The 54,773-nt window shown below is 69.1% G+C and carries 47 protein-coding genes (1 of these 47 only partly in view); 20 read left to right on the forward strand and 27 right to left on the reverse strand.

Going from position 1 to position 54,773, the window contains the following annotated elements:
- The 3 genes in view from DEU35_RS16125 to DEU35_RS16135 are tightly spaced (each overlapping or abutting the next) and all read left to right on the forward strand, a layout consistent with a single transcriptional unit that may run on beyond the window.
- On the forward strand, positions 1-82 hold the 3' end of the coding sequence (locus DEU35_RS16125) for an iron ABC transporter permease (protein WP_103209795.1). It extends 965 nt beyond the left edge of the window; 82 of the gene's 1,047 nt are visible here — the last part of the coding sequence; its start codon lies off the left edge, out of view; it ends in the stop codon at positions 80-82.
- On the forward strand, positions 79-1,137 hold the full coding sequence (locus DEU35_RS16130) for an iron chelate uptake ABC transporter family permease subunit (RefSeq protein ID WP_181904676.1): 1,059 nt from the start codon (positions 79-81) through the stop codon (positions 1,135-1,137). The genes DEU35_RS16125 and DEU35_RS16130 overlap by 4 nt, the downstream gene beginning before the upstream one ends.
- Complete coding sequence (locus DEU35_RS16135) at positions 1,134-1,961, forward strand: ABC transporter ATP-binding protein (protein WP_103209798.1); 828 nt, start codon at positions 1,134-1,136, stop codon at positions 1,959-1,961. The genes DEU35_RS16130 and DEU35_RS16135 overlap by 4 nt, the downstream gene beginning before the upstream one ends.
- 67 nt (positions 1,962-2,028) lie before the next feature.
- Here the strand turns inward: DEU35_RS16135 and DEU35_RS16140 are convergent, their stop codons facing one another.
- From DEU35_RS16140 to sufB, 7 genes are all read right to left on the reverse strand, one after another.
- Positions 2,029-2,958: a siderophore-interacting protein gene (locus DEU35_RS16140; RefSeq protein ID WP_246078320.1), complete on the reverse strand. Its 930-nt coding sequence runs from the start codon at positions 2,956-2,958 to the stop codon at positions 2,029-2,031.
- Positions 2,959-3,055: 97 nt separating this feature from the next.
- Positions 3,056-4,219 (reverse strand): MalY/PatB family protein, encoded by a 1,164-nt coding sequence (locus tag DEU35_RS16145; protein ID WP_103209803.1) that lies wholly within the window; start codon positions 4,217-4,219, stop codon positions 3,056-3,058.
- A gap of 118 nt (positions 4,220-4,337) precedes the next feature.
- Positions 4,338-4,667, reverse strand: coding sequence for a metal-sulfur cluster assembly factor (locus DEU35_RS16150; RefSeq protein WP_056232125.1), 330 nt, complete (start codon positions 4,665-4,667; stop codon positions 4,338-4,340).
- A 9-nt stretch (positions 4,668-4,676) separates the two neighbouring features.
- Positions 4,677-5,447 (reverse strand): Fe-S cluster assembly ATPase SufC, encoded by a 771-nt coding sequence (gene sufC, locus DEU35_RS16155; RefSeq protein WP_056232130.1) that lies wholly within the window; start codon positions 5,445-5,447, stop codon positions 4,677-4,679.
- 41 nt (positions 5,448-5,488) lie between these two features.
- Positions 5,489-5,818, reverse strand: a complete 330-nt coding sequence (locus DEU35_RS16160) for a non-heme iron oxygenase ferredoxin subunit (protein ID WP_116240119.1) — start codon at positions 5,816-5,818, stop codon at positions 5,489-5,491.
- The gene (sufD, locus tag DEU35_RS16165) at positions 5,815-7,008 is read right to left on the reverse strand and encodes a Fe-S cluster assembly protein SufD (protein ID WP_116240120.1); all 1,194 of its coding nucleotides are present in this window, start codon (positions 7,006-7,008) and stop codon (positions 5,815-5,817) included. The genes DEU35_RS16160 and sufD overlap by 4 nt, the downstream gene beginning before the upstream one ends.
- On the reverse strand, positions 7,009-8,427 hold the full coding sequence (sufB, locus tag DEU35_RS16170; protein WP_094734162.1) for a Fe-S cluster assembly protein SufB: 1,419 nt from the start codon (positions 8,425-8,427) through the stop codon (positions 7,009-7,011).
- 249 nt (positions 8,428-8,676) lie between these two features.
- On the opposite strand from sufB, the gene DEU35_RS16175 reads away from it, so the two are divergent.
- The 3 genes from DEU35_RS16175 to DEU35_RS16185 all read left to right on the forward strand — a co-directional run bounded on the left by DEU35_RS16175 (position 8,677) and on the right by DEU35_RS16185 (position 11,061).
- A complete protein-coding gene (locus tag DEU35_RS16175; RefSeq protein ID WP_116240121.1) occupies positions 8,677-9,663 on the forward strand; it encodes a heme A synthase in 987 nt (328 codons plus the stop codon).
- Positions 9,664-9,926: 263 nt separating this feature from the next.
- Positions 9,927-10,418: a dinucleotide-utilizing enzyme gene (locus tag DEU35_RS16180; protein ID WP_116240122.1), complete on the forward strand. Its 492-nt coding sequence runs from the start codon at positions 9,927-9,929 to the stop codon at positions 10,416-10,418.
- A gap of 91 nt (positions 10,419-10,509) precedes the next feature.
- On the forward strand, positions 10,510-11,061 hold the full coding sequence (locus DEU35_RS16185; RefSeq protein WP_147301896.1) for an N-acetyltransferase: 552 nt from the start codon (positions 10,510-10,512) through the stop codon (positions 11,059-11,061).
- A 99-nt stretch (positions 11,062-11,160) separates the two neighbouring features.
- Here DEU35_RS16185 and DEU35_RS16190 read toward each other — a convergent pair whose 3' ends face one another.
- Complete coding sequence (locus tag DEU35_RS16190) at positions 11,161-12,087, reverse strand: heme o synthase (protein ID WP_103209820.1); 927 nt, start codon at positions 12,085-12,087, stop codon at positions 11,161-11,163.
- Between the two features lie 230 nt (positions 12,088-12,317).
- Here DEU35_RS16190 and tkt point away from each other — a divergent pair, with 230 nt between their 5' ends.
- The 7 genes from tkt to DEU35_RS16225 all read left to right on the forward strand — a co-directional run bounded on the left by tkt (position 12,318) and on the right by DEU35_RS16225 (position 23,233).
- Positions 12,318-14,417 (forward strand): transketolase, encoded by a 2,100-nt coding sequence (gene tkt / locus DEU35_RS16195; protein WP_116240124.1) that lies wholly within the window; start codon positions 12,318-12,320, stop codon positions 14,415-14,417.
- 19 nt (positions 14,418-14,436) lie between these two features.
- Positions 14,437-15,558, forward strand: coding sequence for a transaldolase (gene tal, locus DEU35_RS16200; RefSeq protein ID WP_103209826.1), 1,122 nt, complete (start codon positions 14,437-14,439; stop codon positions 15,556-15,558).
- Positions 15,555-17,180 carry a glucose-6-phosphate isomerase gene (locus DEU35_RS16205; protein ID WP_116240125.1) on the forward strand — a complete coding sequence of 542 codons (1,626 nt, stop codon included), beginning with the start codon at positions 15,555-15,557 and terminating at the stop codon, positions 17,178-17,180. Before tal ends, DEU35_RS16205 begins: the two co-directional genes overlap by 4 nt.
- Before the next feature lie 2 nt (positions 17,181-17,182).
- Positions 17,183-18,733 (forward strand): glucose-6-phosphate dehydrogenase, encoded by a 1,551-nt coding sequence (zwf, locus tag DEU35_RS16210; protein WP_103209831.1) that lies wholly within the window; start codon positions 17,183-17,185, stop codon positions 18,731-18,733.
- The gene (locus tag DEU35_RS16215; protein WP_103209833.1) at positions 18,730-19,677 is read left to right on the forward strand and encodes a glucose-6-phosphate dehydrogenase assembly protein OpcA; all 948 of its coding nucleotides are present in this window, start codon (positions 18,730-18,732) and stop codon (positions 19,675-19,677) included. The genes zwf and DEU35_RS16215 overlap by 4 nt, the downstream gene beginning before the upstream one ends.
- The gene (pgl, locus tag DEU35_RS16220) at positions 19,674-20,465 is read left to right on the forward strand and encodes a 6-phosphogluconolactonase (protein WP_103209836.1); all 792 of its coding nucleotides are present in this window, start codon (positions 19,674-19,676) and stop codon (positions 20,463-20,465) included. Before DEU35_RS16215 ends, pgl begins: the two co-directional genes overlap by 4 nt.
- Positions 20,466-20,707: 242 nt before the next feature.
- Positions 20,708-23,233 carry a LuxR family transcriptional regulator gene (locus DEU35_RS16225; protein ID WP_116240126.1) on the forward strand — a complete coding sequence of 842 codons (2,526 nt, stop codon included), beginning with the start codon at positions 20,708-20,710 and terminating at the stop codon, positions 23,231-23,233.
- A 24-nt stretch (positions 23,234-23,257) separates the two neighbouring features.
- Here the strand turns inward: DEU35_RS16225 and DEU35_RS16230 are convergent, their stop codons facing one another.
- On the reverse strand, positions 23,258-24,538 hold the full coding sequence (locus tag DEU35_RS16230; protein WP_116240127.1) for a glycosyltransferase: 1,281 nt from the start codon (positions 24,536-24,538) through the stop codon (positions 23,258-23,260).
- 290 nt (positions 24,539-24,828) lie between these two features.
- Here DEU35_RS16230 and DEU35_RS16235 point away from each other — a divergent pair, with 290 nt between their 5' ends.
- The 5 genes from DEU35_RS16235 to DEU35_RS16255 all read left to right on the forward strand — a co-directional run bounded on the left by DEU35_RS16235 (position 24,829) and on the right by DEU35_RS16255 (position 31,316).
- Positions 24,829-26,160: a nucleotide sugar dehydrogenase gene (locus tag DEU35_RS16235; RefSeq protein ID WP_116240128.1), complete on the forward strand. Its 1,332-nt coding sequence runs from the start codon at positions 24,829-24,831 to the stop codon at positions 26,158-26,160.
- Positions 26,157-27,221, forward strand: a complete 1,065-nt coding sequence (locus tag DEU35_RS16240; RefSeq protein ID WP_258027950.1) for an NAD(P)-dependent oxidoreductase — start codon at positions 26,157-26,159, stop codon at positions 27,219-27,221. The genes DEU35_RS16235 and DEU35_RS16240 overlap by 4 nt, the downstream gene beginning before the upstream one ends.
- Entirely contained in the window at positions 27,221-29,035 is a 1,815-nt protein-coding gene (glmS, locus tag DEU35_RS16245) for a glutamine--fructose-6-phosphate transaminase (isomerizing) (protein ID WP_116240129.1), read from the forward strand. Before DEU35_RS16240 ends, glmS begins: the two co-directional genes overlap by 1 nt.
- A gap of 89 nt (positions 29,036-29,124) precedes the next feature.
- On the forward strand, positions 29,125-30,570 hold the full coding sequence (locus DEU35_RS16250; RefSeq protein ID WP_181904677.1) for a polysaccharide deacetylase family protein: 1,446 nt from the start codon (positions 29,125-29,127) through the stop codon (positions 30,568-30,570).
- A 5-nt stretch (positions 30,571-30,575) separates the two neighbouring features.
- Entirely contained in the window at positions 30,576-31,316 is a 741-nt protein-coding gene (locus DEU35_RS16255; RefSeq protein WP_258873585.1) for a hypothetical protein, read from the forward strand.
- Between the two features lie 86 nt (positions 31,317-31,402).
- Here DEU35_RS16255 and DEU35_RS16260 read toward each other — a convergent pair whose 3' ends face one another.
- From DEU35_RS16260 to DEU35_RS16310, 11 genes are all read right to left on the reverse strand, one after another.
- On the reverse strand, positions 31,403-31,756 hold the full coding sequence (locus DEU35_RS16260) for an RNA polymerase-binding protein RbpA (RefSeq protein WP_055955187.1): 354 nt from the start codon (positions 31,754-31,756) through the stop codon (positions 31,403-31,405).
- Position 31,757: 1 nt separating this feature from the next.
- On the reverse strand, positions 31,758-32,006 hold the full coding sequence (secG, locus tag DEU35_RS16265; protein ID WP_056232190.1) for a preprotein translocase subunit SecG: 249 nt from the start codon (positions 32,004-32,006) through the stop codon (positions 31,758-31,760).
- A 112-nt stretch (positions 32,007-32,118) separates the two neighbouring features.
- Entirely contained in the window at positions 32,119-32,907 is a 789-nt protein-coding gene (gene tpiA / locus DEU35_RS16270) for a triose-phosphate isomerase (RefSeq protein WP_116240132.1), read from the reverse strand.
- Positions 32,898-34,112 carry a phosphoglycerate kinase gene (locus DEU35_RS16275; RefSeq protein WP_116240133.1) on the reverse strand — a complete coding sequence of 405 codons (1,215 nt, stop codon included), beginning with the start codon at positions 34,110-34,112 and terminating at the stop codon, positions 32,898-32,900. Before DEU35_RS16275 ends, tpiA begins: the two co-directional genes overlap by 10 nt.
- Before the next feature lie 6 nt (positions 34,113-34,118).
- Positions 34,119-35,129, reverse strand: coding sequence for a type I glyceraldehyde-3-phosphate dehydrogenase (gene gap / locus DEU35_RS16280; protein ID WP_094734144.1), 1,011 nt, complete (start codon positions 35,127-35,129; stop codon positions 34,119-34,121).
- Between the two features lie 103 nt (positions 35,130-35,232).
- Positions 35,233-35,859 carry a superoxide dismutase gene (locus DEU35_RS16285; protein WP_103210019.1) on the reverse strand — a complete coding sequence of 209 codons (627 nt, stop codon included), beginning with the start codon at positions 35,857-35,859 and terminating at the stop codon, positions 35,233-35,235.
- A gap of 290 nt (positions 35,860-36,149) precedes the next feature.
- Positions 36,150-37,127 carry a DNA-binding protein WhiA gene (whiA, locus tag DEU35_RS16290; RefSeq protein ID WP_103209861.1) on the reverse strand — a complete coding sequence of 326 codons (978 nt, stop codon included), beginning with the start codon at positions 37,125-37,127 and terminating at the stop codon, positions 36,150-36,152.
- A 40-nt stretch (positions 37,128-37,167) separates the two neighbouring features.
- Positions 37,168-38,049, reverse strand: coding sequence for an RNase adapter RapZ (gene rapZ / locus DEU35_RS16295; protein ID WP_103209864.1), 882 nt, complete (start codon positions 38,047-38,049; stop codon positions 37,168-37,170).
- A 31-nt stretch (positions 38,050-38,080) separates the two neighbouring features.
- Complete coding sequence (uvrC, locus tag DEU35_RS16300) at positions 38,081-40,024, reverse strand: excinuclease ABC subunit UvrC (protein ID WP_116240134.1); 1,944 nt, start codon at positions 40,022-40,024, stop codon at positions 38,081-38,083.
- 2 nt (positions 40,025-40,026) lie between these two features.
- Positions 40,027-42,996 carry an excinuclease ABC subunit UvrA gene (gene uvrA, locus DEU35_RS16305; RefSeq protein WP_181904678.1) on the reverse strand — a complete coding sequence of 990 codons (2,970 nt, stop codon included), beginning with the start codon at positions 42,994-42,996 and terminating at the stop codon, positions 40,027-40,029.
- Positions 42,997-43,112: 116 nt separating this feature from the next.
- The gene (locus DEU35_RS16310; RefSeq protein ID WP_116240135.1) at positions 43,113-43,541 is read right to left on the reverse strand and encodes a MarR family winged helix-turn-helix transcriptional regulator; all 429 of its coding nucleotides are present in this window, start codon (positions 43,539-43,541) and stop codon (positions 43,113-43,115) included.
- A 36-nt stretch (positions 43,542-43,577) separates the two neighbouring features.
- Between DEU35_RS16310 and DEU35_RS16315 the strand changes: the two genes are divergently transcribed.
- Positions 43,578-43,814 (forward strand): hypothetical protein, encoded by a 237-nt coding sequence (locus DEU35_RS16315; protein ID WP_174799708.1) that lies wholly within the window; start codon positions 43,578-43,580, stop codon positions 43,812-43,814.
- 202 nt (positions 43,815-44,016) lie between these two features.
- Here the strand turns inward: DEU35_RS16315 and uvrB are convergent, their stop codons facing one another.
- Positions 44,017-46,086: an excinuclease ABC subunit UvrB gene (gene uvrB, locus DEU35_RS16320; RefSeq protein WP_103209872.1), complete on the reverse strand. Its 2,070-nt coding sequence runs from the start codon at positions 46,084-46,086 to the stop codon at positions 44,017-44,019.
- Positions 46,087-46,167: 81 nt separating this feature from the next.
- Positions 46,168-46,770, reverse strand: coding sequence for a dephospho-CoA kinase (gene coaE, locus DEU35_RS16325; RefSeq protein ID WP_103209874.1), 603 nt, complete (start codon positions 46,768-46,770; stop codon positions 46,168-46,170).
- A 112-nt stretch (positions 46,771-46,882) separates the two neighbouring features.
- Between coaE and DEU35_RS16330 the strand changes: the two genes are divergently transcribed.
- Positions 46,883-47,257 (forward strand): response regulator transcription factor, encoded by a 375-nt coding sequence (locus tag DEU35_RS16330; RefSeq protein ID WP_103209877.1) that lies wholly within the window; start codon positions 46,883-46,885, stop codon positions 47,255-47,257.
- 9 nt (positions 47,258-47,266) lie between these two features.
- On the opposite strand, the gene DEU35_RS16335 is transcribed toward DEU35_RS16330, so the two are convergent.
- The 5 genes from DEU35_RS16335 to DEU35_RS16360 all read right to left on the reverse strand — a co-directional run bounded on the left by DEU35_RS16335 (position 47,267) and on the right by DEU35_RS16360 (position 54,587).
- Positions 47,267-48,424, reverse strand: coding sequence for a diguanylate cyclase domain-containing protein (locus DEU35_RS16335; protein ID WP_116240136.1), 1,158 nt, complete (start codon positions 48,422-48,424; stop codon positions 47,267-47,269).
- Entirely contained in the window at positions 48,421-50,040 is a 1,620-nt protein-coding gene (locus DEU35_RS16340) for a cell wall metabolism sensor histidine kinase WalK (RefSeq protein WP_116240137.1), read from the reverse strand. Before DEU35_RS16340 ends, DEU35_RS16335 begins: the two co-directional genes overlap by 4 nt.
- A gap of 342 nt (positions 50,041-50,382) precedes the next feature.
- On the reverse strand, positions 50,383-50,934 hold the full coding sequence (locus tag DEU35_RS16350; RefSeq protein ID WP_116240138.1) for a GIY-YIG nuclease family protein: 552 nt from the start codon (positions 50,932-50,934) through the stop codon (positions 50,383-50,385).
- 33 nt (positions 50,935-50,967) lie between these two features.
- Entirely contained in the window at positions 50,968-53,241 is a 2,274-nt protein-coding gene (treS, locus tag DEU35_RS16355; RefSeq protein WP_371861628.1) for a maltose alpha-D-glucosyltransferase, read from the reverse strand.
- A 131-nt stretch (positions 53,242-53,372) separates the two neighbouring features.
- Positions 53,373-54,587 (reverse strand): MFS transporter, encoded by a 1,215-nt coding sequence (locus tag DEU35_RS16360; protein WP_258873586.1) that lies wholly within the window; start codon positions 54,585-54,587, stop codon positions 53,373-53,375.
- Between the last annotated feature and the right edge of the window lie 186 nt (positions 54,588-54,773).

The raw sequence follows: 54,773 nt of genomic DNA on the forward strand, positions 1-54,773 counted from the left end.
CGAGGTCGGCATCGTCACCGCTCTGGTGGGGGCACCGTTCTTCATCGCACTGGTTCGGCGACAGAGGATGAGGGCGCTGTGATCGGCTCGCTCACCGCCCCCGCGCCGGCCGCCCTGGCGTCCGTCGTCGACGGCCGGAAGCGTCGTCGACGCAAGTGGGTGCTGGTCACCGGCATCCTGACCTTTCTCGTCGTCGGCGCGTTCTCGTTGTCCCTCATGCTGGGTCAGACCGCCTACTCCCCCGTCGAGGTGTGGGGTGTCCTCACCGGACAACGCGTCCCGGGGGCGTCGTTCACCGTGGGCGAGTTGCGGCTCCCCCGCGCGGTGACCGGACTGTTCACGGGCCTGTGCTTCGGAATGGGGGGCGTGGTCTTCCAGTCGATGCTGCGCAACGCTCTCGCGAGTCCCGACGTCATCGGCATCAACACCGGTGCGAGCGCCGCCGCCGTCATCGGCATCGTGGTCTTCGGGATGGGCGAGACGACCGTGTCGTTTCTCGCGATGGCCGCGGCCCTCGTCGCCGCCCTCACGATCTATCTGCTCGCCTACCGCAACGGCGGCTCGGGGGCACGCCTGATCCTCGTCGGCATCGGCGTCGCGGCGATGTGCCAGGCCGTCGTGTCGTACGTGATCGCGCGCGCCGCGGAATACGACCTCCCCGCCGCGATGCGCTGGATCACCGGGAACCTGAACGACGCGACGTGGGACCGCGCCCTGCCGGTCGCCGGCGCTGTCGTCGTCCTCGCCCCGGTTCTCCTCGGCCTCTCCGGCCGCCTCGAGATCCTCCGCATGGGCGATGACACCGCCGCCGCCGTCGGTCTCCCCGTCGAGCGGAGTCGGCTGCTGCTCATCGTCGCCGCCGTAGGCCTGCTGGCCTTCGGCACGGCCGCCGCGGGCCCTATCGCCTTCGTGTCGTTCCTGGCCGGCCCCATCGCGGTCCGTCTTCTCGGGCCGGTCGGCTCCCCCATCCTGCCCGCGGGTCTGGTCGGCGCCCTGCTGGTGCTCGTGGCCGACTTCTGCGCCCAGTACGCGTTCGGCACGCGTCTGCCCGTGGGCGTGATCACCGGCGTTCTCGGGGCGCCGTATCTCATCTACCTGCTCGTTCGCAGCAGCCGAACCGGAGGAACCACGCTATGACCGTCGAGCGCTCCCTGATCGCCGAGGGCGTCACTCTCGGCTACGGAGACCGGACCATCGTCGACTCCCTCGACCTGCAGATCCCGCCGGGAAAGGTGACGACCATCGTCGGAGCGAACGCGTGCGGCAAGTCGACGTTGCTCAAGGCCATGGCGCGCCTGCTCACACCCTCGGCGGGCCAGGTGCTGCTCGACGGCAAGTCCATCCACCGCCAACCCACCAAGCAGGTCGCGCGCGTGCTGGGGCTCCTTCCCCAGTCGCCGATCGCTCCGGACGGGATCGCCGTGTCCGATCTCGTCAGCCGAGGCCGTCACCCCCATCAGGGCGCGCTGTCGCGCTGGACGAGCGCAGACGACGCCGCGGTGGCACGCGCCCTCGACGCCACCGACGTCGCGCACCTCGCCGACCGCCCCGTCGACGAGCTCAGCGGCGGCCAGCGCCAACGCGTGTGGATCGCGATGGCCCTGGCTCAAGAGACCGACGTTCTGCTGCTCGACGAGCCGACGACCTTCCTCGACATCAGCCACCAGATCGACGTGCTCGATCTGCTGGCCGACCTCAACCGCGATCGCGGCACCACCGTGGCCATGGTGCTCCACGACCTCAACCTCGCCGCCCGCTACGCCGACCATCTCGTGGCCATGGCGAACGGCGAGGTGATCGCGGCCGGAGACCCCGCCGAGGTCCTCACCGAAGACACCGTGCGCCGCGTCTTCGGCCTCGACAGCCGCGTGGTGCCCGACCCGCTGACCGGGCGGCCCATGGTCATCCCGATCGGCCGGCATCACACGGTGGCCGAGCCGGAGCAGGCGCAGACGGCCTGACGGTCCGAGAACGACGGAAGCCCCGGTCTCGGCCGGGGCTTCTGTCGTGGTTCGCGGTCGCTGCCGCTCAGGCCGTCCGCTCGACCTGTCCCGCGCGCCAGTACCCCATGAAGGCGACGCGTCCGCGGTCGACGCCGCAGCCGGAGACGAGCATGCGGCGCAGCAGCTTCACCGTCGACGACTCCCCCGCGATCCACGCGTAGAACTCCCCCTCCGCGTCAGCGGGGCTGTCCCACAGCAGGTCGACGTCGAGGTCGATGTCTTCGAGCACCTGCGGGCGAGGCGCGGCCGCGCGCGCCAGAACGTCACCGGATGCCGCGACCCAGGCCTCCATCGCTTCGATCAGCGCCTCGCCGTGGGGGCGTTCGCCGCGCGGGAGCCAGTGCACGCGCGCGTCCCCGCTTCGTACGGTCAGAGCGTCGTCGACGTCGGGCACTTCGATGAACGCATCGACGTCAAGGCCGGGCTCGAGGCCCTCCAGCACGGCGCAGATCGCGGGGGCGGCGGTCTCGTCACCGGCGAGCAGGATGCGTCGCGCCGTTCCGGGGTGGAAGTCGATCCCCTGCGCCGAATCGGCGCTGCGCGCGTCGGGGCCGACGACCACCAGGTGGTCCCCCGCCGTCGCCGCTTCCGCCCAGGAGCCGGCCGGACCGGCGTCGTGGTGCACGACGAAGTCGATGTCGAGTTCCAGGGCCTCGGGGTCGATGCGGCGCACGGTGTAGGTGCGGAAGGGCATGCGCTCCTCGTCGGGCAGGTCGCGCCAGCGCGTGTACCAGTCGCCGTTGGCGATGGCCTCGGGATCGTCCTGTCCGATGTCGCAGACGGTGCCGTCGCGGCCGGGCAGCACCAGCTTGACGCGCTGGTCGCGGCGGTCGGTGCCGAAGACGTCGAAGTCGGGTGAGGTGAACGTCACGCGCACGAAGTGCGGCGAGAGACGTCGCGCGGTCTTCACCACGGCGACGTACGGGCGGTAGGCGGGACGCGTGGCAGTGATCACCAGATAAGGATATCCTTACCTTGCCTCCGGATGCCACGGTGACGCCTCGACGGCGAGGTACCGGCCCGATCGCCCCGAGAGGTCCCCCTCCGTTTCGTCACACGCTGTCGACGAGCCGCCCGATCCTCTCGATCGCCTCGCGGAGCACCTCGGGAGCACAGCCCACGTTGATGCGCACGTGTCCGATCCCCTCGACCCCGAACAGCGGGCCGTGGTGCAGGGCGACCTGCGCCTCGCGCCGGATGAACGGAGCGGGGTTGTCGCCCCAGCCGTACGCCGACACGTCCACCCACGCGAGGAACCCAGCTTCGGGAATGCGATAGCGCGCGAGTGGCAGATGCTGGGCGAGCAGGTCGGCGAGCAGTCGACGGTTGTCGTCCAGCGCCACGAGCAACGAGGCGAGCCACCGGTCGCTCTCGGCCGAGAACGCGGCGCGGTTCGCGATGACGCCGAACAGTCCCGCGCGCCACTCGACCTCCCACGGCAGGGCGCGCACGACCGCGGCGGTCTCCTCCGCCCCCGTCACGATCACGGCGCACTTCAACCCGGCGAGATTGTAGGTCTTACTCGCGCTCGTCACGATGTAGCCGACCGCGGCCGCCTCGTCTCCGGCATCCAGGAACGGGGTGAAGACCGCGGGGGCGTGCGTGAGCGGCGCGTGGATCTCGTCGCTGATCACGCTCGCGCCGTAACGGTGCGCGAGACGCGCAAGAGCTGCCAGGGACTCCCGCGAGTGGACGGTCCCGGTGGGGTTGTGCGGGTTGCACAGCAGGACGGCACGCGCCCCGCCCGCCAGGGCCGCCTCGATCGAATCGAGGTCGAGGTGCCAGCGCGCCCCGTCGTCGATCAGCGGGATACGCTCCACGACGGCCCCGGCCTCTTCGACCGTGTCGTAGAACGGCGGGTACACCGGGGGCGTCACGATCACACGGTCGCCGGGAGAAGTGACTCCGCGCAACACTTCGACAACGCCCATCATCACGTCGCCCGTCCAGCGGATGCGCGACGGATCGGGTCGCCACCCCCATCGCCGCTCGGCGAAGTCGGCGAAATCGAGGTCGATGCCGGGGCGCGGAGGCGTGTAGCCCGTGTCACCGATCTCGACCGCCCGGTGCAGAGCCGCCGTGATCGCCGGCGCGAGCGGATAGTCGGTCTCGGCCACGAACATCGGAATGACGTCATCGCCGTAGGAGCGCCACTTCGTGCTGCTGCGCTGACGCAGAAGCTCGATCGGCAGTGCCTGCAACGGGAGAACGCTCATGCGAAAAGCCTAACGAGGACCCCGGATGCCGGTGCCCGGCGCGTCAGAGGAGGACACACGACGTCGCAGAGACCGCGGACGCCCACCCCCGAGGGGGATGGGCGTCCGTGAGAGGGTCTCAGATCGCGAAACCGAGGGCGCGCATCATGTCGCGTCCGTCGTCAGTGATCCGTTCGGGACCCCACGGCGGCATCCACACCCAGTTGATGCGGAAGCGTTCCACGACGTTGTCGAGAGCCTGAGCCGTCTGCTCTTCGAGCACATCGGTCAGCGGACAGCCGGCCGAGGTGAGGGTCATGTGGATGACGAGCGCGTCGTTCTCGTCGTCCCACGCGAGATCGTAGATGAGGCCGAGGTCCACGACGTTGATCCCCAGTTCGGGATCCATGACGTCTTTCAGAGCCTCGGTGACCTCGTCGTACTTCTCGGGAGCGAGGGTTGCGGTCATGTAACGATCCTACGCGTCGATCGGCGTACCGGCCTCGAGGAAGCGGTCGTAACCCTCTTCTTCGAGTCGGTCGGCGAGCTCGGGCCCGCCCTCTTCGACAATGCGACCCTTCACGACGACGTGCACGAAGTCGGGGCGGATGTAGCGGAGGATGCGCGTGTAGTGCGTGATGAGCAGCACGCCGAGATCGGTCTGCTCCTTGGCGCGGTTCACGCCCTCCGACACGATCTTCAGCGCGTCGACGTCGAGGCCCGAGTCGGTCTCGTCGAGCACGGCGATCTTCGGCTTGAGCAGCTCGAGCTGGAGGATCTCGTGGCGCTTCTTCTCGCCGCCCGAGAAGCCTTCGTTGACGTTGCGCGAGGCGAACTTCGGGTCCATGCGGAGGTTCTCCATGGCGCCCTTGACGTCCTTGGTCCACGAGCGGATGGCCGGGGCCTCGCCGTCGATGGCCGTCTTGGCGGTGCGCAGGAAGTTCGTCACGGTGACGCCGGGGATCTCGACCGGGTACTGCATGGCGAGGAAGAGGCCCGCGCGAGCGCGCTCGTCGACGCTCATCTCGAGCACGTCCTCGCCGTCGAGCGTGATGGAGCCGCTCGTGACGGTGTACTTGGGGTGGCCGGCGATCGTGTACGCCAGGGTCGACTTGCCGGAGCCGTTGGGGCCCATGATGGCGTGGGTCTCACCGGTGCGCATGGTGAGCGTCACGCCGTTGAGGATCGGGGTCGTACCGTTCTCCGTCTCGACCGTCACGTGGAGGTCGCGGATCTCGAGGACAGACATGGTGTTCCTTACTCGTAAATTCTGGGGGTCGTGGGCGCGGCTCAGGCCGTCGCCTTGGTGACGGACGGATCGATGAGCACGTCGTCTCCGTCGATCACGACCTCGTACACGGGGACCGGCTCGTACGCCGGGAGGTTCAGGGGGCGACCGGTCTTCAGCGAGAACGCCGAGCCGTGGGCCCAGCATTCCAGGGTCTCTCCCTCGACGAAGCCGTCGGAGAGCGAGATGTCGCCGTGCGTGCACACGTCGCCGATCGCGTGGACCTCGCCGTTGCCGTCGAGCACGACCGCGATCGCGACGCCGTCGATCTCGACGCGGTGCGCCTCGTCTTGGGTGAGGGCGCTGAGGGCGCAGGCGCGCGAGGCGCTCACGCCTCGGCCCCCGCGGCCAGCTCGTGCTCGATGGCCTCGATGAGCTCGGTCTCGAGCTCGGGGATGCCGATGCGCTGGACGATCTCCGTGAGGAACCCGAGCACGACGAGGCGACGGGCCTCGTCTTCGGCGATACCGCGCGCCTGCAGGTAGAACAGCTGCTCGTCGTCGAAACGACCCGTCGCGCTGGCGTGACCGGCACCCTGGATGTCACCGGTCTCGATCTCGAGGTTCGGGATCGAGTCGGCGCGGGCGCCGTCGGTGAGAACGAGGTTGCGATTGGCCTCGTAGGAGTCGGTGCCCGTGGCATCCGGTCCGATGAGGACGTCGCCGATCCAGACGCTGCGCGCGCTCTTGCCCTGCAGCGCGCCCTTGTAGAGCACGTCACCGACCGTGTGCGGACCCTTGTGGTGCAGGTAGACCTGCGATTCGAGGTGCTGACCGGCGTCGGCGAACGACAGGCCGTAGAGACGCCCCTCGGCGCCCGCGCCCGAAAGCTCGACGGAAGGGTTCACACGGACGACACCGCCGCCGAAGCTCACCACGACGTGGGTCAGCTTGGCGTCACGGTCGACACGAGCCTGGTGGGATGCCGCGTGCACGGCGTCGTCGTTCCAGCGCTGCACCGAGACGACCGTGAGGTCTGCGCCGTCGCGGACGATGATCTCGACGTTCTGCGCGTGATTCGCGGTGCCCTCGTGACGCAGCACCACGGTGCCGCGCGAGTTCGGCTGCGCCTCGATCACGACGTGGGCGTGCGCGAGGCCGCCGGTGCCGGTCAAGCGCACCACGATCGGCTCGTCGAGTTCGACATTCGCGGGGATGCGCAGCAGGGGTGCCTCGGCCTCGTGCGTCCAGGCGAGAGCGGCGGTCAGATCCTCGGGTCGGAAGTGCTCGCCGCGCGGGGCGTCTCCCGCGGCCAGACGCAGCTGTTCGACGGCCGCGGGAGCGCTGACTTCGACGGACACGACGCCCGAGGGCCCCGCCTCGTCGACGAACAGCGGCGTGAGCCGGTCGATGGGCGTCAGCTTCCAGTTGACCTCGCGGCCCGAGGGCACACCGAAATCAGCCGGATCGAACGAGGTCGGTCGCTCGGAGCGCGTCTGCACCGGAACGACGGATGCCACGAGTGCGGCGGGGTCGATATGCCCGTCCGCGGCGGCTGCGGGGGTGTGAGTCGCAGTCGTCATTTAGCCTACGGATCCTTCCATGCCCATCTCGATGAGCTTGTTGAGCTCGAGCGCGTATTCCATCGGCAGCTCGCGGGCGATCGGCTCGATGAAGCCGCGCACGATCATCGCCATGGCCTCGTCTTCGGGCATGCCGCGCGACTGCAGGTAGAACAGCTGCTCTTCGCTGACCTTCGAGACCGTGGCCTCGTGGCCGAGCTGCACGTCGTCGACGCGGATGTCGATCGCGGGGTACGTGTCGCTGCGCGAGATCGTGTCGACCAACAGGGCGTCGCAACGCACGGTGTTCGCGGAGTGATGCGCATTGGCATCCACTCGGACCTCGCCGCGGTAGCCCGCGCGACCGCCGCCGCGCGCGATCGACTTCGAAACGATCGACGACTGCGTGTACGGCGCCATGTGGATCATCTTCGCGCCGGCGTCCTGGTGCTGACCGGGACCGGCGAAGGCGACCGAGAGGGTCTCTCCCTTGGCGTGCTCTCCCATGAGGTAGATGGAGGGGTACTTCATCGTGACCTTGGAGCCGATGTTGCCGTCGACCCACTCCATGGTCGCGCCTTCGTGGGCGATCGCGCGCTTGGTGACGAGGTTGTAGACGTTGTTCGACCAGTTCTGGATCGTCGTGTACCGCACGCGGGCGTTCTTCTTCACGATGATCTCGACCACGGCCGAGTGCAGCGAGTCGCTCTTGTAGATGGGCGCGGTGCAGCCCTCGATGTAGTGGACGTAGCTGTCCTCATCGGCGATGATCAGCGTCCGTTCGAACTGCCCCATGTTCTCGGTGTTGATGCGGAAGTACGCCTGCAGCGGGATCTCGACGTGCACGCCCTTCGGGACGTAGACGAAGGAGCCGCCCGACCAGACGGCCGTGTTGAGCGCGGCGAACTTGTTGTCGCCGGCCGGGATGACCGTGCCGAAGTACTCCTCGAAGAACTCGGGGTGCTCGCGAAGAGCCGTGTCGGTGTCCATGAAGATGACACCCTGCTGCTCGAGGTCCTCACGGATCTGGTGGTAGACCACCTCGGACTCGTACTGAGCCGCGACGCCGGCGACGAGGCGCTGGCGCTCCGCCTCGGGGATACCGAGCTTCTCGTACGTGTTGCGGATCTCTTCCGGAAGGTCTTCCCAGGTCTGGGCCTGCTTCTCGGTCGAGCGCACGAAATACTTGATGTTGTCGAAGTCGATCTCCGACAGGTCTGCGCCCCACGTGGGCATGGGCTTGCGGCCGAAGAGCTGGTAGCCCTTCAGACGCGTCTTCAGCATCCACTCGGGCTCGGACTTGAGGGCGGAGATTCCGCGCACCACGTCCTCGTTGATCCCGCGCTGCGCGATCGCGCCGGCGGCATCGGTGTCGTGCCAGCCGAACTCGTATTGCCCCAGGCTTTCGAGCTCGGGTCGGTCGATGAGTACATCGGACATGGTGATCACTCTCCTTCTCGGGCCACAACGGTGTCATCCGCCCCGGCATTCCGGACTCCGGTCGAAGTCTCAGGAAGGTCGCTGGTGGGCCCGCTCGAAGACGCTGGCTGCGCGCCTAGACTGTCGTGGGTGCGGATCGCGTGAGCGCTGCACCCGGACCCTTCGATTCTACAGGCAACACCCGCTCCCGGTACGGCAGGACCGCTCTCCCGACAGCCGGGATCACCTCGACGCCAGGAAGCCGTACGCATGCCCTCCGCCTCGTCCCCCACCGCTTCGACCCGCGTCCCCGCCGCCCTGCGCCGCGTCGTCGCGTGGCTCCCCACCGACGTCGACCGTCGCGTTCGCGTGTTCGCCTGGCTGTCGTTCGTCGCCGAGGTGCTCATCATCGGCACCGGCGGAGCCGTCCGCCTCACCGGCTCGGGGCTCGGCTGCCCGACCTGGCCCAAGTGCACGGCCGATTCGCTCGTGAACACGCAGGAGATGGGCATCCACGGCGTCATCGAGTTCGGCAACCGGACACTGACCGGGCTCGTCGGCATCCTGGCCATCGCGGTCGTCGTGCTCGTCTGGCGTATGCGGCGCGAGCGCCGCGTGCTGTTCGTGCTCTCGCTCGTCGTACTCGTCGGAATCGTCGCCCAGGCCGTCGTCGGCGGCATCACGGTGCTCACCGGCCTCAATCCCTTCATCGTCGGGTTCCATTACGTCGCCTCGGTGTCGCTCGTGGCGGTGTGCGCCGCGTTCCTCGTGCGGATGAACCAGCCCACCGGCCCCCGCCTGCTCGCCGTGCCCCGCTGGTTCGCCGGACTGGTCCACGCGACCACGGGCGTTCTCGCCCTCACGATCGTCTTCGGCGTGCTGACCACCGGCGCGGGTCCCCACTCGGGCGACGCCTCCGCCGGACGCAACGGCTTCGATGCCGAGGTGCTCGAACACGTGCACTCGTGGCCCGGGTACGCACTGTTCGCGCTGACGCTCGTCGTCGTCGCCGCGGCGTGGCGCCTGCGCCTGCCGGTGCGTCGGTGGACCCTCGCGCTCCTCGCCGTCGAGCTGGTGCAAATCGCCGTGGGTCTGTACCAGGCGCGCAACGGCCTGCCCGAGTTCGCCGTCGGCACGCACATGGTGCTCGCAGCCCTCGCCGCCGCGACCATGACCGTCGTCGTGCTGCACCTGAAGCAGCCCGCCACCGCCGAACGTCGAGATGTCGGGCGCGAGACCGCGTCTGTGCGCGGCTGACTCCGGTCCGCGGCCTGCCGCAGTCGGAACGGGCCCTCCTTCGCGAAGGACCGCCTCCGCCTCCCGACGATGCCGAACCGCCGCCCGGGCGATTCCTGCACCCCCCTTATACGCCCATAGGCGATTCATCGGCGACCCCTACACAGCGCACTGGCGCATCCGTCATGGTTGACCGTGGCACTTTCGTGCCTACCGTCCCGTCGTCCCCCGCTTCGGGACCCGCCGCCCGACACCCCCTGTCGGAACGACAAGGAGTACTCCCCATGAAGACTCGTCCCCGCCTGGTGACCAGCATCCCGTTCTGGGTGCTCGTCGTCGCATCCCTGGCCGCCATCGCCGGCGGACTCGCGATCGTCCTGAACGGGATCGACGCGATGGAGCAGGTGCTCAACGACCCGAACGCCACCGTTGTGCAGGTCTACGTCGGCCAGTCGTGGGTCGTCGTCGGTGCCGCCGTCCTCGGCGCAGGTGCGATCGGCATCGTCGCGGTCCTCGCCCTCGCCGCCGCCACCGCGCTCACCCACCGTCCCGATGTCGCGATCGAGACCATCGACTGGAGCAGCGACGATGAGACCGTCGCCGAGGACTCCGCTCCCGTCGCCCCGTTCGCACCGGCCACGACCGCGACGCCCCTCGCGGTGGAGGACGCCGACGTCGAGACGCCGTCGACCGCGACCGCTCCCCCGCAGGCCGCAGCGGCTGCTCGCCACGACGACCCCCGGCTCGACGCCGGAGACGACGCCACGCGTCGCTGATCCCGCGCCTCGAAAGCGCCCGCTCCCTCACCGGGGCGGGCGCTTCGCTGTGTCCGGGGCGTGCGGCGGCGGCTAATCTGGAGGAGTGTTCATGCTGCGTTCCACCCAGGAGGACGATTGGCCCCGGGTGCGGGAGTTCCGCATCGAGAACGCCACCGACAACCCCGTCTCGTGGGCCGCGACCCTCGAAGAGACGCAGCGCATCCCGGACGAGGGCTGGAAGATGCGCGCACGCCGCGGCGAACAACCCGACACGACGAGCATGGCCGCCATCGACGACGAGACGGGTCGATGGCTCGGAATGATGTGCGCGCAGATCGGGGACGCGCACGGACCCGAGCCCGTCCTCACGGGCGTCTACGTGACCCCGGACGCGCGCGGGCGCGAGAACGGCGTCACCGACGCCCTGCTCGCCTCGATCCTGAGTTGGGCCGGCTCGCGTGACCAGACGGTTCTCCGGCTCTGGGTGGCCGAGCACGCCGCGCCGGCACGGAAGTACTACACCCGCAACGGATTCGTTCCGACCGGGCGTACCCAGGACCTCCGTGTCCTCGGACGCGAGCCGCACCCCGACGATGGCGGACTCGTAGAGATGAGCCGCCCCCTGACCGCCGACGCTCTCCCCGGAGCGCCCGAGCACTGACCGTCACGGCACGGGCCCCCTCTGAGACTCCGGGAGCCGGCATCCGGGCGACGAGAAAGCGCCCGCCCTGAAACAGGACGGGCGCATTTCTGAATCCGCTCAGAAGGGGAGTAGCGGGTCGACGGCGATCGCGACGAACAGCAGGGTGAGGTACGTGATCGAGGCGTGGAACACGCGCATCGGCCGCGGCTCTCCGCCGCGCACGGCACGGGAGTACAAGCGGTGCGACTCGTAGATGAACCACCCGCCGAAGACGAGCGCCGAGACCGTGTAGACCAGGCCCATGGGCGCGACGGGGATGAGCAGCAGCGAGCATGCGACGGTGGCCCACGCGTAGAGGATCACCTGCAGTCCCACCTGCGAACCGCTGCGAGTCGCGCCGAGCATGGGCACATCGACCTCGTCGTACTGGGCGGCGTACTTCATCGACAGCGGCCAGTAGTGCGGGGGCGTCCACAGGAACACGAGCGCGAAGAGGATGAACGGCGTCCACGACAACGACCCCGTCACAGCCGACCAGCCGATGAGCACCGGGAAGCAGCCCGCGATGCCGCCCCAGACGATGTTCTGCTCGGTGCGGCGTTTGAGGATCATCGTGTAGATCACGACGTAGAAGAAGATCGCCGCGGCCGACAGGCCCGCCGCCAGCGCGTTGGTGAAGGCCCACAGCCACACCGTCGACACCGCCGCGAGCGTCCACGCGAAGATCAGCGCACCGCGCGGCGACACCTCGCCCGTCACGAGCGGGCGGTTGACCGTGCGCTGCATGTGCGCGTCGATGTCGCGATCGAGGTACATGTTGAACGCCGCCGCCGAACCCGCGCTGAGCGAGCCGCCGATGACCGTGGCGAGGATGAGCCACAGGTTCGGCAGACCCCCCTGCGCCAGGATCATCACCGGCACGGTGGTCACGAGAAGAAGCTCGAGGACGCGGGGCTTGGTCAGAGCGACGTAGGCCCGGAGGGTTCGTCCGACGGAGCGGCGATCGGTCGTCGCAATGACGTGCGACGTCGTCGAGATGTCCATCGTCCCCCGGGGTAGCGCGTATAGAACCTCCACGATTCTATGCCATCTCCACCACACGACCGGCCGTCTGTCGACCCCCCGTCACGCACCGCAACCTGCAGTGGCGTTCTCGCTATGCTGACGGAGAACGCGCGCCCCGCGCCGACACCCCACCCCTCTCCCACTCCTACGGTGGTGAGTGCGGCGTCGGAAGTGAACCCGGGCGCACAGTATCGAGAAAGGCGACCCAGTTGTCGGACTTCGAATGGGATGACATCGATCGGCGCGCGGTGGACACCGCTCGCATTCTCGCGGCGGACGCCGTCGAGAAGGTGGGCAACGGCCACCCCGGAACCGCGATGTCGCTCGCTCCCGCGGCCTACCTGCTCTACCAGCGCGTCATGCGCCATGATCCCGCCGACACCCACTGGCCGGGTCGCGACCGCTTCATCCTGTCGGTCGGACACTCGTCACTCACGCAGTACGTGCAGCTCTACCTCGGCGGCTTCGGCCTCGAGAAGAAGGATCTCGAGGCGCTGCGCACCTGGGGCTCGCTGACCCCGGGCCACCCCGAGTACGGCCACACCGACGGTGTGGAGATCACCACCGGTCCCCTCGGCCAGGGCCTCGCCTCGTCCGTGGGCTTCGCCTACGCGGCACGCTTCGAGCGCGGCCTCTTCGACCCCGAGTCGCCGGCCGGCGAGAGCCCCTTCGACCACTACGTCTACGTGATCGCCGGCGACGGCGACCTCCAGGAGGGCGTGACCAGCGAGGCCTCCTCGCTCGCCGGCCACCAGGAGCTCGGCAACCTCATCGCCATCTACGACTCCAACCAGATCTCGATCGAGGACGACACCAACGTCGCCTTCACCGAAGACGTCCAGAAGCGTTACGAGGCATACGGCTGGCACGTGCAGACGGTCGACTGGAAGAAGACCGGCGAGTACGTCGAAGACGTCGCCGAACTGCACGCGGCCATCGAGCGCGCGAAGGGCGAGACGAGCAAGCCGTCGCTCATCGTCCTGAAGACGATCATCGGTTGGCCCTCGCCCGGCAAGCAGAACTCGGGCAAGATCCACGGTTCCGCCCTCGGCGCCGACGAGCTCAAGGCGACGAAGGAGGTGCTCGGCTTCGACCCCGAGCAGCACTTCGCCGTCGACGACGACGTCATCGCCCACACGCGCAAGCTCGTCGAGCGCGGCGAGGCCGAGAAGGCCGCCTGGCAGCAGAAGTTCGACGCCTGGGCCGAGGCTCACCCCGAGCGCAAGCAGCTGTGGGACCGCCTCCAGGCCCGTGAGCTCCCCGCCGACATCGCCGACGCCCTCCCCGCCTTCGAAGCGGGCAAGGACGTCTCGACCCGCGCCGCCAGCGGCAAGGTCATCAACGCCCTGGCCGCCGAGCTCCCCGAGCTCTGGGGCGGTTCGGCCGATCTGGCCGAGTCGAACCTCACCACGATCAAGGATGCCAAGTCCTTCATCCCCGCGGAGTGGTCGACGCACGAGTGGTCGGGAGACGCCTACGGCCGCGTCCTGCACTTCGGCATCCGCGAGCACGCCATGGGCGCCATCCTCAACGGCATCGTGCTGCACGGGCCCACGCGTCCGTTCGGCGGCACCTTCCTGATCTTCAGCGACTACATGCGCCCGCCCGTGCGTCTGGCCGCCCTGATGAACATCCCGACGATCTTCGTCTGGACGCACGACTCCGTCGCCCTCGGCGAGGACGGTCCCACGCACCAGCCGATCGAGCAGATCGCCACGCTCCGCGCCATCCCCAACTTCGCCCTCGTGCGTCCCGCGGACGCCAACGAGACGAGCGTCGTCTGGCTCGAGATGCTGCGCCGCACCGCCGGTCCCGCCGGTATCGCCCTCACCCGCCAGAACATCCCGGTATTCGCTCGCGGCACGGGAGCGGCATCCGGGGACGAGTTCGCCTCCGCCGAAGGCGCTGTCAAGGGCGCGTACGTGCTGGCCGAGGCGAAGGACGGCGAGCCCGACGTGATCCTCATCGCGACCGGATCCGAGGTGCAGCTGGCCGTCGAGGCGCGCGAGACGCTCGCCGCCGAGGGCGTGAACGCGCGCGTCGTGTCGGCCCCCTCGCTCGAATGGTTCGCCGAGCAGGACGAGGCGTACCGCGAGTCGGTGCTGCCCTCGTCGGTGAAGGCACGCGTGTCGGTCGAGGCCGGCTCCGCCCTCAGCTGGGCGGGCATCGTCGGCGACGCCGGTCGCTCGGTCGCCATCGACCACTTCGGTGCGTCGGCCGACTACAAGACCCTTTTCCAGAAGTTCGGCATCACGACGGAACACGTCGTCGAGGCGGCCCGCGAGTCCATCGCCGCGGCCAAGAAGTAATCAGAGGAGAACCAGGACAATGAGCACTCCCACCGCAGATCTCGCCGCCGCCGGCGTCAGCATCTGGCTCGACGACCTTTCGCGTCAGCGCATCCAGTCCGGCAACCTCGCCGAGCTCATCGAGAAGCGGGACGTCTCGGGCGTCACGACCAACCCGACGATCTTCGCCGGTGCGCTCTCGAAGGGCGAGGCCTACGAGGGCCAGGTCAAGGAGCTCGCCGCCGCGGACGCCACCGTCGACGAGGCGATCTTCTCGATCACCACCGACGACGTCCGCGACGCATGCGACATCTTCCTGCCGGTCTTCGACGCCACCAACGGCGTCGACGGTCGCGTCTCGATCGAGGTCTCCCCCGACCTCGCGCACGACACCGAGGGCACCATCGCTCAGGCGAAGGACCTCTCGGCCCGCGTCGACCGCAAGAACGTCCTCATCAAGATCCCCGCGACCAAGGCCGGCCTCCCCGCCATCACCGAGGTCATCGGCGCCGGTATCTCGGTCAACGTCACGCTCATCTTCAGCCTCGAGCGGTACGAAGAGGTCATCGACGCCTACCTCGCGGGTGTCGAGAAGGCACGCGACGCCGGTCACGACATCTCGACCCTGCAGTCGGTCGCGTCGTTCTTCGTCTCGCGCGTCGACACCGAGATCGACAAGCGTCTCGCCGCGATCGGCACCGACGAAGCCGCCGCGCTCAAGGGCAAGGCGGGCATCGCCAACGCGCGTCTGGCCTACGAGCTCTTCGAGAAGAAGTTCGCCGAGCCGCGCGCGAAGGCCCTTCTCGAGGCCGGGGCCACCGTGCAGCGTCCGCTCTGGGCGTCGACCGGCGTCAAGGACCCCGCGCTCCCCGACACGCTCTACGTCACCGAGCTCGTCGCCCCCGGCACCGTCAACACGATGCCCGAGAAGACGCTCGAGGCCACGTTCGACCACGGCGTCATCACCGGAGACACCGTCACCGGTGCGTACGCCGACGCGCACGAGGTGTTCGACCGCCTCGCCGCCGCGGGCGTCGACGTCGCCGACGCCACCCAGGTGCTCGAGGACGAGGGTGTCGAGAAGTTCATCGCCTCGTGGCACGAACTTCAGGACACCGTGAAGACCGCGCTGCAGGCCGGAAGCGCCCAGGCCGCGCGGTGACTCTCGCCGTCAAGGTCACCGGCCACGTCAAGTCGGTCGTCGACGCGGAGTTGCCGGGCCTGACGGGCTCGCTCATCGCGTCGGGGATCACCGCAGGCGACGCTTCCCTGTGGGGCGCCGCCGCGGAAGACGAGGCCTCGCGTCGGCTGGGGTGGGTGCGGGCGGTATCCGTCTCGCGCCCCCTCGTGCCGGAGATCACGGCCCTGCGCGACGAACTCGTCGCGCAGGGCGTGACCCGCGTCGTCCTCGCCGGGATGGGCGGCTCCTCGCTCGCCCCCGAGGTCATCGCGCAGTCGGCGGGCGTACCGCTCGTCATCCTCGACTCCACCGCTCCGGGCCAGGTGCTCGCCGCGATCGACGGCGACGCCGAGTCCGGCGGACTCGAGAAGACCGTGCTGGTCGTGTCGAGCAAGTCGGGCTCGACGATCGAGACCGACTCCGCGAAGCGCGCCTTCGAGGCCGCCTTCCGCGACCTCGGCATCGACCCGGCCGGGCGCATCGTGGTCGTCACCGACCCCGGTTCCCCGCTCGAGGCGTCAGCCCTGGCCGACGGCTACCGCGTCTTCACCGCGGACCCCACCGTGGGTGGCCGCTACTCCGCGCTGACGGCGTTCGGGCTCGTCCCGACCGGCCTCGCCGGCGTCGACATCGAGGACCTCCTCGACGAAGCGGATGCCACCCTGCTCGAGGTCGCGATCGACTCACCCGAGAACCCCGCCCTGGTCCTGGCCGCGGCCATCGCCGGGGGCGGCGACCTGCGCCGCGACAAGCTCGGCCTGGTCACCGACGGCAGTCACATCATCGGCCTGCCCGACTGGATCGAGCAGCTCGTCGCAGAGTCGACGGGCAAGAACGGCACCGGCATCCTGCCCGTCGTCCTTCTCCCGGTCTCGCCCGAGCTCGACTCGAAGCCGGACGATCTGCAGATCGTCCGCTTCGTCGACGACGCCGACGCGTTCCATCTGTTCGAGCGTCACACCGGCGACGTGCTGGTGAGTGGCTCGCTCGGCGCGCAGTTCGTCGTATGGGAGTACGCCACCGCGATCGCCGGTCGCCTGCTCGGCATCGACCCCTTCGATCAGCCCGACGTCGAATCGGCGAAGACCGCGACGCGCGGCCTGCTCGATGCGCAGCCCGCCCCCACCGCCCCGGCATTCGTCGACGGCGGCGTCGAGGTCCGTGTCTCCGATCCGACCCTGGCGGCCAGCGGCACGGTCGCGGGCGTGCTGGCGGCGCTGTGGCAGACGGTGCCGGCCGACGGATACGTCAGCGTCCAGGCATACGTGAACCGCCTCGAGTTCGCTCAGCTCGCGGGGCTGCGCGAACTCGTGGCCGCCGACTCCGGTCGCCCCACCACGTTCGGATGGGGACCGCGGTTCCTGCACTCCACCGGGCAGTATCACAAGGGAGGTCCCGCCACCGGCGTCTTCCTCCAGATCCTCGAACGCACCGACGTCGACCTCGAAATCCCCGGTCGGCCGTTCACGTTCGGGCAACTCATCCAGGCACAGGCCGCGGGCGACGCGAGTGTGTTGGCGGAGGGCCACGGCCGTCCCGTCGTCACGCTGACGCTGACCGACCCGCAGGTCGAGGTGCTCTCACTCTTCGAGGCGGCGCAATAAGCATGGTCGTAGAGATCACACCGGGTCACAATCCGTTACGCGATCCCGAGGATCGCCGTTTGAGCCGGATCGCGGGGCCCAGCGCCCTCGTGATCTTCGGCGTCACCGGCGACCTCTCGCGGAAGAAACTCATGCCGGCGGTCTATGACCTCGCCAACCGCGGACTCCTGCCGCCGGGCTTCGCTCTGGTGGGCTTCGCGCGCCGCGACTGGGAGGACCAGGACTTCGCCGAGGTCGTCTACGAGTCGGTCAAGAAGTACGCGCGAACGGAGTTCCGCGAAGAGACGTGGAAGGAGCTCCTCGAGGGCATCCGCTTCGTCCAGGGCGAATTCGATGACCCCGAGGCCTTCCAGCGCCTGCGCGCGACGGTCGACAAGCTCGACACCGAGCGCGGCACGATGGGCAACCACGCCTACTACCTCTCGATCCCGCCCAAGGCCTTCCCGCTCGTCACGACGCAGCTCAAGGCGTCGGGGCTCGTCGGAGACGCGTCGGACGGGGTGAACGGATGGCGCCGCGTCGTCATCGAGAAGCCGTTCGGCCACGACCTCGCTTCCGCCCGCGAGCTGAACGAGGTCGTCGAGAGCGCGTTCCCGGCCGACTCGATCTTCCGCATCGACCACTACCTCGGCAAAGAGACGGTGCAGAACATCCTCGCGCTGCGTTTCGCCAACGAGCTGTACGAGCCGATCTGGAACCGCAACTACGTCGACCACGTCCAGATCACGATGGCCGAAGATATCGGCGTCGGCGGCCGCGCCGGCTACTACGACGGCATCGGCGCAGCGCGCGACGTCATCCAGAACCACCTGTTGCAGTTGCTGGCCCTCACGGCGATGGAGGAGCCGATCAGCTTCAACGCGGCGGATCTGCGCGCCGAGAAGGAGAAGGTGCTGGCCGCCGTGCGCGTGCCCGAGAACCTCGCCGAGGCGACCGCACGCGGGCAGTACGCCGGCGGCTGGCAGGGCGGGGAGCAGGTGCTCGGCTTCCTCGAAGAAGACGGGATGAACCCCGAGTCGGTCACCGAGACGTACGCGGCGATCAAGCTCGAGATCAATACGCGCCGCTGGTCGGGTGTGCCCTTCTACGTCCGGAGCGGAAAGCGCCTGGGCCGTCGTGTCACCGAGGTTGCCGTCGTGTTCAAGCGCGCACCGCAGCAGCTGTTCTCGCAGAGCCAGACGCAGGAGCTGGGCCAGAACGCCCTCGTCATCCGCGTGCAGCCCGACGAGGGCGTGACGATCCGGTTCGGTTCGAAGGTCCCCGGCGACGGCACCCAGGTGCGCGACGTGACGATGGACTTCGGCTACGGACACGCCTTCACCGAGGCGAGCCCCGAAGCGTACGAGCGCCTCATCCTCGACGTGCTGTTGGGAGACCCGCCCCTGTTCCCCCGGCACGAAGAGGTGGAGCTCAGCTGGAAGATCCTCGACCCGATCGAGGAGTTCTGGGCCGCCCAGGGCGGTCCGCTCGAACAGTACTCGCCCGGTTCCTGGGGTCCGGCATCCGCCGACGAACTCCTCGCCCGCGACGGTCGCACCTGGAGACGCCCGTGATCATCGACCTTCCCGACACCACTGTCAGCGCCATCTCGAAGAAGCTCGTGAGCGTGCGCGAAGAGGGCGGCGCCGTCGCCCTCGGTCGCGTGCTGACACTCATCATCGTCACTCACCACGGCGCCGAAGAAGAGGTCATCGAGGCCGCGAACGACGCCTCGCGCGAGCACCCCATGCGAGTGATCGCCGTCCTGTTCGGGGACGACGACGCCGAACCCCGCCTCGACGCGCAGATCCGCGTGGGCGGCGACGCCGGAGCGAGCGAGGTCGTGGTCCTTCGCGCCCACGGCGCCGCGGGTTCCAACGCCGAGAGCCTCGTGACCGGCCTGCTGCTTCCGGATGCCCCGGTCGTCGCCTGGTGGCCGGCCGACGCGCCCGAGGACCCCTCGCACTCCGCGATCGGTCGCATCGCCCAGCGCCGCATCACCGACGCCTCGTCGCAGGCGGACCCCGCCGCCTGGGTCGCCCACCTCGGCGAGCACTACGCTCCCGGCGACACCGACTTCGCCTGGACCCGCGTGACGCGCTGGCGCGAGCAGCTGGCCGCCGTCCTCGACCAGCCGCCGTACGAGCCGGTGACCGCGATCGAAGTCCGCGGAGCCGCCGACTCCCCTTCCACCGCTCTCCTGGCGGCGTGGCTCGGGATGAAGCTCGACGCCCCCGTCGACTACGCCTACCTGCCCTCTGACGAGTGGTCGAGCGGCATCAAGTCGGTGCGCCTGACCCGCCCGAGCGGCGACACGCTGCTCGAACGCCCCGAGTCCGGCGTCGCGGTGCTCACCCAGCCCGGTCAGCCCACGCACGACCTGGCTTTCCCGCGTCGCACGCTGCGCGAATGCCTCGCCGAGGAGCTCCGTCGCCTGGATCCCGACCTGCTCTACGGTCGCGTGATCACCGAGGGCCACGACCTGCTGCTCGCCGCGAGCGAGCGGGACGCGTCATGACCGACAACGGATCGGCGAAGCAGGTCATCATCAAACCGGATGCCGACACCCTGGCGTCCTACGTCGCCACGCGTTTCGTCAACCGCATCGTCAAGCGCGTCGCCGAGGGCAAGCGCATGCACGTCTGCCTGACTGGCGGAACGATGGGCGGCGCGGTGCTTCGTACGGCCGCGCGCGACGAACGCGTCGGGCAGATCGACTGGTCGCTGGTGCACTTCTGGTTCGGCGACGAGCGCTTCGTTGCGCGTGACTCCGACGACCGCAACGAGAAGCAGGCGCGTGAGGCGTTCCTGGACCACCTCGACATCCCGGCCGAGAACATCCACACCGTCGCCTCGAGCGACGACGGGCTCGACCTGGACGCTGCCGCGATCGCGTACGCCGACGAACTCGCACAGTTCGCCCCCTCGGACCGCAGCGAGACGGGTCCCTGGCCGTCGTTCGACATCTGCTTCCTCGGTGTGGGACCCGACGCGCACATCGCCTCGCTGTTCCCCGACCGTCCCGAGATCTCGGTGACGGATCGAGCGACGGTGCCGGTGCGCAACTCCCCCAAGCCCCCGAGCGACCGCGTCTCACTGACGCGGCCGGTCATCAACTCGTCCAAGCGCGTGTGGATGGTCGTGGCGGGCGCCGATAAGGCCGCGGCCCTCGGCCTCGCCCTCGCCGGAGCGAGCTACCAAAGCGTGCCCGCAGCGGGCGCCAAGGGGCGCCGCCGGACGGCGTTCTTCGTCGACGAGGTCGCGGCCGACCAGGTCCCGCCGCAGCTCATCGACCGTGAGTACTGAGCGCTCGAACCCGAAGACCGGATGCCGAACGGCATCCGGTCTTCTGCGTTCTTGTGCGGACTTCATCCGGCTTCGCCGTCGATAACGATCGGGAAGCGGCGTCTCCTGCGCGACCGGTCCCCATTGTCTTCCGCGCTCTCCGGATCTACCCTGTGCGTGGGGGGCATCCTGGTCCGTTCGACGAGGCACGATCAGCACTGATCGATCCACGACGAACGGCCGACGCACTAAGGAGCGTTCGGATGCCATTTTTCGGTCGTGACCGAGAGACGCACGTCGCAGAGAACACCATCGACGCACGAAGCGGGTCTGCCTGCCTGTTCGTCGGAGAGCCGGGGATCGGCAAGACGCGCTGGGCGCGTCAGATCGCCGCACGACACGACACCGTCGTCGTGTCGGCGAGCCCGAGTGAGCGCATGTGGCCCTACTCGGGGCTGTCCGCCACGGCGGCGGCACTGGGCGGAGCGCGCGGGGCGGCGATCGACCGACTCCTCGCCCGCGGACGCGACTGGCCCGAGCACCTCCTCGCCGAAGAGATCAGTCGCACCCTGCACCTCGTCCACGACGAACCCGCCGTCCTCGTCATCGACGACCTGGACGAGATGGACAGCGGGAGCGTCACGGTGCTGTCGTTCGTCTTCAGCCGCTTGCGAGGAACCGGGCTCACGGTCATCGCCACCGCCGACAGCGGCGGTGATCGCCACGACTTCACGGGCATGCTGCACACGCGCGTGCAGCGACTGTCGTTCGACGAGTCGGTCGACCTCGCCCGGTCGGTCCTCGGCCCCGGAACCGCTCAGGCCGTCCTGTACACGGTGGCGGAGTTCACCGGCGGCGATCCCGGCAGCATCGTCCGCGTGCGTCTGACCCCGCGCGAGGCCGTGGGCGACGACCCCCTCCCCCTGCCCCTGCGGGTGACCGACGACAGGGCGCGCCGTCGGCGCGACGGGCGGCTGGCCGGCGACCCGCGCGTGGCCTCGCTCCTCGACCTGCTGTCGGTGGGACCGGTTTTCAGTTTCGACCGACTGACGCTGATCGCGCAGGAGCAAAGCGTCGACCTGGACGCGCTCATCGACGACGGTCTCGTCGCGGTGCACGGCGAGTTCGCACGCATCGCCGATCCCGCCCGTCGCCTGCGTCACCACGCATCGCTGTCGGCCGACGAGCGTCGCCGGCTGCACGCGCAGGCCGCCGCCGCGCACGAAGAGACGCATCCCGCGACCTTCCTGTGGCACACGAGCTTCGGGGCGCCGGATGCCGACCGCGAACCGCTCCTGCGCGCGGCCGTCGACCTCGCCAGCGGCGGGGATCACCTGGGCGCGATCGAGTTCGCCGAGCGGGCGATGGCCGGTGACCTCGCCGACGATGTCCGCTGTCGACACCTCGTCGACCTCGGCGATGCCCTGGTGCTGCAGGGCCACGACGTGCAGGGACGTCGCTACCTGCGCCGCGCCGGACGTGCGGCCGAGCCGACCCTTCGCGCGCGGGCGGCCCTCGCGCGTCTGCGTGCGACCGCGGCGATCGAGCACGTGGTCGACGAGACCGCCCTCGCCGTCGCCATGGATGCCGACGACGGGCGCACCGCCGAGCACGTCTTGTGCGAGAGCGCTCTCCTACATCTCTGGCACGGGGAGGTCGGGCGCGCCCGCCTCCTCGTCGAGGCGGCGATCGAGCACGGGGTCGCCGCAGCCGAGACCGCTGTCCTGGTGCGCCTGCTCGACGAGCTCGGATCCGACACCCTCACCGAGGTCACCGTCGATACCGGTGTCGCCGCGCTGCAGCCCGACGTCGAGGTCCCGATCGAGCAGGCAGTGCTCGAACTGAGCGTCGCCATCCTGCGCGAGGAATACGCGGCGGCGCGTCGCCGGATCCGTTGGCTGCTCGACGGCACTCCCCGCGTGGCCCCCCTCTGGCGAGATCACCTGCTTTGCCTGCTCGTCACCGCCGAGGTGCGCGGAGGCGACCCTCTCGGAGCGCGCGAGGCCGTCGCCGCTTGGCGGCGCGAATGGGTCGACGGGCGGACCACCGACGTCGCGACGATCCTCGTGCTCGCCTCGGCGGCCGCTCTGGACCCCCTCGACGCGCAAGCGGGCGACCTGGTTCGCCAGGGACGCGAGCTGTGCCGCCGCGAGGGCACGCCCACCCTGCTGCCGTGGTTCGCGGTCATCGAAGGCGGACTCGCCCTCAACGAGGGACGGTACGACGACGCCGTGTCGACCATGCGCGCGGCGCGAGAGGGCATCGAGGCGGAGGATCCGGCTCTCCTTCGCGTCGACGCGGACCTCATCGAGGCTCTCTGGCTGAGTGGTCGACACGCAGAGGCCGAACACGAACTCCGCGGTTTCGAGCAGGCCGCACTCCGCTCTCCGCGCCGGTGGACGACCCTCGCGCTGGCGCGATCCCGAGCGGTGTGCGCGTCCGATCGCGACGCCGCTCGCGCCTTCCGCACAGCGGAGGCCGTCTACCGCACCGACGACGCCCCGTCCGAGCGTCGACGTCTCGCCCGGGCGCGCGAGCGCTGCGGCGCCGGCGAGGAGCGGATCGTCCTGCGGCGCCTCCCCCGTGCCGAGACGCACGACCGCACCCTCACCCCCCAGGAGCGCGACGTGGTGGCCCTGGTCGAGAAGGGCCTGCGCAACCGCGAGATCGCGGCATCCCTGTTCCTCTCGCTCCGCACCGTCGAGCTGCGGCTCACCGGGATCTACCGCAAGCTCGGGGTCACCTCGCGCGCCCACCTGATCGCCCGGCTCCACAACGCCGCGAGCTGACCGGGGGCGTCGGCCCGCCTCTGCTCAGGCGGCGGGCTGCAGCGCGGGAGTCACCGCTCGTCGATCGGGGCTCCTCCATCGACCATCCGAGGGGCGCCCCAGAGCGGCCCCGAGCGCGCGCAGGCACAGCACCGCGTCCCAGACCCTCATGAGGGGGAACAGCAGCATCCAGACCCGCGGCCGCGCCCGCGAGATCGCGCACGCGAACGCGGTCATCACGGCATCCACCACGAAGAAACCGAGGACGATCGGCCCCACCGGCAGCGCCGCCGACACCGCCCCCGTCACCTCGCCCGCCGTGCCCGGGAGCACCGGGCCGAGGATCGCGGCCGCGGCGGCGGCGACGAGCACCGGGAGGATGGCCGCCAGCACCAGGCTCGACACCGCCGTCTCGAGAGCGAACACGCTGACCGCCGCCCAGAACAGCCCGGGACGCACACCGTGCCGACGCACCGTCTGCCAGAACCCGAGGCTCCAACGCCGCACCTGCGCCGTGTAATCTCGGAACACCGCGGGGTCCTGCGTCTCGGCGATCGCGCACTCGGGGTGGAACGCGATCCGCCCCAGCCTCTTCGCGTGCACCTCGAACGTCATGTTGAAATCCTCGATCGACAGTCCCGGGGCGTCGATGTCGATGCGGCCGAGCACGTCGGTGCGGTACAGGCTCGCGAACCCCGGCACGATCGCCACGGCGTTCGCTCCCCGCGCCGCCTGGCCGAACTTGTGGAGGTACTGCGTGCAGACGTAGGTGCGCTCGCGGTACGCGGTGAGGAATCGTCCCATGCGGGTGGTCGGCGCATCCGCGGCGGTCGTCGCCCGACCGGCGACGGCGACCACCCCGTCGTCGGTGAACAGCGGCAGCGCCGTGCGCAGGTAGTCGGGACGCGGACGCGAGTCGGCGTCGAGCAGCAGAAGGAGCGGGAACCGCGAGGGGATGCCGAAGCGCTCGAGCCCCGCACGGATGGCTCCTGCCTTGCCCCGGTTGGGTGTGAGGTCCCACGCCGTGGCTCCCCCCGCCCGCGCCCGCTCCACCGTCGCATCGCGCGAGCCGTCGGACACCACGAACACGTTCCGCGCCGGCACGAGGCGACGGGCAGCGGCGACGGCGTCGGCGATCACGAGCTCCTCGTTGTGCGCCGCGATCAGCACCGCGACCTCGTCGGGGCGGTAGTACATCGACGGAACCAGGAGCCCGTGCTCCTCGCGCGCCTCGACGAACAACCGGCAGATGGCCGCGACGCCCCACACCAGGGTGGAGACGCCGATCGTGCACACGGCGATCAGGACGACGACGGCAGGCGTCATGGCATCCCTCCTCTTCGGGTCGAGGGCTTCGGACCGACGCTACGCCGCTCGAGGACCCGAGCGACCGCACGCTCCCCGCACACCGCCGTGCGGTTTCCCGCACACCGCGGTGCGGTCGGCGGCAAGCCGCATGATCGGGCCGGCGTCCTTGACCACCACCGGAGCCGCGCCGCAGTGTGAACCCGGATCAGCGTCGACACCCGATCAGCCGCTGCTGGACCACCCGAATCGTCCGAGGGGGCGCTGCAGTTCCCCCGCCGTCCCCTCGGACCCTGCCCTGGAGGATGACCATGTCCACTCTCGATGTCCGCGCCGACGTGCTCGTCACGCCGCTGCCCCCGATCCCCGCCCCGACGCGGACGTTCGACTTCGACGTCGCGATCGTGGGGCTCGGCTACGTGGGGCTCCCGACGGCGCTGGCCTACCACGCCAGCGGGTCCCGGGTGCTCGCCCTCGACGTCTCGCCGCGGCGCCTGCGCACCATCGCCGCGCGGGGCGCCGACCTCATCGAATCCGACCGGGAACGCCTCGAGACGGCCCTGCACGCACCGTCGGGGTTCCGCCTCACCAGCGACACCTCCGAACTGGGCCGCGCCGCCGCGGTCGTGGTGTGCGTGCCCACCCCCGTCGATCACCAGCAGGTCCCGGACCTGACCGCGCTCCGGGCGGCGTGCGCCACCGTCGTCGCCGCCGCCCGGCCCGGGCAGCTCATCATGCTCACCTCCACGACCTACGTGGGATGCACCCACGACCTCGTCGAGGAACCCCTGCGCGAGCGCGGGATGCAGATCGGTCGCGACGTGTTCGTGGCCTTCAGCGCCGAGCGTATCGACCCCGGCAACGTGGGCTTCGCCCAAGAGGTCGTCCCCCGCGTCGTGGGCGGTGCCACCGCGCAGTGCGAAGAAGAGGGCGCGCGGCTCCTCGCCCGTTACGCCGCCCGTGTGCACCGGGTGTCGAGCCTGGCCACGGCCGAGATGACCAAGCTGCTCGAGAACACGTTCCGCGCGGTCAACATCGCCCTGGCCAACGAGTTCGCCGACATCTGCGGCGCGCTCGACGTTCCGGTCACCGAGGTCATCGAGGCGGCGAGCACGAAGCCCTACGGCTTCATGGCGTTCTACCCCGGCCCGGGGGTCGGGGGGCACTGCATCCCGTGCGACCCGCACTACCTGCTGTGGCAGCTGAAGGCCCTCCACGTCGACGCCGGCGTGATCACCGAGGCGATGACCCGGATCGCCGCCCGACCCCTCCGCGTGGTCGACCGCATCCGCGACGTGCTCGGTCGCGCGGGAAAGGGAACTCTCGGCGCCCGCGTGCTCGTCGTCGGCGTCACCTACAAGCCCGACGTCGCCGATCTGCGGGAATCCCCCGCCCTCGAGATCATCGATCACCTCATCGACGCCGGCGCAGAGGTACAGTACGTCGACACGCATGCGCCGCACATCCATCTGGATTCCGGGCGCGAACGCGATTCGCTCACCAATCCGGGGGCCTTCCACCCCGACGTCGTCCTCGTCCACACGCGCCACCACGACAGCGACCTCGACTGGCTCGACGGCGAGTCCGTGGTCGTCGACGGCACGTACCGCAGCACCGACATCGCCGGGCGGGTGCTGCTGTGAGCGGCGTTCCGATCTACCCGGGAGCCGCGAGCGCCCCCACGCGCACGCTGGTCACCGGCGGCGCCGGCTTCGTCGGCAGCCACCTCGTGGAGCACCTGCTGAACCTCGGCGACGAGGTGGTCGTTCTTGACGACCTCTCGACCGGCTCCGCGCGCAACCTCGCGGGCGTCGCCGGCAACCCGCGCCTCGAGATGATCCACGGCTCGATCCTCAACACCAAGACGGTGGGCTCGGCGATGCAAGGCTGCGACCGCGTCTTCCACTTGGCCGCGGCCGTCGGGGTGAAGCTCATCGTCGAACAGCCCCTGCGGGGCCTGCGCATCAACATCCACGGCACCGAGAATGTGCTGACCGCGGCCATCGAGCACCAGGCGTCGGTGTTGATGGTGTCCACGAGCGAGGTGTACGGCAAGAACACCGCCGACCGCCTGCGCGAGGACTCCGACCGCGTGCTCGGCGACCCCCTCCTCTCGCGGTGGACCTACGCCGGCGCGAAGGGCATCGACGAGGCGTTCGCCAAGGCGTACTGCGACCAGGAGGGTCTCGACGTCTCGATCGTGCGCCTGTTCAACACCGTCGGACCCCGCCAGACCGGCCGTTACGGCATGGTGCTGCCCAACCTGGTGGGGCAGGCTCTGCGCGGCCAGCCGCTCACGGTCTTCGGCGACGGGGAGCAGACCCGCTGTTTCTCGGCGGTCGAAGACGTGGTCCCCGCGATGGTGCTCATCGAACGCGACCCACGGGCTCGCGGCCAGGCCTACAACCTGGGCGGTGCGCGCGAGATCTCGATCCGCGATCTCGCGAGCGAGATCATCCGCACCCTCGACAGCCGTAGTACGGTCGAACTCGTCCCCTACGAGCAGGCCTACGCCCCGGGGTTCGAGGACATGCGTCGCCGCGTGCCCGACAACACCAAGGCGCACGACCTCGTGGGCTACGAGCCGCACACCTCGCTGACCTCGACCATCATGCGCGTCGCCGCGGATCTGCTTTCGCGCGAACGCTACGGCTCCGACGCCATGCCGCTCGCCGGCGCGGGCTCCTTCCGCGGGGTCCTCTGATGTGCGGCATCACCGCGTACCGCGGGACCTCGGCCGCCGCCTCGCGCGCTCGGTGCGCCCTCGAGCGCCTCGAGTACCGGGGCTACGACTCCGCCGGCATCGCCGCCCGCAATCCCGACGGGACGACCCTGCACGTGCGGACCCTCGACGGCGTGGCATCCCTCACCGACGCTGTGCGTTCGGGCGAGTCGGGGATGGATGCCACGACCGCGGCGATCGGCCACACCCGCTGGGCCACCCACGGTGAGGTGAACGAACGCAACGCCCACCCGCTCGAGGACTGCAGCGGACGGCTCTTCGTGGTGCACAACGGCATCATCGAGAACGCCGACGTGCTGCGAGCGGGCCTCGTCGCCGACGGACACCGGTTCGCCACCGAGGTCGACACCGAGGTCATCGTGCACCTGCTCGAGAAGGCGCTTCGCCCGGGGACGGGTCTCGGCGACGCCCTCGCCGACGCCGCCACGCGCCTCGCGGGGTCGTGGGCGATCGTCGGCCTCGACGCGCGCTCGGGGACCCTCGCGGCCACCGCGCACGGCTCGCCCCTCATCTTCGCCGAGGGCGAGGAGGGCGTGTACTTCGCCAGCGACGTGGGCGCGGTGACGCCGGTGGTCGAGACGTTCCGCGTGCTCGAGGACGACGACATCGTCGAGGTCGACGCCGAGGGCATGCGCTGGCACCGCCCCGGCGGCAGCTGTCGTCCGCGCGGCCTCTGGCCCGTGCCCCAGACGGCCTTCCTCGCCAGCACGGGACGCCACCGCGACCACATGGGCAACGAGATCGACGAGCAGCCGGCCGTGGCCCGACGCGTGCTCGACGTGTTCACCCCCGGCATCGCCGACGGACGGCTCTGGGGCGGGGCGGGCCTACCCCCGCTCGACGAGATCGACCGTGTGACGATCCTCGGGTGCGGCACGTCCCTGCACGCCGGTCGGGCCGTGGCCGGGGTCTTCTCCCGCCTGGGCGGGCTGCCCACGCGCACCCTCGTCGCCAGCGAGGCGGCGCACGAGGTCTGGGAGCCGCGCACCCTGGTGATCGCCCTCAGCCAGTCCGGCGAGACCGCCGACGTCCTGCGCGCGCTGGACGGCCTCCCCGAGCGGGATCGGACGCTGCTGGCCCTGACCAATAATCCCTCATCGACGCTCGCCCGGCGGGCCGACGCCGTGCTCGACTGCCTCGCCGGACCGGAAATCGGGGTGGCCGCGACGAAGACCTTCATCGCACAGGTGCTCACGGGCGCGTGCCTCGCACTCTCGGGCCTGTCGGCGTCGGCGCGGGCCGACGGGCTGGCGATCGACGGCGACCTGCGCGCCCTCGCCGCGACCCCCGATGCGCTCGCCGCCGCCCTCGACGCGTGGCGCGGCCGCGCCGCAGAGCTCGCGACGGAGTTCGTCACCTCCCCCGGCTTCCTCTTCCTCGGCCGCGGTTCCGGTCTCGTCTACGCGGCCGAGGGCGCGCTGAAGCTGAAAGAACTGTCGTACCGCTGGACCGAGCACCAGCCGGCCGGAGAACTCAAGCACGGTCCCCTCGCCCTGGTGGATGCCGGCACCCCTGTGTTCGTCGTCGACAACGGCGACCCGCGGCTCGAGGTCGACGTGGCCGAGATCCACGCACGTGGCGGCCGGGTGCTGCGCGTGGGCGAGCGCGTGCTCACCGTCGGCGGCCTGCCGCTGCACCTGCCGCGTACCGGCCCCTCGTGGGGACCGCTCGAAACTGTCGTCCCGTTGCAGATGTTCGCGCGCGAACTCGCTCTGCGTCTGCGTCGCGACGTCGACAAGCCCCGCAATCTCGCCAAGTCGGTGACCGTCGCATGACCGGCCTCGCTGTCACCGGCGCCTCCGGGCGCGGTTCCGACACCTCCCGGGTCCGCCGACGGACCCTCCCCATCCGAAAGGACGCCCCCATGATCCACCGACACGTCGCCCCCGGGCGTCGGCGAGGCCGAGCCCTGGCGGTCCTCGTCGCCGTCGCCGTGGGCGCGAGCGGGCTCATCGCCTCCGCTCCCGCGGCCCCGGCGCAGGCCGCGACCACGACGATCGTCAGCCTTACCTTCGACGACGCCAATTCCGATCAACTGAACGCCCTCCCCGCGCTCCAGGCGAACGGGATGAAGGGGACGTTCTACATCAACTCCGGATTCATCGGCGCCGCGGGGCACATGACGCGGTCCGATCTGACCACCCTGAAGAACGCGGGGCACGAGATCGGCGGGCACACCGTCAACCATCCCGATCTCGCGCAGGTGAGCGTCGACGAGGCCACCCGGCAGATCTGCACCGACCGGAAGAGCCTCACCTCCTGGGGTTTCACGGTGCGCAGCTTCGCCTATCCCTTCGCCTCGAGCACGGCAGCCGTCGAGAAGGCGGTCGCCACGTGCGGGTACAACAGCGGACGCCTCCTGGGAGACATCCGCAGTCGCTTCGGCTGCCCGGACTGCGCCTACGCGGAGTCCACGCGTCCCGCCGCGAAGTACGCACTGAAGGCCCTCGACCAGGTCGACGCAACCTGGACGCTCGACGACCTGAAGGCCGGGGTCACCAACGCCGAGAAGAACGGCGGAGGGTGGGTCCCGTACACCTTCCATGACATCTGCGACAACGCCTGCAGCGATCTGGCGGTGACCACCTCGCTGTTCACCCAGTTCACGTCGTGGTTGAAGACGCGCCAGTCGGCCGGCACCGTGGTCAAGACCGTCGGTGACGTCATCGGCGGGGCTGCCAAGCCCGTGGTCGACGGCCCCTCCGTGCCCGCGGTGACGGGGTCGACCAACGGCATCGTCAATCCGAGCATGGAGACCGGCGCCCCCGACTGCTGGATGAGGGGCGGGTACGGCAACAACTCCCCCGTCTTCAGCACGGGGTCTCCCGCGCACACCGGCAATATCGCCAGCGGCATCGTGATGTCGAACGACGTCGACGGAGACGCCAAGCTCCTCCCGCAGTTCGATCTCGGTCAGTGCTCCCCCACTGTGACGCCCGGAAAGACGTACACGTTGCGGGAGTGGTACCAGGCGAGCGGGGTGACGCAGTTCGCCGTGTACCTCCGATCCACGAGCGGCTCGTGGTCGTACTGGACCTCCAGCCCCTGGTTCGCTACGGCGACGGACTGGACGCAGGCCGATTGGACGACCTCGGCGATCCCGGCCGGCTACACGGGCATCAGCTTCGCGCTGACGATCTTCGGCAACGGCACCCTCCGCACCGACGATCTGCAGCTCTACGACAGCGCCGGCGCTCCGTCCCTGGCCCCGGCCACCGTGACAGCCCCATCGTTCGCGCCGATGACCGCGACTCCTCCGCAGGGTCCGGTGGAGAAGGTCCACCCCACCGAGAGCGACGTCACCGGATGACGCGGATGCCACGGCCGGCGGCGGCGATCACCCTCGTGGTGGTCGCCGCCGCCGGCCTGTCGGCGTGCGCCCCGCCCGCGGTTCCGCGCCCCGACACCGGCTACCCCTGGCACACCGACATCGTCGCGACGACGTTCTGGATCGGAGAGGTGTTCGATCCGAACACCTCCGACGGCAGCCAACGTCTCTCGACCTACGACTCCGACTGGCTGGGCTCCTACGGCGGATGCGACGGGATCGACGACGGAGCCGAGTGCCGAACCGAGGAGCGCACCGCCGAGACGGGGTACTTCCCCACCGCCATGACGCCCCGGGAGAACCCCTTCTACCTGGACCTCCCCTTCGACGACGTCAACGATGCCGAGGGCTTCGCCACCCGCGGCGAGGTCGTTCCGTGGGCGAAGGACCCCGCGTACTCCTCCCTCGTCGACGATCCCTCGTCGAGCCTCATGAAGAACCGCTGGGTCGTCCTGCACAAGGGCGGACGCGTCTGTTATGGGCAGATCGAGGACGCCGGCCCCGGCGAGTACCGCGACGCCACGTACGTCTTCGGCTCCGACGACCGCCGCCCCGCCAACTCCCGATACAACGGCGCGGGACTCGACGTGTCGCCCGCTCTGAACGGCTGCCTGGGCTTCGCCGATCTCAACGGCGACGACGACCGCGTCGACTGGGCCTTCGTCGACGACGCCGACGTCCCACCCGGGCCCTGGACCCGTCTCGTCACCGACTCGCCCGTCCGCTGACGCGCGTCCACCGCCCGCGGCGCACACAGCGCAGAGGGCCGGATGCCATGGCATCCGGCCCTCTGCGAAAAGTCGTCGACGCGGGCTTACTGCCCGCGGCGCTCGCGCAACTGCTGCAGGGCGTCGTCGAGGAGCGAAGCGGCTTCTTCGTCGCTGCGGCGCTCCTTCACGTACGCGAGGTGGGTCTTGTACGGTTCCGCTTTGGCCAGGGCCGGCGGGTTCGCCTTGTCACGTCCGGCCGGAAGGCCGGAGTGCGGGGAATCGATCGTCTCGGGGATCTCGTCGTCGGGGATACCCGCCGCGAAGTAGCGCACGGTCTCGTTGCCGAGTGCGTCCCAATACGACACGGCGACACGATCGGCGTGGAAGCCGTGGTCCTGCTCGCCCATGGGGCCCGCGCCGACGCGCGAACCACGGATGGCGTTGCCTCCGGTGGCCATGTCAGATCTCCGCGAACTTGGTCAGCAGACCGAGACCGACGATGGTGACGAACCACACCAGCGCGAGCACGATCGTGAAACGGTTGAGGTTGCGCTCGGCGAGACCAGACGACCCGAGGGCGGAGCTCATTCCGCCGCCGAACATGTCGGACAGACCGCCACCGCGTCCCTTGTGAAGCAGGATGAGCAGGGTCAGCAGGAGGCTGGTGATACCCAGAAGCACCTGCAGGACGAACTCGAGAATCTGCACAGTCCAAAGCCTTTCGTAGCGATCAGGTCGACCGCACAAGCGTCAAGTATACGGGGAGGCGCCCCAGACGCACGGATGCCCGCGGCGAAGCGCCGCGGGCATCTCGTCGGCGTCAGACGCCGACGTGCTTCTGGAAGCGGACGATAGCCGCGAACTCGTCGACGACGAGGCTCGCGCCACCCACCAGGGCGCCGTCCACATCGGGCTCGCGCATGAAGCCGGCAATGTTGCCCGACTTCACCGAACCGCCGTAGAGAACGCGCGTGCGAGCAGCCGCATCGGCACCGACCTTGTCGGCGACGACCGCGCGGAGCTTGGCACAGACCTCCTGGGCCTGGTCGGGCGTTGCCGCCTGACCCGAGCCGATGGCCCACACAGGCTCGTAGGCGACGACGATGTCGGCATCCGCCGCAACGCCCTCGAGGGCGACCTCGAGCTGACCGACGGGAACGGCGCTGGCGCCGAACTTCTCGAGGTCCTCCGAGGTCTCGCCGACGCAGATGACCGGCGCGAGACCGTGGCGTAGTGCCGCCTGGGTCTTCGCTGCGACGACCTCGTCGGTCTCGTTGTGGAACTGACGACGCTCCGAGTGCCCGATGATGACGTACTTCGCGTCGAGCTTGGCCAGGAACTGACCGGAGATCTCGCCGGTGTACGCACCCGAATCATGGGCCGACAGGTCCTGACCGCCGAGGGCGAAATCGATCTTGTCGGCGTCGAGCAGCGTCTGCACGGTGCGCAGATCGGTGAACGGCGGGAAGACCGCGACCTCGACGCTTCCGGCCTCGTGCTTTGCTTCCTTCAGCGTCCAGTGCAGCTTCTGGACGAACGCGACCGCCTGCAGGTGGTCGAGGTTCATCTTCCAGTTGCCGGCGATGAGTGGGATTCTGTTCACTGCCATCCGAGGACCTCCAGTCCGGGAAGCTTCTTGCCTTCGAGGAATTCCAGGCTCGCGCCGCCACCCGTGGAGATGTGGCCGAAGGCGTCGTCCGCGAAACCGAGCTGACGCACGGCCGCGGCGGAGTCACCGCCGCCGACGACGCTGAGGCCGTCGACCTCGGTGAGCGCCTGGGCGACGGTCTTGGTGCCGGCCTCGAACGCCTTCATCTCGAACACACCCATGGGGCCGTTCCAGAAGACCGTGCGCGAGCCGCGGATGGCGTCTGCGAAGATCTCCGCGGTACGGGGACCGATGTCGAGACCGAGCCCCGAAGCGCCGAAAGGGGTCTCCTCGAGCGCATCGGCGTCAGCGACCACGTGTTCGGCATCGGCCGAGAACGACGCCGCGACGACCGCGTCGACGGGGAGGACGATTTCGACCCCGCGCTCCTTCGCCGTGGCGAGGTAGCCCTTCACGGTGTCGATCTGGTCCTTCTCGAGCAGGCTCGAGCCGACCTGGTGGCCCTCGGCGACGAGGAAGGTGAACATCATGCCGCCGCCGACGAGCAGCCTGTCGACGCGAGGGAGCAGGTGCTCGATGACACCGAGCTTGTCGCTGACTTTCGAGCCGCCGAGCACGACCGTGTAGGGGCGCTCCGGGTTCTCCGTCAGACGGTCGAGGACCTCGAGTTCCTTCTGGATGAGAAGGCCCGCGACGGACGGCACGATCTGGGCGAGGTCGTAGACGCTCGCCTGCTTGCGGTGCACCACGCCGAACCCGTCCGACACGAGGGCGTCGCCCAGGCCGGCGAGTTCCCGCGCGAATGCCTGACGCTCGGCCTCGTCCTTCGAGGTCTCCCCCGCATTGAACCGGAGGTTCTCGATGACGGCGACCTCACCGTTCTCCAGCGACGAGACGGCGTCGTGAGCGGACTCGCCCACCGTGTCGCGCGCGAACGCGACCGGCTGGCCGAGCAGCTCGGACAGACGCTGCGCGACCGGCTCAAGCGAGTATTTCGGGTCGGGCGCACCGTCGGGGCGGCCGAGGTGCGAGCACACGACCACACGCGCGCCGGCGTTGATCAGTGCGTTGAGGGTCGGCAGCGACGCGCGCACGCGGCCATCGTCCGTGATGATCCCGTCCTTGAGAGGAACGTTGAGATCACAACGGACGATGACGCGCGTGCCGGCCAGCGACCCCAGCGAATCGAGGGTGCGCAGAGCCATGAAGGGTTACAGGCGCTCGGCGACGTACTCGGTCAGATCGACGAGACGGTTGGAGTAGCCCCACTCGTTGTCGTACCACGACGAGACCTTGACGAGGTTGCCGCTGACGTTCGTCAGCTCCGCGTCGAAGATCGAGGAGTGCGGGTTGCCCTGAATGTCGCTCGACACGATCGGGTCCTCGGTGTACTGCAGGATGCCGTTGAGACGACCCTCGGCAGCGGCCTTCTTGTAGACCTCGTTGACCTGGTCGACAGTCAAGCCCTCGGTGGGCGTGACGATCGTGAGGTCGACGATCGAGCCGGTGGGGACCGGAACGCGGTAGGACGAGCCGCTGAGCTTGCCGTTCAGCTCGGGCAGGACCAGGCCGATGGCCTTGGCAGCACCGGTCGAGGCGGGGACGATGTTGATCGCCGCGCCGCGCGCGCGACGAAGGTCGCTGTGCGGGCCGTCCTGCAGGTTCTGGTCGGCCGTGTAGGCGTGGGCGGTCATCATGAAACCACGCTCGATACCGAAGGCCTCGTTGAACACCTGGGCGAGGGGCGCCAGGCAGTTCGTGGTGCACGACGCGTTCGAGATGATGACGTCGGTCTCGGGGTTGTAGGTCTCTTCGTTGACGCCCATGACGATGGTCGCGTCGTCGCCCGTGGCGGGAGCCGAGATGAGAACCTTCTTGGCGCCGCCGGTGATGTGCTTCTTGGCGTCCTCGGCCTTGGTGAAGCGGCCGGTGGACTCGATGACGATGTCGACGCCGAGCTCGCCCCAGGGGAGGTTGGCCGGGTCGCGCTCTTCGAAGACCTTGATGGTCTTGTCGCCGACCGTGATGGAGTCTGCGGTGTACGAGACGTCCTCGGTCAGCACGCCGCCGACGGAGTCGTACTTGAGGAGGTGCGCCAGCGACTTGTTGTCGGTGAGGTCGTTCACCGCCACGATTTCGAGGTCGGCACCCTGCGCGAGAGCCGCACGAAGGTAGTTGCGTCCGATACGGCCGAAGCCGTTGATTCCGATCTTGACGGTCACGGAATATCTCCTGAATCAGTTGTGCGCGAGAAGCGCGTGATTGCGATGTTCGCTGGCGGACAACGGCGTCCCGGCGGGGTGTCCCGCCGGGACGCCACACCGTTTACGACAGTACCAGCAGACCCGAGGTCTTCTCCCGGGCGGCCGCGAAGCGCTTCTGAGCGTCGTCCCAGTTGGCGATGTTCCAGAAGGCCTTCACGTAGTCCGCGCGGACGTTCTTGTAGTCGAGGTAGTAGGCGTGCTCCCAGACGTCGAGCAGGAGGATCGGAACGGTCCCCGCGACGATCTGTCCCTGCTGGTCGAAGAACTGCTGGATGACGAGGTTCTCACCGATCGAGTCCCAGAACAGACCCGCCCAGCCCGAGCCCTGCACGCCGAGCGCCGCAGCGGTGAACTGTGCGCGGAACGCGTCGAACGAACCGAACTGGTCGTCGATCGCGGACTCGAGGTCGCCGGTGGGCTTGTCCCCCCCGTTGGGCGACAGGTTCGTCCAGAAGATGGAGTGGTTCGTGTGGCCGCCGAGGTTGAACGCGAGGTCCTTCTGCAAGCGGTTGATGTTGGCGAAATCGCCCTTCTCGCGCGCTTCGGCGAGGAGGTCGAGAGTGGTGTTGGCGCCGTTGACGTAGGTCTGGTGGTGCTTGCTGTGGTGCAGCTCCATGATGGTCGCACTGATGTGCGGCTCCAGCGCAGAGTAGTCGTAGGGCAGTTCGGGCAGCGTGTACTTCGCCATGATCTCAACTTCCGAATCGGGCGCCGCCGAGACCTCTGCGTCGTAACGACGTGCCGAGGAACCGAGCAGCGAGGGTGACGATTTCATCCTACTGAGGGGTAACCACGGCGCACCGGGGTTGCTTCCCCCGATGACGCACATTAGACGCCCGGGCGCGTCGGGGAGGACGGAGCTCGGGTCGTGAGAAGTCTCGAGATCGGCGACCACTCGGGATGCCAGGGCTCCCGGCATCCGGGACACTCAGGTCGAAGCCGGTCGGCGTCCGCGGGCCTCGCCGGCCCTTGCCGCGCTCAGTCCTCGGCGCCCACCGGCACGGCGGCTTCGGTACCGGGGATGCCGTCGACCTCGGCCTTCTTGTCGGCCATCGCGAGCAGGCGACGGATGCGGCCGGCGACGGCGTCCTTGGTGAGGGGCGGGTCGGCGTGGTGTCCGAGCTCGTCGAGGCTCGCGTCGCGGTGGGCGAGGCGAAGTTCGCCCGCCTGCTGGAGGTGCGCGGGCACCTCTTCGCCGAGGATCTCGAGCGCGCGCTCGACACGGGCGCACGCGGCGACGGCCGCCTGCGCCGAGCGGCGGAGGTTGGCGTCGTCGAAGTTGACGAGCCGATTGACGCCGGCGCGCACCTCGCGACGCTGGCGCATCTGGTCCCACTCCCCCGCGGTGCGGCGGGCGCCCATCTCGTACAGTGCTCCGCGGATCGCCTCGCCGTCGCGCACGACGACGCGCGGGACCCCGCGCACCTCGCGGGCCTTGGCGGGGATGCCGATCCGGTGGCCGGCCCCGACGAGAGCCATGGCCGCCTCCGAGGAGGGGCATGAGATCTCGAGCGCCGCCGAGCGACCCGGGTCGCTGAGCGAACCCGCGGCCAGGAACGCCCCGCGCCAGATGGCGCTGAGGTCGGGACGCGAACCGGTGGTGAGCTTGTTCGGCAGGCCGCGGACGGGGCGGCGGCGCTGATCGAGCAGCCCGGTCTGACGGGCGAGGGTCTCGCCGGCCTCGATCACGCGCACGGCGTAGAGACCGCCCGCTCGCCCTCCGGAGCCCTGCACGTGGTGCAGCTCGGGGCGCACGCCGTAGAGCTCCATGAGGTCACGTGCCACACGACGCGCCAGGATGTCGGAGTCGAGCTCGGCCTCCACCGCAACGCGGTTGGCGATGGAGTGCAGACCACCGGAGAAGCGCAGGAGGGCCGTCAGTTCGGCGACGCGCGCGGTCGGGCGCGGGTCGCGAACGGTGATGAGTTCGGCCTTCACGTCGGCGGTCAGCGGCACGGTTCTCCTCGGGTGGGGGCGGCGGGGACGACGGTACAGCCTACTCGCGACCGAGGTCGCGGTGAGCCACGCGGACGGCCACCCCGGGCACATCGGACAGACGTGCAGCCAACTCACGGGCCATCACGACGGAGCGGTGCTTGCCGCCCGTGCAGCCCACTGCCACGACGGAATGCCGCTTGTTCTCGCGCTGATACCCCTCCATCACGGGGCGCAGCGCCGTCGCGTACGCGTCGAGGAACTCCGACGCGCCCTCCTGCGCCAGCACGTATTCCCGCACGCGAGGATCCTCGCCGGTGAGGGCGCGCAGCTCGTCATTCCAGAACGGGTTCGGCAGGAATCGCATGTCCGCGACGAGGTCGACGTCGGGCGGGAGGCCGTACTTGAAGCCGAAGCTCATGAGCGTGACGGTGTGCCGCGCGGCACCCTCTTCACCGAAGAGAGAGACCGTCCGCAGGGACAGCTGATGGACGTTCAACGCCGAGGTGTCGATCACCACGTCGGCCGCCTCGCGCACGGGCGCGAGACGCTCCCGCTCGCGACGGATCCCGTCGAGGATCGTTCCGTCGTCCTGCAGGGGATGCGGTCGGCGCACGGCCTCGAAGCGTCTCACGAGCACTGCGTCACTGGCATCCAGGAACACCACCCGTAGCTGCCGGTTCGCCTGCAGGGTTCGCATCGCCTCGGGCAGGTCGCCGAAGAGCGATCGGCCGCGCACGTCGACGACCACCGCCACCCGTGGAACCGCACCCCCGGCGAGCTCGGTGAGCTCGAGCAGAGGGCGCAGCATGCGGGGCGGGAGGTTGTCGACGACGTACCAATCGAGGTCCTCGAGGGCGTTAGCGACCGTGGATCGCCCGGCACCCGACATGCCCGTGACGATCAGCACCTCTCCTGGCTCGTCATCGCGTGCCGGTTCCATGGGCGATCGCCTCCCGTCGTGTGGTCCCAGCCTACCGAGCCAGATGCGTGTGGATGGCCTCGGCCAGCGTCGGGCCGATGCCGGGGAGGGCCGTGATCTCGTCGGGCGTGGCGTTCTTGAGCGCTGATACCGAGCCGAAGTGCCGCAGGAGCGCCTTGATACGGGCGTCTCCGAGACCCGGCACCTCTGCCAGCACACTCGTGATGTCGCGCTTGCGGCGCTTGCGTTGGTGGACGATCGCGAATCGGTGGGCCTCGTCGCGCAGGCGCTGCAGCAGATACAGCGCCTCGGACGTGCGGGGAAGGATGACCGGATACTCCTCCCCCGGCAGCCAGACCTCTTCGAGGCGCTTGGCGATGCCGCACAGCGCGATCTCTTCGTGACCCGCGTCGGCGAGAGCACGCGCCGCCGCCGCGACCTGCGGCTGACCACCGTCGACCACGAGCAGTTGCGGGCGGTAGGCGAAGCGAGGGCGCTTTCGCGCGGTCACAACCTCGCCGTCCGCGGTCGCCTCTTCGGAGTCGGGGTCGGCCACGATCGCGCCGTCGACCGTCTCGGGCTCGATCTCGTCGGGACGATCGAGGTAGGCGAGTCGCCGGCTGAGCACCTGGTACATCGAGTCGGTGTCGTCCGTCGTCTCGGCGACCCCGAAGGAACGGTACTGGTCCTTGCGAGGAAGACCGTCTTCGAAGACCACCATGGATGCCACGACGTTGGTGCCCGAGAGGTGCGAGATGTCGAAGCACTCGATGCGGAGCGGCGCCTCGGTCATTCCGAGCGCCTCTTGAAGGTCGGTGAGGGCCTGCGACCGCGCGACGTAGTCGCTGGTGCGGCGGGTCTTGTGAAGCATCAGCGCCTGCTGCGCGTTGAGCGTCGCGGTCTTCAGCAGGTCGGCCTTCCGGCCGCGCTGGGCGACCTGCAGGGTCACCGGGCGGCCGCGGCGTTCGCGCAGCCAATCCTCGAGCTGTTCGGCGTCGTCGGGAAGCTCGGGGACGAGCACCTGCCGCGGGATGTCGCTCGCGTCGGCATCGCCGTAGGTGCGCTGGAGCACCTGATCGACGAGGTCGGCGCCGGAGATGTCGATCTCTTTCTCGATGGTCGTCGCCCGCACGCCGCGCACACGCCCACCCCGGACGACGAAGTGCTGGACGGTGGCGGCGAGTTCGTCCTCCGCGATTCCGAAGAGATCGGCATCCGTGTCCGAAGCGAGCACCAACGCGCTCTTGCCGAGCACCGCGTCGATGGCCTGCAGGCGGTCTCGGTAGTGGGCCGCCGACTCGTAATCCATCGCGGCGGACGCCTCTTTCATGCGGGCGGTGAGCTCGCGCGTGAAGCGCTGGTCACCGCCGGACATGAAGGCGATGAAATCGTTCACGACGGCACGGTGCTCCTCGATCGTCACCTTCATCGAGCACGGCCCGCCGCACCGGCCGATCTGGCCGGGGAAGCAGGGCCGACCGGATGCCATCGCCTTCTTGTACGAGGAATCGCTGCACGTGCGGATCGGGAAGACCTTGATCATCAGGTCGATCGTGTCGTGCACCGCCCACACCTTCGGGTACGGCCCGAAGTATTTGGCCCCTCGGATCTTGGGGTTGCGCGTGACGGTGACGCGCGGGGCCTCGTCGGCGAGGGTGATCGCCATGTACGGATACGACTTGTCGTCGCGGTAGCGGACGTTGAAGGGCGGATCGAACTCCTTGATCCACATGAACTCCAACTGCAGGGAGTCGATGTCGCTCGGAACGACCGTCCATTCGACGCTCGCCGCCGTCGTCACCATGCGCCGCGTGCGCTCGTGCAGGGAATGCAGCGGAGCGAAATAGTTCGACAGGCGGGCGCGGAGGTTCTTGGCTTTGCCGACGTACAGCACGCGCCCCTCGGCATCCCGGAACCGGTAGACCCCCGGGTTTGTGGGGATCTCGCCGGCTTTGGGACGATACGAGAGGTGCGATACCCGTTCTCGTGGTGCCACGCTCAGCCCGCCGCGCTCACGAGCTCTCGCTCGGCGTCGCCGCTCTCGACCGCAGCGATGTTGCGCTGCGCGCCGGTCCGGCCGGTCTCGAGAAGCTCCGCCAGGAAAGAGCCGGTGTGGCTGCCCTCGACCTTCGCGACCTGCTCGGGCGTTCCGGTGGCCACGATCGTGCCGCCGCCGGCGCCACCTTCGGGCCCGAGGTCGATGACCCAGTCGGAGCTCTTGATGACGTCGAGGTTGTGCTCGATCACGATGACGGTGTTGCCCTTGTCGACGAGACCGTTCAGCACCTTGAGCAGCAGCGAGACATCCTCGAAGTGCAGACCCGTGGTGGGCTCGTCGAGAACATAGATCGAACGGCCGTTGCTGCGGCGCTGCAGCTCGGTAGCGAGCTTGACGCGCTGCGCCTCGCCCCCCGACAGCGTCGTCGCCGACTGACCCAGGCGTACGTACCCGAGACCGACGTCGACGAGGGTCTTGAGGTATCGGTGGATCGCCTGAATGGGCTCGAAGAACTCCGCGGCCTCCGAGATCGGCATCTCGAGCACCTCGGCGATGTTCTTGCCCTTGTAGTGCACCGAGAGCGTGTCGCGGTTGTAGCGCTTGCCGTGGCACACCTCGCAGTCGACGTACACGTCGGGAAGGAAGTTCATCTCGATCTTCAGCGTGCCGTCACCCGAGCACGCCTCGCAGCGCCCGCCCTTGACGTTGAAGCTGAACCGACCGGCCTGATAGCCGCGCACCTTCGCCTCGGGGGTCTCGGCGAAGAGGCCGCGGATGCGATCGAACACTCCGGTGTAGGTCGCCGGGTTCGAGCGCGGAGTGCGGCCGATCGGGGCCTGGTCCACGTGCACGACCTTGTCGAGGTTGTCGAGACCCGTCACGCGCGTGTGCTTACCGGGCACGCGTCGCGCCCCGTTCAGCTTGGACGCGAGGACTTCGTACAGGATGCCGTTCACCAGCGTCGACTTGCCAGAACCGCTGACGCCGGTCACCGCCGTCAGGACGCCCAGCGGGAAGTCGGCCGTGACGTTCTGCAGGTTGTTCTCGCGCGCGCCGACGACCGTGACCTGACGTTTCTTGTCGATCTTGCGACGCTTCTTCGGTGCCTCGATCGAGCGGCGGCCGGAGAGATAGGCGCCCGTGAGCGAGTTCTCGTCGGTCAGCAGGCCGGAGAGGGGGCCGGAGTGCACGACGTTGCCTCCATCGACGCCGGCGCGGGGTCCGATGTCGACGACCCAATCGGCCGCGTGGATCGTCTCTTCGTCGTGCTCCACGACGATGAGGGTGTTGCCGAGGTCGCGCAGCGTCTCGAGCGTCTGGATGAGGCGGCGGTTGTCGCGCTGGTGCAGGCCGATCGAGGGCTCGTCGAGCACATAGAGCACGCCGGTCAGGCCCGAGCCGATCTGCGTCGCGAGGCGGATGCGCTGCGCCTCGCCGCCCGACAGGGTGCCGGCCGCGCGGCCGAGGCTCAGGTAGTTCAGACCCACCTGCAGCAGGAAGTCGAGTCGCGCGCGGATCTCGCGCAGCACGGCCGCGGCGATTGTCGCCTCGCGGTCGGTGAGCGTCAGCTGCGAGAAGAATTCGCGGGCGTCGGCGAGGCTCATGCGCGAGGCCGCCGCGATCGACGTGCCGTCGACGAGCACCGCGAGCACCTCGGGCTTCAGACGGTCACCGTCGCAGACCGCACACGGAACCTCGCGGAGATACTCCGACCACCGCTGGCGCTGAGTGTCGGACTCTGCCTGGAGGTACTGCCGCTCGATGTAGGGCACGACGCCCTCGAACCCCGACGAGTACCGCATCTCGCGGCCGTAGCGGTTCTTCCACTTGACGGTGACCTTGTAGTTCTCACCGCGGAGCACCGCCTGCTGCACATCGTGAGAGAGGTCCTTCCACGGGGTGTCGAGCGAGAACTCCAGGTCGCGCGCGAGGCCCTCGAGAAGGCGCTCGTAGTACTGGAAGAGCCCCTTGCCCTGGGTCGTCCAGGGCAGGATCGCGCCGTCGCGGATCGAGAGCTCTTCGTCTCCGAGCATGAGGTCGACGTCGACGGACATGCGAGTACCCAGGCCCGAGCAGACCGGGCACGCACCGAAGGGCGCGTTGAACGAGAAGGTGCGCGGTTCGATCTCGGTGAGCTGCAGAGGGTGCCCGTTCGGGCACGCCAGCTTCTCGGAGAAGGACTGCCAGGCGTCGTCGCCTTCTTCGTCGACGTAGTTGACCTGCATGATGCCGCCGGCGAGCCCCATCGCCGTCTCGACGGAGTCGGTCACTCGACTGAGGTTGTCTCCGGATGCCACGAGTCGGTCGACCACGACCGCGATGTCGTGCTTATAGCTCTTCTTCAGTGTCGGCGGCTCCGCCAGCTGCACGAGCTCGCCGTCGACGACCGCGCGAGCGTAGCCCTTGGCACTGAGCTCTTTGAAGAGGTCGACGAACTCCCCCTTCTTCTGGGTGACCACGGGCGCGACGATCTGGTAGCGCGTCCGCTCGGGGAGCTCCATGAGCTGGTCGGCGATCTGCTGGACCGTCTGTCGCTGAATGCGCGCACCGCAGTCGGGGCAATGGGGTACGCCGACGCGCGCCCAGAGCAGACGCATGTAATCGTGGATCTCGGTGATCGTCCCCACCGTCGAGCGGGGATTGCGGTTGGTCGACTTCTGGTCGATCGAGACCGCGGGGCTCAGCCCCTCGATGAAGTCGACGTCGGGTCGGTCGACCTGCCCGAGGAACTGACGCGCGTAGGCGCTGAGCGACTCGACGTAACGGCGCTGACCCTCGGCGAAGATGGTGTCGAACGCGAGGCTCGACTTTCCCGAGCCCGACAGACCGGTGAAGACGACGAGCGAATCGCGCGGGATGTCGAGGTCGACGTTCTTCAAGTTGTGGACGCGCGCACCCCGGACACTCAGCTTTCCGCTGATACCGGAATTCGCGGACGGCGAGGGCTGGGCGACAGGAACGATGGGCACGTGTTAAGTCTAGGTCGGACCTCCGACATCGGCCCCGGGTTCGCCCCGGCCGCACGGATGTGCGAGAGTGCGGCACCGCATCTCGCCCCGTCGCGACCGGAGACCGGCGATGCGATTCAGACGTTCGATTGTCCCGCGAAGGGAGCGAGCCCGTCTCGCAGGGCCTTGAGCGCGTCCTCGTCGACGCCGACCCGCGCCATGATCTTCCCCGGCACCTCGAGCGCCGCCGTGCGCAGCGCCCACCCCTCGTCGGTGAGGTCGATGTCGAGCACGCGCTCGTCGTCGACCCGGCGCGCGCGCCGCACCCTCCCCTGCGCCTCGAGACGCTTCACCAGAGGTGACAGCGTGGCGGGCTCCATTGCGAGTTCGGCCGCCAGGGCGCCGAGCGAACGCGGGGCCTCCTCCCACAGCGCCAGCATCACCAGATACTGCGGATGGGTCAGACCGAGGGGCTCGAGCAGCGGTCGATAGATCGACACGACGTTGCGCGCTGCCGTGACCAGGGCGAAACAGACCTGGTTCTCGAGCTTCAGCGGGTCGTCCACACGCCATCTCCTCAATTAGTTAGTACACTAATAATCATGACACGAAAGGATGCCGATCGCCCGCCGCTGCGCGAGCGTGTCCGCGACGCCGGCGGCTGGTACCAGTACCTCAATACGCGTCTCATCCGCGTCGCCGGCCCCGCGTCCGTCGGCCCGTACGAGACCACCCCCGAACCCACCCGGACGGGGCGCCCCTGCCCGCTCTGCGGTCGCGCGATGGCCGAGCACTCCGTCGATCGCTCCGGCCCGAAGCCACTGCTGCACTGCCCCTGAGTGCCCACGCAGATTCCCCCGGCACTGCCGGATACGACGGATCCCGCAACGAGGGCGTAGCGCCATGGTCCGGCCGTCGGCGACCCGTCTCGAGCCCGCTTGCGCCGTCCTGGGCGCGCAAACTTGAGGTCCCGCGTCCGTCCACGCGGGCGAGCATCGGACGCATTGTCGGACGAAGGCCTCAGGGGCGCGCCTCGCGGTCTCAGGCGTGACCGGCGCGCTCCATGGCGCGCAGCTCTTTCTTCATCTCCTGAACCTCGTCGCGAAGGCGTCCGGCGAGCTCGAACTTCAGCTCGGCCGCGGCCGCGAGCATCTGTTGCGTCAGGTCGGCGATCGTGGATTCGAGCTGGTCCGCGCCCTCCGCAGCGATGCCGGTGCGCCGTAGCGACGGGGTCGGCGACTTGCCCTTGCCGGACTTGTCCGTGCGTGACAGCAGATTCTTCGTGTCGGACGCCTCGCGATTGAGGACCTCGGTGATGTCGGCGATCTTCTTCCGCAGCGGCTGCGGGTCGATCCCGTGCGCGGTGTTGTACGCGATCTGCTTCTCGCGACGACGCTCGGTCTCTTCGATCGCCTTGCTCATCGAGTCGGTCATCTTGTCGGCGTACATGTGCACCTGACCGGAGACGTTTCGGGCGGCGCGACCAATGGTCTGAATGAGCGAAGTCCCGCTGCGCAGGAACCCCTCTTTGTCGGCGTCGAGAATCGCCACCAGGGACACTTCGGGGAGGTCGAGACCTTCGCGAAGAAGGTTGATGCCGACGAGGACGTCGTACACACCGGCGCGCAATTCGGTCAGCAACTCGACGCGGCGCAGCGTGTCGACGTCGGAGTGGAGGTAGCGCACACGCACCCCGTGTTCCCCGAGGAAGTCGGTGAGTTCTTCCGCCATCTTCTTGGTGAGCGTCGTGACCAGCACGCGCTCGTCGCGCTCCACCCGCACGCGGATCTCTTCGAGGAGGTCGTCGATCTGCCCCTTGGACGGCTTCACGATGATCTCGGGATCGACGAGACCGGTCGGGCGGATGATCTGCTCGACCACGCCGTCGGCGATGCCCATCTCGTAGCGACCCGGCGTCGCCGACAGGTACACCGTCTGACCGACGCGCTCCTTGAACTCGTCCCAGCGCAGCGGGCGGTTGTCCATGGCGCTCGGCAGACGGAAGCCATGCTCGACGAGGGTGCGCTTGCGCGACGCGTCGCCCTCGTACATGGCGCCGATCTGCGGCACCGTGACGTGCGACTCGTCGATGACGAGCAGGAAGTCGTCGGGGAAGAAGTCGAGGAGGGTGTGCGGCGGATCTCCCGGCATGCGGCCGTCCATGTGCCGCGAGTAGTTCTCGATGCCCGAACAGAAACCGAGCTGTTGCAGCATCTCGAGGTCGAAGGTCGTGCGCATCCGTAGGCGCTGCGCCTCGAGGAGCTTGCCCTGCGACTCGAACTCTTTGAGGCGTTCCTCCAGCTCGTGCTCGATCGTGCCGATCGCGCGCTGCACGGTCTCGGTGCCAGCGACATAGTGCGACGCCGGGAAGATCGGAACGGAGTCCATCTTCTCGATCACGTCGCCGGTGAGCGGGTGCAGAAGATACAGGGCCTCGATCTCGTCGCCGAACATCTCGATGCGGATGGCGTACTCCTCGTACACCGGGATGATCTCGATCGTGTCGCCGCGCACGCGGAAATTCCCGCGTGAGAAATCGACGTCGTTGCGGTTGTACTGCATGGAGATGAACTTGCGGATGAGGGCGTCGCGGTCGTAGCGCTCCCCCACCTGCAGGGCGACCATGGCTCGCAGATACTCCTCGGGCGCGCCGAGGCCGTAGATGCACGAGACCGTCGAGACGACGACGACATCTCGGCGAGAGAGAAGGGAGTTGGTCGTCGAGTGGCGCAGTCGCTCGACCTCGGCATTGATCGAGCTGTCCTTCTCGATGAAGGTGTCCGTCTGCGGAACGTAGGCCTCGGGCTGGTAGTAGTCGTAGTACGAGACGAAGTACTCGACCGCGTTGTTCGGCATGAGCTCTCGGAACTCGTTCGCCAGCTGCGCCGCGAGCGTCTTGTTGTGCGCGAGGACGAGGGTCGGCCGCTGCACCTGCTCAACGAGCCAGGCCGTCGTCGCCGACTTACCGGTACCGGTGGCACCCAGCAGAACGACGTCGGTCTCACCCGCGTTGATGCGGCCCGCGAGCTCGGCGATCGCCTGTGGCTGATCGCCGGAGGGGGTGTATTCGCTGATGACCTCGAAGGGACGGACGGAGCGCGTGGCCTGCATACGACCAGCGTAGGCGGGGCCTCCGACATCGGGGCCGGGTTGCGTTCGCCGTGCGCGAGCGCACGGCTCGCCGGCACGGGGTCAGGCGGCTCGCATCACTCGTTCCCAGAGCTCGTCCACCTGCCGACGCGTGGATTCCATGTCGGCGGATGTGTCGATGACGACGTCTGCCAGAGCGATCCGCTCCTCGTCGCTCGCCTGCGAGCCGATGCGGGCGCGGGCGTCGGCCTCCGTCAGCCCACGCGTGTCGATGAGCCGTCGCACGCGAAGATCCGCGGGACAGTGCGCGACGACCACGAGATCCCACGACTCGCCGCCGCGCGCCTCGGCGAGGAGGGGCACGTCGTACACGACGACAGCGGCCGGGTCCGCCGCGAAGGCCGAAGAGAACCGGCGCTGCGACTCGCTGCGCACGGCCGGGTGCACCAACGCGTTCAGCCGCGCGAGCCGGTCGGGGTGCCCGAACACGAGGGCGCCCAGAGCGGGCCGATCGAGAGAACCGTCGGGCCGCAGCACCGCGGTTCCGAATTCCGCCGCGATATCCGCGAGCACCGGCGACCCGGGAGCCTGCACCTCTCGCACGATGGCGTCCGCGTCGACGACGACGGCTCCACGGTCGGCGAGCAGGGCGGCGATGGTGGACTTGCCGGAGGCGATCCCACCCGTCAACGCGAGAAGAGGCACCCGACGAGGATGCCACATCCGCACGTCCTCCCACCGGGGAGGCGTTTCGCCGCCCCGTCGTCTAGCATTCCCCCAGGCCGCTCGCCCGATCCGGCCCGACGAAGGCCCCACCATGACCGCACCCCCCACCACGGTGGTGATCGAGGACGATCTCGACATCCGCCTCCTCGTGACGGCGGTGCTCGAGGGCGCCGGCTACGTGGTCCACGCGGCCGCCAGCGGCCTCGACGGGGTCGAGCTCGTCCGTCTCCATGCCCCGATCGTCACCACGCTCGACGTCAGCATGCCCGGGATCGACGGATTCGAGACCGCCCGACGCATTCGCGCCTTCAGCGACACCCGCATCCTCATGGTGAGTGCGAGAGCCGACGAAGCCGAACAGCGCGCGGGACGCGAGGCCGGCGCCGACGACTATCTCACCAAGCCCTTCCGCCCCCGCGAGCTTCGCCAGCGGGTTACCGATCTCGCTCGGTCCGTGCGCGGCTGAGGGTCGCTCTCAGGCGAGCCCGAACGCCTGCTCACCCGTCTCGGCGGCGCGGGCAGCGGCCTCATCGGCGCGGCTCGTGAGGGCCACCGAGTGGTAGCCGTGGTCGGCGGCAACGGCCAGTCCGACGCCTACCGCGGGCACGATGGCCGCGCCGAGTCGTGCGAGATCCGCGACCACCCGTTGGTGCAAGATCCGGGCAACGCGGCGGACATCGGTCGCCGGCGTCGTTGTGAACGCGACGGAGAGGCCGGCGGCATCCGTCTCCCCCACCAGCGCCATCGTCGGCGCGTGCCGACGAACCGACGCCCGCACCTCGAGCGCCAGTCGTTCCGCGTCGTCGGGCCCGAAGGCCACGGCGACGCGCTTGAGATCGTCGATCCGGATTCCGATCACACAGACCCCCTCGCCGGCGGCCTCGGCGCGAGCGCAGACGATGGCCAGAGTGGACTCGAAGGATTCGCGGAACAGCACGCCGTGGGCGTCCACCGAGAGTCGCCGCACCTCGGATGTCCCGCGAAGCGCGGACTCGTTCGCCCGGAGGACCGAAGTCACCACGAGCGCCGCGATGACGAGCGCAATCGTCAGAATCGCCGAAACCCGCGTGTCGAAGACGTCGCGGAACAGGTCGCTTTCGGGTCCGAGCCACAGGAACACGACGGCGCGCGCGACGAACCACGCCGTCTCGACCACGAGGACCGCCGTCAGCCCGGACGAGCTCCAGCGCCGAGCGATCGCCCCTCTCCGTGTCTCGACCGCTCCGGTCGCCGCGAAGACGGCGTTGCCGAGGAAGAACGGCACGGCTCCCGCCCATGACCCGCCGCCGGGGCCGGCTGCGAGAGCGGCGACCACGACCACCAGCACCGTCGCGCTGAGGACGATCGCGGGTCGGCGCACCGAGCGGCCGTTGAACGCGACACCGCCCAGCCAGATGAAGCCCGTCGCGGCGACGAACGCGCCGTTGCCCACAGCCACCGCCACGTACACGTCGGGAAGAAGCAGCCACGCGAGGTAGCAGGTCGCCGAAAACGTCCCCGAGAGGTAGGCGCTCGCCCACAGGCGCCCGGGGAGACCGTCCTTGAGCATGAGAGTGTCGAGCAGGTACATCACCGTCGAGGCGACGATGACCAGCGTGGCCGCTGTCTGCAAGGTGAGGACGTCGAGAATCACGGGGTCTCCCTCGGTTCGCGGGGCAGCCGGACGGTGAAGGTCGCGCCTTCACCCGCCGCCGTCACTACGGTGATCTCGCCCCCGTGGGCGCGAACGAGGTCGCGGCTGATCGCCAGGCCCAGGCCGCTGCCGTGGGTCGACGACATGCGCACGGCGTCGCCCCGGAAGAACCGCTCGAACAGACGAGGCTGCTCGCTCGCGCTGATCCCGGGCCCGTCGTCCGTGACCGTGACCGTGACCGAATGCGGGTCGTCGTTCACCGACACGGCGACCGATCCCCCGCGAGGGTTGTACTTGACGGCATTCGACAGCAGGTTGTCGATGACCTGGCGTACACGTCGCCCATCGATGAAGGCCCGAGCGGGCGCGAGATCCCCCGTCTCGATCCGGATGCCATGGTCTTGCGCCCGCGGAGCGATCGACTCGATCGCTGAACGCACGATGGCCGAGACGTCGGTCGGCCGCAGGTCGAGTTCGACGCCGAAGCCCTCCCGGGAAGTCGACGAGACCGCGAGGATGTCGGCGACGAGTTCGAGCAACCGCGAGGCATTGCGCTCCGCGACCTCCAGGCGGTCCCTCGTGCCCCCGTCGAGGGAGTCGTTGTCGAGGGCGAGCTCGAGGTAGCCGATGATCGACGTCAGCGGTGTGCGCAACTCGTGCGAGACGCTCGACACGAGATCCTCGCGGGCGCGACGCGCCTGTTCCTCCACCGTGACGTCGCGCGATACGACCACTCCCCCGGTCTCCTCGGAATCACTGCCGGGTAGACGTCGTGAGGTGATGCTGAGTGCCCGGCGGTCCTCGCCGGGCGAGCCGTACCAGACCACCTCTGCCTCGAAGGTCTCGCCCGAGCGCGCGCGAGCCAGCGGCGTCGCATCGGGGGCGATCGCCGTCGATCCGTCGGCAGCGAAGACGGCGATCTCCCGTCCGAAGGCGTCGGTGCTGTTCAAGAGGAGTCCGTGGGCGGTGTTGGTCACGGAGAACTCTCCCGCGGGAGTGATGCGCGTCACGCCGAAGTCGACGGCATCCAGAACCTCGGTCACCAGATCCTCTTGACGCCGGGCGCGATCGAGGGCGCGGCGCAGCTCGGCGGACTGCTTTTCGAGCAGAACGCGTTGAGCGCGTCCGCGCCGCGCCGTGAGCGCAGCCATCGATGCCAGCGCCGCCACGGTGAACGGCAAGACCAGAGTCGACGACGCGAACCGCTGCAGGTCATCCGTCGCGAGCTGATGGACGACGACGGCCGACACCGTCAGCGAGACGGCGATGACACCGCGCAGGCCGAACACCGTCCCGATCCAGATCGCGGGGAAAGTCCACAGCAGCCCGAGGCCCGCCAGCGGGGCGCTCTCGCGCATCACGGCTATGGCCACGACGTCGAGGATCGGGAGGACGCCGATGACCCACCTCGGCATTTTCTGCCAGGGCAGGAGCACGGCGGCGATCGCACCCGCGAAGACAAGGGCGGTACCCGCGAAGAAGAGCGAGGCGTGGACCACCTGCCCGACCATGATCGACACGACCGCACCCAGAAGGGTCGCCGCCGCGAGCAATGTCTGACTCGCCACGATGCTGCGACGCAGACCGAAGCGCTCGCTCGGGGTCGGGGGCGCCATGGCCTCGACGATAGCGTTTCACTCGCGTGCGGCACGGGCAAGGGCCCGCGGCACGCCGTTCACGCCCTGTTCACGCCCCGGCCGGGGGTGTCGGAACCCGAAGTCGCCCTCGAAGTTTCCACCGACGTCGCCGCCTCCGGTCTCCATGGCGCGCGCATCGGCGACTCCGGCATCGAACGTTCCGGGTCGGCCTCGGACAAGCCCATGATGTCGATTCTCGGGTCGCCTGCCCGAACGATCGGGCCGGGTGCTCGGAACGACCAGAGGCGTGCGGGGGCCGTCGAGCAGGCGGAATAGACCGGCCCAGACGCCGCTCGGACGCGATGGGGCGACTGCCATCGGTCATCCCCGCAGCGCCACCGCCGCGCTCGTCCACCGGGCGTACAGCGCCCACGGGTCGTCGACGCCCGCCGCGAGCTCAGCCACGTGCGCGTCGAGCACCGGGCTTCTGCGGAACCATTCGGTTCTGCCGAGACGCTCTTCGGCGAAGAGAGCGTGCCGGCGCCGCTCCACCAGCCGGTCTCCGGGTTCGAACGCGAGGAGCTCATCGTGCCAGATCGCCGTCAACCGCCGACGGGGGTTCGCGGTGGTTCCGATCTTGATGCGGTCGTCGAATCTCACGTAGTAGACCACGTCCACGCGCGGGGGCGGGAGCTCACCGTCCACGGCCTCGCCGTGCCGCCACTCGCACACCGCGCACAACCATCCGCTCGGCCACCGCACCCCCAGGCGCGACCCGCAGAGTCGGCACGGCGTCGGCAGGACGTCGGTCGCCCCCTCATGCGACGCCACCCAATCGGCGCTGACGGACAGGTGCCACGCGCACAGCGCAACCGGCGCGAGCGCCTCTGCGAGCTCGAGACAATCCGGCACGAGGCAGTCGAGGGCGGGCATGCGCTCACGCTACGCCCCGCCCCCGACATCGTCTCAGTCCTCGACGACCGGTGCCTCCAATACGAGGAACAGACCTGCGTACGGGCCGAGCTCGAGTGAGAAGCTCTGCAGCTCGTCCACGCGTCCGACGGGCTCGCCCGTGGCGGCGTCGATGGCCGTGCTCTGGGGAACGAGCCACTCGGACCTCACGGTGCCCTCGATCGTCTCGCCCGAGAAGTTCAGCACCGTGATCTGCAGCGGAGCCCCCTCGTCGCGTCGGTCGCCCCCGTCGAGACGGTGGACCATCACGAGCATGCTGGGGTGACCGACCTGCGGGATGTCGACCTGCGAGGCGATCGCGATGCCGTGGTCGCCGCGAATCCGCAGGATCTCCTTCAGCCCCGAGAGGAACGACTCCGGGTCCTCCCGCTGCTGACCGAGCGAGCCGTAGAGCGCCCGCGCCCGCGGCACCCCCGATATCGACGACGACGCCTCGGGCGCCACATCGAGCAGGTCGTGCGCTCCGCGCTCGATCCAGCGGGTGTCGCCGCTCGAGATGAGGTGCCGCACGTCGTCCGCGGGCAGCGTGAGCGAACCCGTCAGATCCCACCCCGACAGAGCGAAGACACCCGGCTGCCAGGAGTTGTACTTCGCGAGCAGCAGGTGCGCGTCGCGGATCGCGGGGATGTCCTCGTCGGTGATGTCATCGAGCGTCGCCTTGCCTTGCGTCGCGGCGATGAGGGATGCGGAAGTGCACGCGATGCCGTTCTGGGTGAAGACGAGGTTGTAGTCGGCGTCGACCGTGAGCTTCTCGGTCAGTTCGGCCCGCACGATCTCGGCGATCTCTCCACCGGTGTGCTCCTGATGACGGAAGGGATAGGCCGTGTCGCGGTGCGTCGTCGCCCAGTGCACGAGCTCATAGGTCAGCTCGTCGTGGTTCTGCATGCCGTGGACCAGTTGGACGGGCTCGACCCCGGTATCGAGAGCGGTCGTGAGCGCGAGTCGAAGGAACTCGGTATTCGCCGTAGCCAGGGCGTGGTGGTAGCCGGGGCGCGTCACGAAGTCGTAGGACAGATCGGCGCCCACCGCGCTCGTGTCGCGGATGTCCTCCATCGTCAGGTTCAGCTCCTGGAAGGTGAAGCCTCCCACCTTGCGCACCATGCCCGCGATGATGTGGTTCGCCGCGTGCGAGAGGGGATGCCCCTCCGACCATGCCGGCAGGCCCTCCGCACTCTTCTCGACCCCGAGGAAGCCGTTGGCATCGAGGCGCAGCGCGCTCGTGCCGAGGTCACCGAGCGAGTGCAGCGCATCGCCGATCACCAGCCGCATCCCCGCGAACGTGGGGTCGAGCCAATTGATCGAGGGCTGGCCCTCCTTGAAGTAGTGCAGGTAGACCCAGCGCCGTTCGAGACCGTCGGTACCGACGACCGGTGCCGTGGTGCTCCAGTTCGTCTCCTTCACACCGGGGGTGTAGAAGATGACGCGCTGCAGCTCACCGATGATGTAGCCACGCGCGCTGAGTTCGCGTTCGGTCTCTGCGTCGAGATTGACCGAGTCGCGGCCCGCGGGCACGTCAGGCAGCAGGCCCCAGTCCTCGCGCGGGATCTCGACCATGTGGTAGATGCCGGGGTAGTCCTTGTACGCCATCTCGGCGAGACGGAAGTCCGCACCCTTGCCGGTGTGGCCGGGGACGATGTCGTCGATCACGCTGCCACCGTGCGACTCCGCGACGTCGGCGACACGGCGGAACGCGTTCTCGTCGCCGAACTCGGGATCGATCTGCGTGCTGATGCGGTCGAAGTGACCGTCGACGCTCGGCGTCTCCTGCCACCCGGTGATTCCGCCCGCGCGCTTGACGGGCCCGGTGTGGATGCCGTTGATCCCCACCCACTCGAAGGCATCCCAGAGGGCCTCGTCTCCGAGAGCCTCCAGGAAGGACTCCCCCGGTCGCGTGATCAACGAGATGGGATACGCCGTGAACCAGACGTCGGTGGACTCGATCGCCCGACGCGCGTCGGGCCGCGCATAGGGATTCCGCCACATCGACGGCTGCCCCGACAGCTGGCGGCTCAGCACGTCGGCATCTTTGAGCATCGACTGCCGAACGAGCCACTCCACGTACGACGGGTTGCCGCCGTTCGCGTTGCGAGGGTCCGTCAGAAAGCGCCGCAGCGTTCCGCCGCGGAACTGGTCACGCGGTCGCAGCCGCCGCGGCCGCGCCGGGTACCGCTGCTCGTCGTAGCTGATCTCCGTCGCGTTTTCGATCACCTCGTCCGCGTCGATCGGTTCCCCTTCGCTCCGACCGGCGTCGACCATCTCGTCGTCCATCACAGCGCGCTCATCGGCGTCGTCCACTCCCAGCCTCCTTCACGTCTTCTTCGACGGTAGTCTCTTACGCCGACATCGACCCCGGCCATTGACCTCGACCCGCCGAGTGCCGATAGATACGCCGCGCCGCCTCACCGTGCGCCGGCGGGCGCCGAACGCAGAGCCACCGCGGCGATCAGCAGCGCGAGCACGCACATCCCGAGGACCGCCGAGAGGAATACCACCCATCCCGCCGAGGCGAAGACGAGACCGAGCGCCCATCCGAACAGGCTCGAGCCCGCGTAGTACCCCAAGTAGTAGAGGGAGGACGCCTGAGCCCGCGCTTCCGCGTCCGCCGCCACCGGCGTCCACCCCGATGCGACCGCGTGCGCCGCAAAGAAGCCCGCGGTGAACGCGAGGAGTCCGGCGATCACGGCCGCCACCGAGGGAAGCAGCATGGCGCCCACGCCGACCGCCATCATCGCGATACCGGCCAGAAGAAGCGGAAGCCGCCCGTATCTCACGGCGAGAGCCCCTGCTCGAGGGGACGAGACCGTCCCCGCCAGGTAGGCCAAGAACAGCAGCGTCACGACGGCCGGCGCCAGAGAGAACGGCGGCTCCGCCAGGTGGAAGCCCAGATAGTTGTAGACGGCGACGAAGGCCCCCATCAAGAGGAAAGCCTGAGCATAGAGAGCGAGCTGCACGGTCGATCTCAGGTTGAGACCGAGTCGACGACGGACCGTCACCCCCTTTCCGGCGCGCGATCGCCCGGGAACGAAGCCCCGTGCGGCGGGCACCAACGTCAGGAACACCGCCGCCGCCACGACACAGAGAAGTACGACGGATGCGACCCCCCACCGCCACCCGGCGAACTCGGAGATCAAGCCCGAGGCGACACGGCCCGAGAGACCTCCCACTGTCGTGCCGGCGATGTATGAGCCCGCGGCGGCCGCGACGAACCGCGGCGATACCTCCTCGCTGAGGTACGCAAGAGCGACCGCGGGCACCGCGCCGAGGGCGACGCCTTCCACCAATCTCAGCGCCAGCAGCACGCCGAGGTCGTGCGCGAACGGCGTGACGGCGCCGAGCAGGGTCGCCGCGATGACACCGATCGCCATCGCCGGTACACGTCCGATCCGATCTGCCACGAGCGACCACGGAATGACCGCGGCTGCGAGACCGAGAGTGGATGCCGACACCGTCAGAGCAGCACCGGCGGGGCCGGAACCGACATCGACGGCGATCGACGGGAGCACTGCCTGCGTCGCATACAGCTGGGCGAACGTCGCCACCCCACCGAAGAAGAGTCCGATCAACAGGAGCCGGTATTCGCGACTCCCGGGTAGGTGTCCGGAGAAGTCGCTCACATCCGCGATTTTATCGGCCCGGTCGCGGGTACGACGAGGCGGTGGTGGGTGTCGTCCTGGGCAGGGGACGGGACGCATCAGCGCGTCGGCACCCGGGGAAGTGCCCGTAAATGCGAAATGGCCACCCAACTTTGGGTGGCCATTTCGACTGAAAAGAAGTCCGGCGGTGTCCTACTCTCCCACAGG

The organism is Microbacterium sp. AG157 (assembly GCF_003385695.1).
GTDB classification, from domain to species: Bacteria; Actinomycetota; Actinomycetes; order Actinomycetales; family Microbacteriaceae; genus Microbacterium; species Microbacterium testaceum.

Excerpts from the sequence above, each read along its gene's own strand:
- DEU35_RS16135 (WP_103209798.1), top strand. The coding sequence starts at position 1,134 with ATGACCGTCGAGCGCTCCCTGATCGCCGAGGGCGTCACTCTCGGCTAC.
- DEU35_RS16145 (WP_103209803.1), bottom strand. The coding sequence starts at position 4,219 with ATGAGCGTTCTCCCGTTGCAGGCACTGCCGATCGAGCTTCTGCGTCAG.
- DEU35_RS16150 (WP_056232125.1), bottom strand. The coding sequence starts at position 4,667 with ATGACCGCAACCCTCGCTCCCGAGAAGTACGACGAGGTCACCGAGGCT.
- sufC (WP_056232130.1), bottom strand. The coding sequence starts at position 5,447 with ATGTCTGTCCTCGAGATCCGCGACCTCCACGTGACGGTCGAGACGGAG.
- sufD (WP_116240120.1), bottom strand. The coding sequence starts at position 7,008 with ATGACGACTGCGACTCACACCCCCGCAGCCGCCGCGGACGGGCATATC.
- sufB (WP_094734162.1), bottom strand. The coding sequence starts at position 8,427 with ATGTCCGATGTACTCATCGACCGACCCGAGCTCGAAAGCCTGGGGCAA.
- DEU35_RS16175 (WP_116240121.1), top strand. The coding sequence starts at position 8,677 with ATGCCCTCCGCCTCGTCCCCCACCGCTTCGACCCGCGTCCCCGCCGCC.
- DEU35_RS16180 (WP_116240122.1), top strand. The coding sequence starts at position 9,927 with ATGAAGACTCGTCCCCGCCTGGTGACCAGCATCCCGTTCTGGGTGCTC.
- DEU35_RS16185 (WP_147301896.1), top strand. The coding sequence starts at position 10,510 with ATGCTGCGTTCCACCCAGGAGGACGATTGGCCCCGGGTGCGGGAGTTC.
- DEU35_RS16190 (WP_103209820.1), bottom strand. The coding sequence starts at position 12,087 with ATGGACATCTCGACGACGTCGCACGTCATTGCGACGACCGATCGCCGC.
- tal (WP_103209826.1), top strand. The coding sequence starts at position 14,437 with ATGAGCACTCCCACCGCAGATCTCGCCGCCGCCGGCGTCAGCATCTGG.
- zwf (WP_103209831.1), top strand. The coding sequence starts at position 17,183 with ATGGTCGTAGAGATCACACCGGGTCACAATCCGTTACGCGATCCCGAG.
- pgl (WP_103209836.1), top strand. The coding sequence starts at position 19,674 with ATGACCGACAACGGATCGGCGAAGCAGGTCATCATCAAACCGGATGCC.
- DEU35_RS16225 (WP_116240126.1), top strand. The coding sequence starts at position 20,708 with ATGCCATTTTTCGGTCGTGACCGAGAGACGCACGTCGCAGAGAACACC.
- DEU35_RS16230 (WP_116240127.1), bottom strand. The coding sequence starts at position 24,538 with ATGACGCCTGCCGTCGTCGTCCTGATCGCCGTGTGCACGATCGGCGTC.
- DEU35_RS16235 (WP_116240128.1), top strand. The coding sequence starts at position 24,829 with ATGTCCACTCTCGATGTCCGCGCCGACGTGCTCGTCACGCCGCTGCCC.
- glmS (WP_116240129.1), top strand. The coding sequence starts at position 27,221 with ATGTGCGGCATCACCGCGTACCGCGGGACCTCGGCCGCCGCCTCGCGC.
- DEU35_RS16250 (WP_181904677.1), top strand. The coding sequence starts at position 29,125 with ATGATCCACCGACACGTCGCCCCCGGGCGTCGGCGAGGCCGAGCCCTG.
- DEU35_RS16255 (WP_258873585.1), top strand. The coding sequence starts at position 30,576 with ATGCCACGGCCGGCGGCGGCGATCACCCTCGTGGTGGTCGCCGCCGCC.
- DEU35_RS16260 (WP_055955187.1), bottom strand. The coding sequence starts at position 31,756 with ATGGCCACCGGAGGCAACGCCATCCGTGGTTCGCGCGTCGGCGCGGGC.
- tpiA (WP_116240132.1), bottom strand. The coding sequence starts at position 32,907 with ATGGCAGTGAACAGAATCCCACTCATCGCCGGCAACTGGAAGATGAAC.
- DEU35_RS16275 (WP_116240133.1), bottom strand. The coding sequence starts at position 34,112 with ATGGCTCTGCGCACCCTCGATTCGCTGGGGTCGCTGGCCGGCACGCGC.
- DEU35_RS16285 (WP_103210019.1), bottom strand. The coding sequence starts at position 35,859 with ATGGCGAAGTACACGCTGCCCGAACTGCCCTACGACTACTCTGCGCTG.
- rapZ (WP_103209864.1), bottom strand. The coding sequence starts at position 38,049 with ATGGAACCGGCACGCGATGACGAGCCAGGAGAGGTGCTGATCGTCACG.
- DEU35_RS16315 (WP_174799708.1), top strand. The coding sequence starts at position 43,578 with ATGACACGAAAGGATGCCGATCGCCCGCCGCTGCGCGAGCGTGTCCGC.
- uvrB (WP_103209872.1), bottom strand. The coding sequence starts at position 46,086 with ATGCAGGCCACGCGCTCCGTCCGTCCCTTCGAGGTCATCAGCGAATAC.
- DEU35_RS16330 (WP_103209877.1), top strand. The coding sequence starts at position 46,883 with ATGACCGCACCCCCCACCACGGTGGTGATCGAGGACGATCTCGACATC.
- DEU35_RS16340 (WP_116240137.1), bottom strand. The coding sequence starts at position 50,040 with ATGGCGCCCCCGACCCCGAGCGAGCGCTTCGGTCTGCGTCGCAGCATC.
- DEU35_RS16350 (WP_116240138.1), bottom strand. The coding sequence starts at position 50,934 with ATGCCCGCCCTCGACTGCCTCGTGCCGGATTGTCTCGAGCTCGCAGAG.
- treS (WP_371861628.1), bottom strand. The coding sequence starts at position 53,241 with ATGGACGACGAGATGGTCGACGCCGGTCGGAGCGAAGGGGAACCGATC.